The following is a 56,665-nucleotide window of genomic DNA, read 5'->3' as shown; positions in this document are numbered from 1 at the left end:
CGGTGCCACTGGTGGAGCTGCGCTGGCGGGTCGCGGCCTATGCCCCGGGCGATACTGTCAACCTCGCTGAGAACACCTACGCCGCCCCGCGCTACCGCGGCCCCGGCGAGCTGCAGCCCGGCGCCAGCTGGCAGGAGTGCCTGCCGTTGCCGCCACTGCGTTCCGGCTACCGGCCACAGAGCGTCGACTACCGCGCCGAGCACCTGCAAGGCAGCTTCGCCGACTGAGCACCTGGTATTTTTGCCAGGTTACCCAAGCGGCAAAATCCTGTTGAATGACTCCGCGTACTTCACTGCCTAGCGGAGTAAGGTCATGGTCGATACATCGCCAGCGGTTCAGGACCAGTTCAAGCAACTGTTCGAACGGATCAATCATCATCAACCGCTGGCCAGGCCCGTGGTGATCCTGGTGTATTCGGACACCTGCCCGGCATGTGCCGATGCCAAGCGCAACGTGACAACCCTGGCCGATAACGGCTATCGGGACCGGGTTGACTTCTACCAGCTGACATTCGCTGCCTTTCAAACGTTGTCCCTCGACACCCAGGTCACCCACGTGCCCACTCAACTGCTGTATGACAGGGCAAGCCAACGCCAGCTCTGGACCGGCATTTGCACCGATCGGTTGGAAAATGCATTGAAAACGCTGATTGCTGAACTATGATCCAGTACCCCCACTGCTCAAGGACAGCAGCTCATGCCCAGCGTGTTGATCACCGGATGCTCCAGCGGTATCGGTCTGGCTTTGGCCGAGACCTTCAAGAATGCCGGCTTCGAGGTCTGGGCCACGGCGCGCAAGGCCGAGGACGTAGACCGCCTGGCCGCCAGCGGCTTCAATGCCCGCCAACTGGACGTCAATGACCAGCAGGCGCTGACGCAACTGGCCGGTGAACTGGAACAGCACGGCCAGGGCCTCGATGTACTGATCAACAACGCCGGCTACGGCGCCATGGGGCCGCTGCTCGATGGCGGCGCCGAGGCGATGCGCCGGCAATTCGAAACCAATGTGTTCGCCGTGGTCGGGGTCACCCGCGCATTGTTCCCGGCGCTACGCCGCAACAAAGGCCTGGTGGTGAATATCGGCAGTGTTTCCGGGGTACTGGTCACGCCGTTCGCCGGCGCCTACTGCGCCTCCAAGGCGGCCGTGCACGCCCTGAGCGAAGCCTTGCGCCTGGAAGTGGCGCCCTTTGGCATACGGGTCATGGAAGTACAGCCTGGCGCAATTGCCTCGCAATTCGCCAGCAACGCCGGGCACGAAGCCGAACAACTGATCGGTGAACAATCGCCGTGGTGGCCGCTGCGCGAAGGCATCCGTGCCCGCTCACGCGCCTCCCAGGACAAACCGACCCCGGCGGCCGACTTCGCCCGCGATGTCCTCAAGGCCGTGCGCCAGCCAGAGCCGGCGGCGCTGGTACGCCTGGGCAATGGCAGCCGCGCCTTGCCGCTGCTGCAAAACTGGCTGCCGCGGGGCTTGCTGCAGCGCGTGCTGAAAAAACGCTTCGGCCTGGACCGCGCGCTCTAGGCGATCGAGCGCAGCACGCCGGGTGCATGACCGCGCAACGATCACCCCTGGGCGGCGGTCTGCAACGGCTCGCTGAACGGCTGCCATCCACCGCCCAGCGACTTGTACAAGCCAACCAGGGCCTGGGACACCGCCGCCGAACTTTCGACCCACTGCTCCTGGCTGGCCAGCAAGGCGCCCTGCACGCTGAGTACATTGAGAAAGTCCACGGCGCCCTCGACATACTGCTGCTGCGCGGTCTGCAGGGCGATGCGGTTCTGGCGCACGGCCTCTTCGAGCAGGTCGCGACGCAACTGGCTGGCGTTGTACAGGCGCAGCACATCGTCGATTTCGTTCCAGGCGCGCAGTACCACCTGCTGGTAGCGCAGGGCCGCTTCCTGCTGCTGGGCTTCGCGCAACTTGAGCACGCCGCGCAGGCGCCCGCCTTCGAAAATCGGCAAGTTCAGTTGCGGGCCGATGGCGAATCGACGCGCATCCCAGCTGCCGAAATCCGACAACTGCAGTGACTGCAAACCGACATTGCCCGACAAGCGGATGCTCGGATAAAAATCCGCCTTGGCCACCCCAATACTGGCGGTGGCGGCATGCAGCTGGGCCTCGGCCTGAAGAATGTCCGGGCGCCGCTCGGCCAGCTCCGACGGCACGCCGATGGCAAAGCGTTGCTGCGGCGTCGGCATCGCGCCTGGCTCCAGCAATTCGGCCTGCAGGCTGCGTGGCGGCTCGGCCAGCAACAGGCCGAGGGCGTTGATCAATTGTGCCTGGCGCTCTTCCAGGGTCGGCAGGCGGGCCTCGACCGAGGCGACCTGAGCACTGGCCTGGGCCACATCGAGGGCGGTGGCTACCCCGTCGCGCAGGCGCATTTGCGACAGGCGCAGGCTGTGCCGCGAAACCTCAAGGTTCTCCCGGGTGACGGCCAGGGTGCTCTGCACCGCTCGCAGCTGGATGTAGTTGCCGGCGGTCTCGGCCAGCAGCGACAACAGCACGCCACGGCGGTCGTTCTCGGCGACTTCGACCACCGCGTCGGCGGCTTCGACCTGGCGGCGTACGCGGCCCCAGAGGTCAAGCTCCCAACTGGCGGTAAAGTCGCCCTGCCAGAGGTTGAAGGCCGACTTGCCGCCGTTGCCGGACGGGTCGTTGAGGCCTTCGGCACTGTTGCGCGCCCGGCTGTATCCGCCGCCCAGATCAACCGACGGGGTTTGCTCGGAAGCGATGCTTATGCGCAGCGCGCGGCTTTGCAGCAAGCGCGCGCTGGCGATCTGCAGGTCGAGGTTGCGCTGGCTGGCGCGCTCGATCAGGGCACTGAGCTTGGGGTCGTGAAAGCTTTCCCACCAGCGCTGCTCCAGCGGTGTGGCCTGGGCCTGACTGGCGGCGGGGGTTTCCTGCAGCGCCGGCCATGCGGCCGGGGCATGGCTGTCAGGCGCGCTGAAATCCGGGCCCAGGCTGCAGCCGGCCAGCAGGCTCAGCAGCAGCGGGCAAAGGGCGAATGCAGGTTTCATCGGGCGCTGACCTCTTTACCGGTACTCAGGCTCGCGCCGGTATCGATCGTGGCCACCACCGACATGCCGACCCGCAGGCGATCCAGCAATGGCTGGTTGGCGTCGAAGACAATTTTCACCGGAATGCGCTGCACCACCTTGGTGAAGTTGCCGGTGGCGTTGTCCGGCTTGACCGCCGCGAAGGTGACACCGGTAGCCGGGGCGATGCTCTCGACCCGCCCGTGCAGGTATTCATCGGCGAAGGTGTCCACGCGGATCTGCACCGGCTGCCCGGGTTGCACGTGGGTCAGTTGGGTTTCCTGGAAGTTGCCGAGCACATAGGCGTGCTCCAGCGGCACCACCGACAGCAACCGCGCCCCCGGGTTGACGTAGGCGCCAACGCGCAGCGCGCGCTCGCCGACCATGCCGTCGATGGGTGCGACGATGCGCGTGTACGACAGGTCCAGTTGCGCCCGCTCAAGGCTTGCCTGGGCATGTTTGAAGCCCCCTTCGGCGCTGTCGACCTGGGCGCTGAGGATATCCACCTGCTTGCGCGCCGCCGCCAGCGCCGCCTGCGAGTTGGCCAGCCGCGCCCGCGCCTGATCAACCCGGCTGCGCGCCTGCTGGGCGTTCTGCACGGTACCGGCGCCCTGCTCGGCCAGGCGGCTGTGGCGGGTCAGTTCGTGATTGGCGAAGGCCAGCTCAGCCTGGTCGGCACTGACCGCGGCCTGGGCCTGGTCGATCAGCGAGGCCTGGCGCTCGAGGGTCGCCCGGGCGTTGTGGCTTTGCGCGCTGGACACCAGCAGTTGCGCCTGCGCCGCCGCCAGCGCCGCCTGGTAGTCGCGGTCGTCGATCTGCGCCAGCAACTGGCCGGCCTTGACCTGCTGGTTGTCCTCCACCAGCACCTGCTTGATAAAGCCGGCCACCTTCGGTGCGATCACCGTGTAGTCGGCAGACACGTAGGCGTCGTTGGTGCTCTGCGCACTGTCGTGGCCCAGCAGCATCGGGCCGAACACGCCGGCAATCCCTGCCACCACCAGGGCGGCGACGATCAAGGCGGTTTTTCGGTGAGTTGTTGTCGTGGTCATGTCTTTCTCTCAAATCCGCAAACCTAGGCCACCGCGCGCGGTGGGTAGATCCGGGTAGGCACAAAAGGAATCAGTACAATCAGCGCCGCAGCCAGCAGTGCCATGCACAGGTAAAGATCGGCCGAGGTCAGCACCAGGGCTTGTTCATGGATGCGCCTGGCCAGGCCCGGGGCGCTGCTGTCGGCCAGCGGCGAATTGCCCAGGCTGTCGACCAGCGCATTGGAGTGAAAATGCCGGCGCACGGTGGTCAGCGCCTCGATCAAGCCGGCCGCAACCACCGAAGCCAGGCCCTTGACCGTGTTGAACCAGGCCGAGGCAAACGGCCCGTCCTGTGGGGTCATGCCGCCGGTGGCCAGCATCAGCAAGGGGATCACCGACATCGGCTGGCCGAAGATGTGCAGCAGTTGCAGCAGGTAGAAGTTGTCGCGAATCCACACGCTGGTGAGCTGGGTGCCCAGCGCGCACGACAGCGACAACATGCCCAGCCCCGCCGCCAGCACCCAGCGGCAATCCACTGCGCGAATGTTGCACAGCGCCGCCACCAGCGGCAGCGCCAGCAACTGCGGCAAGGCCACCAGCAGCATCAGCGGGCCGGTCTGCGCCGGGCGGTAACCCTGGATCTGCGCCAGGTAGCTGGAGGGGATGATGATCACTGCCGTCAGCACGATCAGCACGCCGAACAGGGTCACCAAGGCGTGGGTCAGGTTGCGCACCTTGAGCATCTGCAGCTTGAAGAATGGCAGCGGCTCGGACCACTCGTTGCACAGGAACAGCACCAGCAGCACCAGGCCGCCGCCGAGCAGCCAGCAGATCAGCGGCGAGTCGAACCAGCCCATGCGATCCCCCAGGGTCAGGCCGATCACCAGCGTGCAGATGGCCGGCAGGCCGAGCAGCAGCCCGCGCCAGTCGAACTGCCTGAAGCGCTCCAGGCGCAGCGGGTCCTGGGGCAGGCCCCAGGCAACACAGGCCATTGCCAGCAATGACGGCAGAATGATCTGCCAGAACGCCCACTGCCAGCCGACAAATTCAGTCCACAACCCGGCCAGCGGCGTGCCCAGGTTGGGCCCGAAGGTCGCGGTCAAGGCATAGCCGGCCAGGCCGTAGACCTTGATCCCCGGCGGCAGGAAACGCAGGGCGACGCTCATCAGCATCGGCGGCAACGCCCCCGATGCCAGGCCCTGCAAGGTGCGCAGCAGCATCAGGCTGGACAGGTTGGGCGCATACGGCTGCACCAGCCCGAGCAGGGCAAACACGGCAATGGCGCACAGGGTAAAACGGCGCAGGGAAAAGGTCGCCGCCAGCCACGGCGAAAAGGCCATGGCCGAGACCGACGCCGCCGAATACACCGCGATCAGCCAGGCGCCCTCATCGGCGCCGATGAACATGCCACCACGGATATCGGCCAGCGAGGCTTTGGTGACCATCTCGTTGAGGCCGGCGCAGAGCACCGCCAGCAGTACCCCGAGCAGGCCGACCAGAATGCGCGTGCCAAAAGCTGCCGGCGCTGCCGTAGCGGCAACCGGTCGGGGCAGCACAGGTAAAGGAGTCGCGGTCAGCGAACTCATCACAGACATCTCCGGACAAACAAAAGAACCGGCGCAAGTCTATGAAGGGGCAATGCTTACGAAAACTGACATATTGGCAGTTTACTAGTGCAGCAAACGCAATCGACTGGTTCAGCGTTGCTCGCTGCAGCACGCCTTGAGGGTCTGGCGCAGCCAGCGGTGGGCCGGGTCGTTGTCAAAACGCGGGTGCCAGGCCTGCATCACCGTCACCCGTTCCAGTGGCAACGGGATGTGGAACGAGCGCAGCGGCAGGCCGAGCTTGGTCACGCTGCTGAGGATATTGGCCGGCATCGGCAGCAACAGGTCGGAGTCAGGCAAGGAGAACATCGCCGAATGAAAGCTCGGGGTGATCAGCGCCACCCGCCGCTGCACCTTGTAGTTGGCCAGCTCGACATCGATCGGGCCGTTGGCGCGGCCGCGGCGCGAGACGCTGATCTGCGGGTAGGCGGCAAAGCGCTGGGGGGTGATTTCGGCCTCGAAGATCGGGTGATCCTGGCGCGCCAGGCCGACGTAGATGGTGTTGAACAGGCTCTGCATCTTGATCTCGGGGCCCAGGTCGATGGTCGAGCTGACGATCAGGTCAGTGCCGCCGTCGCGCAGCACCGCATCATCGTCACCACCGCCTTCCGGGACAAAACGCAGCACGGTGTGCGGCGCCTGCTCGTGCATCATCTGCAGCAGTTGCGCGCCATACAGGGCGATGAACAGGTCGTTGGTGCGGATGTTGAAGGCCCGGTCGAGGGTTGCCAGGTCGACTTCTTCGCGGCTGCGAAACACCAGCCCGGCCTGCTCGACCAGGGCCCGCACCTGCTCGTGCAGGGCCAGCGCCCGCGGCGTCGGCACCAGGCCACGGCCGGCGCGGACCAGGATCGGGTCGCCGATGGCCTCGCGGATTCGCCCCAGGGTCCGGCTCATGGCCGCCGGGCTGAGGTTCATGCGCCGCGCTGCGCCGACCACACTGCCCTCATCAAGCAGGGCATCGAGAGCGACCAACAGGTTCATATCCGGGATCTGCATTGCCAGGCATCCATGACGGGTAAACAAGGGCCGATCTTAACAGCTCGGCAGCGGCCACCGGGTTGCGCGTCACGCAACTACACAGTGCATGCCAGGCTATTTATCCGCAGGCCGCCGATCCTCAACAATAGCCGGCTCGACTGCCGCCCAGAGAAGCCGCCCATGCTCAGCCCCGTATTGATTGCCATCGATGGATCGCCCGCCTCCCAGGGCCTGGTCGAGCTCGCGCAACAGTACTGTTTGCCCAACTGCCATCGCCTGCAGGTGGTGCTGGCCATCGACAGCGCCTTCGCCCTGAGCGACGGCCCGGGGGCGATCAGCCTGTACGAGCAGCAGGAATACCCGGCGGCCACCGATGAGCAGCGCCATGCCGTCCAGGCCGTGCGCCAGGCCCTGGAGAACCTGCGGGCGCTGGGCTTCGAGAGCGAAGGCAGGCTGGTGCCGGGCGAGCCGGTGGCGGCCATCGTGACTGCTGCCCGCGCGCTTGAGTGCGAGCTGATCATCATCGGCCACCGGCACTTGAACCGCCTCGGGCGATTGCTCGACCCGTCGATCAGCAATAAGGTGATTGATCAGGTCAGTTGCCCGGTGCTGGTGGATTCGCGTCAGGCTTGAGGCGCTTTTAGCCTTCTTTCCGAGCCGGCTTGACCACCACCGTGCAGGTGGTCCCCGCCGCCAGTAAAAAGCCTTCCGGCACTTCATCGATGTGAATCCGCACCGGCACCCTCTGGGCCAGGCGCACCCAGTTGAAGGTCGGGTTGACGTCGGCGATCAATTCTCGGCTTTCAGGGTTGTCGCGGTCATAGATACCGCGCGAGATGCTCTCGACATGGCCCTTGAGCCGCTCGCCGCTCATCATCTGCAGCTCGGCCTGGTCACCCACGCGCACGTGCGGCAGCTTGGTTTCTTCGAAAAAGCCATAAACCCAGAACGAGTCCTTGTCGACCACCGCCATCTTCGCCTCGCCGGTGCGCGCGTAATCGCCGCGATGAACGTTGAGGTTGGTGACATAGCCATCGACCGTGGCGAGGATCCGGGTTCGCTTGAGGTCCAGCTCGGCCGCCGCCAGCTGGGCCTGGGCCTGCTGGTAATCGGCCAGCGCCGAGTTGGCGATGTTGCTGGCATCGTCACGGTTCTCCCGCGAGATCACCAGGTTGTCCATGTCGGCGCGGCGATGGGCGTTGACCTTGCGCATCTCCCAGGTGGCCTTGCGCGAGGCGACCAGCGCCTGGGCCTGGCGGACCGCCACCTGGTAATGCTCGGGGTCGATCTGCAGCAGCACGTCGCCCTTCTTCACCAACTGGTTGTCGCGCACCGGCACGTCGACCACATAGCCCGGCACGTCAGCGGCGACGTTGATGATATCGGCACGCACCCGCCCGTCGCGGGTCCAGGGCGTGTTCATGTAATGCACCCAGAGCTGGCGACCGATCACCACGGCAGCGGCCAGCACGAGCAAGGTGGCGATCAGGCTGAAAAACTTTTTCATCAACAGGGGTCTCAACGGTAGAGAGTCAGGGCCATGGATCCGAACAGGCAGATAAACAGGCACAGGCGCAGCAGCGCCGGGTGCCAGAAAAAGCGGTAGCCGTCATGGCTGGCGATGAACCGGTCCAGCCCCCAGGCAAGCCCGGCGGCGAACAGGAACATCAAGGTCATGGTCGGCATGTAGACGCCATGGAAGGCGATTTCACGAGGCATGGGGCAGTCCTTTGGCCGGGGCCAGTTCGGCCAGCGGCGACTGAGGGTCGAGCAACGAAGTACGGATGAAGTGCAGGTAGCTCTGCACCCGGCGCAGGGCCGAGGTGTCGAAGTGGCGGGCGAACGGCTCGTCGGTGGCCTGTACGCGGCTGATGGCGTGATCCACCGCCACCAGGGCGCGCTCGTGGTTGCTGGCGCTCGGTTGCATGAACAGCCGCGCCAACGCCCGGCCCATGACCCGGATGGCCTGGCGCCAGGGCTGCGATTCGGCATAGCACGGGTGCACTGGCAAGATTGCCTGTTCCTTGCGCAGCTCGATGATCGCGTGGCCAACCTCAAGCACCACGAACATCCAGCGCAGCAGCTTGCTCTGCACCAACGGCTGGCCGACCGCCAGGCCATAGGCCTGGTGCAGCAGGTCGCGGGTGCGGCTTTCGAAGCTCGAACCCAGGCCGCGCAGGCGCCCGGTAATTGCATACAGCACCTGGGCGCGCAGGTCCTGCTCCAGGCGGCTCCACAACCAGCGGCTGTTGGGCGGCAGGATGATCGCCCCGGCAGCGGCGCAGACCAGCATGCCGATGACCATGGCGATGTAGTCGTTGATGAAGTTGTAGGGGTTGTAGATGGTCAGGTTGTCGGGCACGGAACCGGTGGCAAAAAAGATCAGCAGGCCCAGGCCATAACCGGCATAGGCCGGGCGCGAGGCGAGGAACGCACCGAACACGAACACCGGCGCCAGCACCAGGCACAGCAACGGGAAACCGTCGATCCAGGGGAACACGAAGAAGGTTTCGAAGAAGCCGACAAAGGCGCCGAACAAAGTGCCGCAGGCCATCTGGAACGACATGCGCTTGGGGTTCGGCGTCGCCGCCGAGAGGCCGACGGTGGCGGCGGCGATCAATGTCATCATCGCCCCGCTCGGCCAGGCGGTAAGAATCCAGAAACTGCCCAGCACCAGCAAAATGAACGAAGCGCGCACACCGGCGGCCAGCGAAGCCATCCAGTTGGTCTGCGCGACATAGGGCTCATCCCACTGCTCGCGGGCATGGTTGTGTTCGGTCAGCGAGGCGTGGGTCTGGGCGTAGCTGTGCATGTCGTCGACGAAGCGGTACAGCAGCTCATAGGCGGTGTGAAAATCCAGCAGGTCGGCGTCGCTCGGGCCGCTTTCGACATAGGCCGCGCGCAGCGTGCGCACGCGCTCCGGCAAGCCTTCCTTGTAGGCCGCCAGTTGCTCGGCCAGGCGCGCCGCATCGCGCTCGGTGAGGCCGCGCCCGGCATAACCGTCGAGCAGCTCGGCCAGGGCGGTGAGCCCGGGTTCGATGGCGGTGACGATCTGCAGCGGCCCACGCAAACGCAAGCGCTCAAGCAACTGGTGCAAGGCGTTGAAGCGCGTGGTGATGGCCATGAATTCGCTGTTCATCCGCCCCAGGCGACCGTTACGCCGGCGCATGTGCGGGTCTTCGAAGGCGGTAACGCTGCGCAGGCTCTCCAGGCCCACGGCCTCGGCGATAAAACGCACGTTGCTGCTTTCGAAGCGGTCGCGCTGGCTGTCGCCGCGCAGGCCCTCGGCAACGAAACCGGCGAACACGCCGAAGCGCTGGTACAGGGCGTTGCGCATCGAAGCACTGGCCGACTGCGGCAGAATCGCGGCGCTGACCAGGGTCGAGACCAGAATCCCCAGGGAGATCTCCAGCACCCGCCACACGGCGGCCATGAACGCGCCGTCGGGGTGCTGCAGGGCCGGCAAGCCGACCATCGCCGCGGTATAACCGGCGAGCACGAAACCATAGGCGCGGAAGGTGCGGTAGCGCATGGCACCGGCCGAACACAGGCCGACCCAGATCGCCAGGCTCGGCAGGAACAGCTCGGTGTTTTGCGGAAACAAGGCGATCAGCGCGACCATCATCGAAGAGCCGGCCAGGGTGCCGAGCAGCCGGTAGAAGCTCTTGGCGAACACATGGCCGCTCTGCGGCTGCATGACGATGAACACGGTGATCATCGCCGTGCGCGGTTGCGGCAACTCCAGGCGCATGGCCAGCCACAGGGTCAGGAAGGCGGCGCTGAGGACCTTGAAGATGTACACCCAGGTCACCCCGTCGGTGCGCAGCCATTCAAAGAACCCGCGACGCCACTCCAGGGTGGCCAGCCAGCGAAACGGCAGGGTCAGCGCGCTCATTGGGCGTGAACCGGCTTATCGAAAATCGCCAGGGTCGCCGGGGTCTTCGGCGCCTGCTGACGGTCTTCGCCGGGCACATCGCTACCCGCGCCCAGGCCGCCGCCCAGGGCCGTAACCAGCTCGGCATGGGCACTCAGGCGCGCAGCCTGGACCTGCTGCTGGATCTGCTGCTGGCGGAACAACTGGGTTTGCGCGTTGAGCACATTGAGGTAATCGGTCAGGCCGCGCTGAAAAGCGATCATGGCGATGTCGTAGGTTTTTTGCGCCGAAGCCACCGACTCGGCGGCAAAGTGCTGCTGCTCGTTCATCGACTCACGACGAATCAGCTGGTCGGAAATGCCCTTGAGCGCCTCGACCACGGTCTGGTTGTAGCGCGCCACGGCGATGTCGTAACCGGCCGAGGCAACCCCCAGTTGCGAGCGCAGGCGGCCGCCGTCGAACACCGGCAGGCTGATCGCCGGGCCGACGTTGTAGTTGAATTTGCGCCCGGTCAGAAACTCCAGCGCGCCGCCACCGGTGGCCATGAAGCCGAGACCACCGACCAGATCGACATTGGGGAAGAAGCCTGCATGGGCGACATCGATACCACGGGCCTGGGCCGCCACCTGCCAGCGGCTGGCGACCACGTCCGGGCGCTGGCCAACCAGTTCGGCGGGCAACGCCGAGGGCAGCTTCAACGCGGTACCCAGGGCCAGTTGCGGGCGCTGTAACTGCGCGCCCTGTCCCGGCCCTTTGCCGGCCAACGCCGCCAGTTGATTACGCGCCAGGGCGATCTCTTCATTCAGGGCATCGAGCTGGCGGTGGGTTTCTGGCAGCGGCGTCTGCGCCTGGCTGACTTCGAAATGGGTGCCGATACCGCCGGCCAGGCGCCGTTCGGCCAGGGCCAGGATCTGCTCCTGCTGCTCAAGCTCGGCCTTGACGATATCGCGCTGGGCAAAGTGCAGCGACAGCTGGATATAGACCTTGACGATGTTGTTCTGCAGCTCGAGCTGGGCCTGACGGGCCTGGGCCACGCTCATGTGGGCCATGTCCACGGCCTGCTCGCTGGCATTGCGTTCGCGGCCCCAGAGGTCGAGGGCGTAACTGAAGCCCAATGCCGCATTGTTGTCCCAGGTGTTGGAACCCGACAGTGCGCCGGGGCCATAGAACTGGTCTTCCGGCCAGTTGTGGCGCTTGAGCGTCGACTGGCCGTTGACCTGCAGTTTCTGCGCCGACTCGACCACCCCGGCCATGGCCCTGGCTTCGCGCACACGGGCGGCGGCCATGGCCATGCTGGGGCTGTCGTGTACGGCCAGGGCGATCCAGCGATCGAGTTGCGGGTCGCCGTAGGCCCGCCACCATTGCTGCTCGGGCCAGTGGGCGTCGAGGGCGGCTTCACGGATGGCCGCGTCGGTGGTCAGGGTATTGGCTTGCAGCGTCTTGCTTTGCGGGGCAATGCCCCAGGTTCCGATACAGCCGCTCAAGGTCAAGCTAAAGGCACAGGCACTGAGCGCATTGAGCGCTCTGATAATGCGACGCGGCACAGCTGCGAATTCCCGACGTAGAAGGTGGATGACGCTTGGAGAGGCAATTCTAGGGGGCCGCCGCACTGGCGATAAGCGTGCATTACTGCGAATCTTTGTTACGAAAACAGCGATAATCCGGCTTTAGTCTGAAGACCGCCCCGGTTACTTCATGTCACAATTTGTCGTCTACTTTGAGAGCGACCCATGGACACCCTGCAAAACATGCGTGCTTTTAGTTGCGTCGCGCAAGTCGGCAGCTTCACTGCCGCGGCCGTGCAACTGGATACGACCACCGCCAACGTATCGCGGGCGGTCTCCAATCTTGAAGCCCATCTGCAAACCCGCCTGCTCAACCGCACCACCCGGCGCATTGCCCTGACCGAAGCCGGCAAGCGCTACCTGATGCGCTGCGAACAGATTCTTACCTACGTCGAAGAAGCCGAAGCCGAAGCCAGCGACGCCCATGCGCGCCCGGCCGGGCAGCTCAAGGTGCATTCAATGACCGGGGTCGGCCAGCATTTCGTCATCGATGCCATCGCCCGCTACCGCGAAACCCACCCGGACGTAACCTTCGACCTGACCATGGCCAACCGCGTGCCGGACCTGCTCGACGAGGGCTACGACGTGTCGATCGTGCTGGCCAGCGAGCTGCCGGACTCGGGCTTCGTCTCCCAGCGCCTGGGCATTACCTACAGCATCGTCTGCGCATCGCCCGAATACGTGAAGCGCCACGGCATCGCCCACAAGCCCAGTGACCTGCTCAACCACGCCTGCCTGCGCATGGTCAGCCCGGTGATCCCGCTGGAAAAATGGCTGTTCGACGGCCCCGAAGGCCAGGAAGTGGTGAACATTACCCAGGCGCCGTTCCAGGTGAACTCCGCCGATGCGATGAAAACCGCGATCCGCAGCGGCATGGGCGTTGGCGTGCTGCCGATCTACTCGGCCATAGAGGGCCTGCGCGATGGCTCGCTGGTGCGGGTAATGCCCGAGTACCGCCTGCAGGAGCTGAACCTGTACGCGATCTACCCGTCGCGCCAGTACCTGGATGCCAAGATCAAGACCTGGGTCGAGTACCTGCGCAACTCGCTGCCGGAAATTCTCGCCGCCCATGAAGCGGACCTGAAAACCCACGAACTGCGCATCGCCACCTGAAATCTTGCTGCACAGCGGTGGTGGAGAATGATAGCGTGCTACCCATTCTCCACCGCCCGCAGAGATTTCGCCGATGAAAAAGACCGTCCTTGCCTTCAGCCGCATCACCCCGGCGATGGTCGAACGCCTGCAGCAAGACTTCAACGTGATCGTGCCGAACCCCAAGCTCGGCGACATCAGCGCCCAGTTCAACCAAGCCCTGCCCCAAGCGCATGGCCTGATCGGCGTCGGCCGCAAACTCGGCCAGGCGCAGCTGGAAAACGCCAGCAAGCTGGAAGTGGTCGCCAGCGTCTCGGTGGGCTATGACAACTATGACCTGGCCTACTTCAACCAGCGCGGCATCGCCCTGACCAACACCCCCGACGTGCTTACCGAAAGTACTGCCGACCTCGGTTTTGCCCTGCTCATGGGTGCGGCGCGGCGGGTCGCCGAGCTGGATGCCTGGACCAAGGCCGGGCAATGGCAAGCCACCGTCGGCCCGGCGCAGTTTGGCAGCGACGTGCACGGCAAGACCCTGGGCATCGTCGGCCTGGGCAATATCGGCGCGGCCATCGCCCGGCGCGGGCGCTTCGGTTTCAACATGCCGGTGATCTACAGCGGCAACAGCCGCAAGCCAGCGCTGGAGCAGGAACTCGGCGCGCAGTACCGCAGCCTTGATGAACTGCTGGCTGAAGCTGATTTCGTCTGCCTGGTGGTGCCACTGGGCGCGCAGACCAAACACCTGATCAGCAGTCGCGAGCTGCAGTTAATGAAACCCAGCGCGTTTCTGATCAACGTCTCCCGTGGGCCGGTGGTCGATGAAGCGGCGCTGGTCGAAGCCTTGCAGGCCGGCACTATTCGCGGCGCCGGGCTGGATGTCTACGAGAAGGAGCCGCTGGCCGAATCACCGCTGTTCCAGCTGAAAAACGCCCTGACCTTGCCGCATGTAGGTTCGGCTACCGCTGAAACCCGCGAGGCCATGGCCAATCGGGCGATTGATAACCTGCGCAGCGCCTTGCTCGGTGAACGGCCACGGGATCTGGTCAATCCGCAGGTGTGGAAGTCGGCCTAATCAACCACCCTTACCGTTACCAGTGGTGAAATCTGCGACGGCAGGCTGAGCACCGAGAGATCGAAAAACAGCACACCAGTACCGCCCAGCGCGCTTTGCAAATAGCGCCTGGGCAGTACGAAGTCGTGCCCTCGGTAATCTTCCCAACGCTCGATCGCAAGCGAGTCACCGTAGGTTTCCGGCGCCCCTCCCGGTGGAAAGCCAATCCAGCCAAGCAGCAAGGTTGCCCCTTGAGAGCCCTGCAAGCCTGGCAAGGCGTAACCACTGAGCGTCAGCCCCGCCTCGTCCACCTGGGAAAGGCTGACCGTCCAGCTCGCATCTTTGAGCGTGGGCGGCGCGACCAACGGTTTATTGGACTTACCCATCATCACTTCCATGACCGTTGCCTCGAACGCGGCGGATATGTTGTGCAAGCTACGCCTTTGGCACGCCCTTGAAACCTGGCATTTTTGCCAGGTACCGCTAATCAGCTGCAACGGCTACATCGCTGTAACGAACCTGAAATTTCAGACTCCATAAGCGTGTTTAGCCTAAGGTCACCAACAGCATGGAAACCTTCTCGACTCACGGATTGATCCGCCTCGGCAAAATACTGCTCACAGCGTTCATCGGGATCTTCGGTGCGCTAGTGGTATTCGGCAACCTCACCGACTACGCCAGCAACTTTGTCTTCGTCCAACACACCTTGAGCATGGACACGACCTTCCCGGGCAATGCCCTGCTCTACCGCTCAATCACCTCGCCGCCTCTGCACCACCTGTTCTACTGGTTGATCATTGCCGCCCAGGTCCTCTGTACCTTGTGCTTCGTAGTCGGTGCCTGGCAGATGTTCAAACACCGATGTGCCGACGCCCGACACTTTCACAAGGCCAAGCGCTTCGCCGTTGCCGGTTGCCTGCTGGGGCTGCTGATCTGGTACCTGTTCTTCCAGGTGGTAGGCGGTGAATGGTTTGCCATGTGGCAATCCACGCAGTGGAACGCCCTGGCCACTGCGGGGCGGATCGTCGACTTTCTGTTCGCCACGCTGATTTTCATCAGCCTCAAAATAGATGATTGAGGCCGGTTGCCAACAATGCTCCTGCTTGAGCCGGCTCCTGTGGGCTGGCTGTACCGGCCTCATCGCGGGGCAAGCCCGCTCCCACAGGTTCGGTGCGATAGCTACCGCAAGGCCACCACCGGCTCGACCACCTTGGGCCGGGGTTTGCGAAACACCAGCACATTGCCCAGCATCACCAGCACCAGGCCTGCCAGCGCCGGTGCCGTCCATTGATAACCCTCATAGAACGCCGAGACGTTCAGCGCCACCAGCGGGAACAACACCGTGCAGTAAGCGGCCCGCTCCGGGCCCATGCGCCCGACCAGAGTCAGGTAGGCGGTAAAGCCGATCACCGAGCCCGGAATCACCAGGTACATCAGCGAACCGATGTAGCGCGTGTTCCATTCCATGGCGAACGCAATACCGCTGACCAGGCAATACAGGCCAAGCATGCTGGCGCCATAGAGCATGCCCCAGGCATTGGTGGTCAGCGGGCGCAAACCGGCCTTCTGTTGCAGGCTGGAGAGCATGTTGCCGGCCGAAAAGCACAGGGTTCCCAGCAGCGCCAGGCCCAGGCCGATGATGGTTTCACGGCTGGCGGCATGCCCGGACAGCTCGGGCCAGAACAACAGGCCCAGCCCGGCCAGGCCGAGGGCGCCACCGGCCAGCACATTGGCGGCCACCTTCTGGCCGAAGAACACCCGCGCATTCAGCGCGTTCCACAAGGTCGCGGTAGAGAACACCACGGCGATCAGGCCGCTGGGAATCCACTGGCTGGCGGTCAGAAAGCACATGAAGTTGACGCAGAACAGGCACAAGCCCTGAGCCAGGCAGATCATGTGACCGCGACGGTTCATCGGTTGCAGGCGGCGGCTGAGCAGCAGAATGACAAACAGCACCAGCGCCGCCAGGGCAAAGCGGTAGACGATCGACACCGGGATGGCGACCACCCCCAGTTGCAGCTTCAGGGCAATCCAGGTGGTGCCCCAGATCAGCACAGTGAGCAGGTATAACGACAGGTTCATGGCGGCACTCCTCAATTCCAGGCCACCAGTGTGCAGCCGCCCCCGCCAGTGGCACTTGCACATTCTTGCGCTTTTGCGCAGGCAGCAGCTGTCAGCCCGGACGTGGCGGAGTAGGATGGCCAACAGAGGTAGCGACCATGACGCCGTTGGACCAGCTGCAAGTTTTCAAAGCCATGCACGACTCACCCCATGCCCGCCTGGAACACAGCGCGCACCTGGGGGACGGCCTGGCGGCAGCCCTGTGGAACAACCGCCACGACGCCCGCGACTACGAAGCGCCCAGCCATCACACCCTGTCGTGCTACATCGCCGACGGCACCGGCACCTTTCGCCGCGACCGCCCCGGCCACACCGGCTCGCCCGACAAACTGTGCATCATGCCCGCCGGTTCCGCCTCGCACTGGGTGGTCAACGGCTCGATCCGCCTGGCGCACCTGTACATCAGCCAGGAGCAGTTCGCCCTCGGCTGCGTCAGCCTGCTGGACCGCGAACCGCGCGAGCTGCAATTGCAGGAAGCGACCTTTCTCGACGATCCCGAGCAGGCCCGGCGCTTTCGTCAGTTGATTGCCCTGGACTGGGACGAGCCCGCCGAACGCCTGCTGACCAGCAGCCTGGCTCACGAGATTCTCGACCACGCCCTGCTCAGCCAGGTCGGCCTGCGCCAGGGCCTGCGCCTGAAGGGCGGGCTGGCCGCGCACCAGCGCCGGCAACTGAGTGAATATGTCGAAGGCCACCTGGATCAGCCGCTGAGCCTTGGTGAGCTGGCGACGCTGTGCAACCTTTCCGAGTACCACTTCGCGCGAATGTTTCGTCAAAGCTTCGGCCTGCCGCCGCACCAGTACCTGCTGGCCCGACGCCTGGCCAAAGCGCGGCAATTGCTCCGCCATGGCCAACTGCCGCTGGGCGAAGTGGCGCTGCTGTGCGGCTTTGCCAGCGCCAGCCATTTCAGCAACCGCTTCCGCCAGGCCCTGGGAGCAACGCCCGGCGCCTACCGGACGGCCTTCAACAGTTAAAATTCGAGGGTGCTGGACAGGCTGACCTGGCGCGCATCGCCCACCGAGACAAAGTTGCGGTTCACCGCCGAGCTGTAATAGGTGCGGTCGAACACGTTCTTGACGTTCAATTGCAAGCGCACCTTGTGTTCGTCCAGGCGGGTTTCGTAACTGGCGAAGGCATCGGCGACGGTGTAGTCCGGCAGCTCGAAATCGTTCTCGGCGTTGCCGGCCCGCTCGCCGACATAGCGCGCCCCGGCGCCCAGGCGCAGGCGGTCGCCACCGAACAGGCTGCCGGCGTCATACACCGCCGACAGCGAGCCGCTGTGGCGCGCCACGTTCTGCAGGCGATTGCCTTCAAGCGTCGGGTCCTGGGTGACCTCGGCGTCGGTGAAGGCATAGTTGCCGATCAGGCTCCAGCGCTCGTTCAACTGCCCGGTCAGGTCCAGCTCAATGCCGCGCGAGCGCACCTCGCCGGCGTTGCTGTAGAGCGTGTCGCCGGTAGCGGAATCGAAGTTGGCCACCAGCACGTTGCGCTTGCGGATGTCGAACAGCGCCAGGGTGCCGGTCAGCGCCCCCGGCATGTCGAGCTTGGCGCCCAGTTCCCAGGATTTACCCTCCTCCGGTTCGATCCCCGAATCCAGCACCAGGCCGCCGGTCAGCGGGGCGATGCTGGAGTTGGGCTTGAACGATTCGCTGTAGCTGCCATACAACGACAGCTGCTCGTCAACCTTGTACACCAGCCCCACCCGCGGCACCCAGGCCTGACCGTTGGTGTTGGTATTGGCCTTGAACGGCCGCCCGCGCCCGGCGAGCTGGTCGTACATCTGGTAGCGCGCACCGGCGACCAGAATCCAGTGTTCATCGAGGTGGATAGAATCCTGGAAGAACAACGAGTCGCTGCGCAGCTTGTCGGTCTGTGCGCTGTCGCTATCGCGCACGCTGGTGCCCTCGACTTCGCGGCCATACACCGGGTCGAGGTAACTGAAAGTGCTGAGGCTGCCCTGGCGGATCAGGTCGGCGCGGTAGACTTTGCGGTACTCATTGTCGAGGCCGAACAGCAGGTCATGCTGCATACCCGCCAGTTGCACCTTGCCCTCCAGGCTTGCGGTGGCGAAACGGTCGCTGCTGAGCGCGCCGCGGGTGCCGTCCATGCTTCGGCTCAGGGTGCCGCGGGCGGCGTTGACGGCGGTCACCCGCACCTGGCTGGCGTCGTAGGTTTCGCGGTTGTAGCTGAAACCGAAGTGGGCTTTCCAGTCGTCCGAGAGCTGATGATCGACCTCCAGGCGGTAAAGGTCCGAGCGCCCTTGCATGTCGTTGAACGGCTCGTCCAGGCGCCGGGTGCTGGGGATGTCCAGCGGGTGGTTGGTGCGCGGGTCGATGGCCGTGCCGCGGTCGAACGGGTAGAGAAACTCGCGGTGCTCGTAGGCCAGCAGCACCTGGGTGTCTTCGCCGAACCAGGCCAGCGACGGCGCCACCAGCGATTCACGGTGGGTACCAAAGTTGCGCCAGTAGTCTTCGTCTTCATGGTCGAGCACCAGGCGGTAGGCGAAGTTGCTCTGGCCCAGGGCACCCGTGCTGTCCAGGCCGCCACCGCTGCCGTTCTTGCCGCTGCCATAGGTCGAGCCGCGCAGGTTCAGGGCGTTGTATTGCTGCAGTCGCGGGCGCTTGCTGACCACGTTGATCACCCCGCCCGGGTCCTGGATGCCATACAGCAACGAAGCCGGGCCCTTGAGCACTTCGACCCGCTCAGTGCTGGCATTGAGGCTGCGGCCCTGCACGATCGGCATGCCGTCACGCATGATCGAGCCGTCACGGTTGTCGCCAAAGCCACGCTTCATCACCGTGTCCTGGGTGCCGCCGAAGTTGTTGCCCTGGGTCACGCCGCTGACGTTGGCCAGGGCATCGTCGAGGTTGCGCGGGGCCTGGTCCTTGAGCACCTGGGCCGGCACCACGTTGATCGCCTGGGGCGTCTGCATGATCAAAGCCTGGCTGCGCATCACCGAGCTGCTGGCTGGCGGCTGGTAGCTGTAGTCGGCATCGGCTTGCGAGTTCACCGTGGTCACGTCGAGCTTGAGCGCAGCGCCGGCATCGAGTGGTTCGAGGGTCAGGGTGCGGGCATCGACCCGGCGTGCGGCAAAACCCGAGTTGCCCAGCAGTTGCTGCAGGGCCTGCTCGGCGCTGAGGCTGCCGTGCAGGGCCGGGGCGTTGAGCGCCGGCAGGTCGGTGGTATAGATCACGCTTTGCCCGGTCAGCCGGCTGAAGTCATTGAGTGCCTGCACCAGCGGCTTGCTCGGCTGGGCAAACACATAGACCTGCTGCGCGGCCACCGCGCCCAGGGGGAATGCGCCCGCTGTGGCCAGGGCCGAGACACTGAGCCAGATTGAAAAGCTGCGCGCTGCCGAGGGGGTGAACTTCATGACCGGTAACCTGTGAAGGAGTGACGTTTATGCGAATGAATCGCACTTTCACTCACTACACGGTTGCCGCGCGAACTTACCTCATCAGTTTTCTGAAAATATTTTCAGCGGATCAGCGTCACCCGCTCCAGCAGGGTATTGCGCTTGAAGCCCAGCACCGCGCCGAGCGAATCCAGCGCCGCCAGCGGCTGGCTGGCCGGGAAGCTGCCGCTGACCTTGCGTTTGCCCAGTTCGCTGTCGAGCACGATGATGCGCCCTGGATAGTAGCGGGCCAGGTCGTCGATCACCGTGCTCAGCGGTACCTGGTAGTAATTGAGCCAGCCTTGGCGCCAGGCCAGGCGCGATTCGCTGTCCACCGCTTCGACGGCGCTGGCGGTGCCGTGGCGGTAGGCCACCTGCTGGCCGCCGCTCAGCTGTTGCTGCAAGCGCCCGGGCTCGGCGGTCACCGCCACCCGGCCATCGAGCACGGTGACCCGCGCGCCGCCATTGTGCTTGCGCACCTCGAAGCGGGTGCCGAGTACCCGCGTCTCGCCCTTTGCCGCCTCGACCACGAACGGCGCGCCGGTGTGGGTGACATGAAAGAACGCCGCGCCACGGCGGATCGTCACCTGGCGCTGACCCTCGCTGAAATCTACCGACACGGCGCTGCCAGCATCCAGGGTCATGTGCGAGTTGTCGGCCAGCACCACTTCCTCGACTTGCCCCGGCGCCGTGACGTAATCCGCCTGCAGGTCATCCAGCCAGTAGGCCGGATGCCAGCCGGCAGCGGTGCCCAGCGCCAGTACCAGGCAGGCAGCGGCAGCCAAGGTGGCGACACGGCGCCAGGTGCGCCCCGCTGGCGGTTGCTGCATGGCGCGCAAATAGCCTTGCAAGGCCGGGTCGTCCTCGGCTGCCAACAGGCTCGCCGGCGCTTCGCTCAGGCGCCACAACGCCTGGGCCTGGGCATAGGCGCGGCCATGGGCCGGATGGGCGAGCAACCAGCGCTTGAACTCGGCGCGCTCGGCCAGTTGCGGTTGCTCGTTGATCCGGCTCAGCCATCCCAGTGCGGCCTGGTGCTGCGCGGCGGTGATGTCAGTCATGGTGCTTTCCCTGGCTTGCGGGTGCTGGCCGGCGGCAGCTCGATACTCGCCTTGCACGCCTCCAGGGCGCGCATCATATGTTTTTCCACCGCACTCTGGGACAGGCCCATGGCCTTGGCGATCTCGGCGTACTTGCGCCCGTGAATGCGGTTGAGCAAGAAGATCTGCCGGGTACGCTCGGGCAGTTGGCGCAACGCCGCCTCGATGCGCTGCAGGTCGCTGTTTACCTCCAGCGCCACTTGCGGTGCGCTGACATGCTCGTCGGCCACCTCCAGTTGCAGGCTGTCGTTGACCCGCTCGCGGGCACCTTCGCTGCGCAGGTGATCGATGGCGATATTGCCGGCGCAGCGCAGCAGGTAGGTATCGAGCGCCTCGACCTTGACCTGCGGCCGGCGCCAGAAGCGCAGGAACAACTCCTGGATCAGGTCCGAGGCGGTGGCCCGGCAGCCGATGCGGCGGCTGACCAGGGCTTCCATCTGCGCCCGTTGGGCGAGAAACACCTGCACAAATCGCGCGCGCCCGCTGGCCCCGTCGGTGTCGTTGCCACCTTCGGCGGGTAGATCGAGCGGCTCGTTGACCAAGCTACAGCGACGCCAGGGCAGTCAATGGCGCCAGCACCACGCTGGCCGCCGCCAGGCCCAGCAGCAGGCGCGGCTGGTAAGGCAGGAGGAACACCCAGAGGGTGACGCCGGCCATCAGCACCGCGAACAGCTCGACCAGGCCCATGGCCCAGCCGCTGTGGCGCACCGCCAACAACAGCGCCAGGGCCAGCAGCGCCCAGCCCGCCACCCGCAGCGCCGCACGCCGCGCATTGCTCGGTGGCTGTCCGAGCAGGTCCTTGTAGTGCTTGTCCATGGCCAGGCACAGGGCGGCGAAGCCGGCAAAACCAAACAGGGCAATAGCCAGCATCAGTTCACCTCGCTTTCAATCAACGTGCCAGGCGCGGCCTTGGGCTTGCGCTTGGGCGCGACTAGCGGCGCCCGCCACATCTTGCTGGCAGCCCAGGCCAGGAACAGGCCGCTGGCCAAGGCGGTCAGGTCGAAACCAGCCATGGCCCAGTCGCCGACGGCGAGCGAGTGGTTCAGGCCCTGGCCGGTGGTCAGGCCGTTGAGCAGCGGCAAGCCCGCCCACATCAGCGCGCCGAGGCCCAGTTGCTCGGCCCAGGCTCGGCGGCCGCGGCGCAGCATGGCGTGCACCAGTGACAAGGCCCAGAGCAGGAAGAAGCAGTTGGTCTCCCAGTCGGCACGGCCTTCAAGGCCGATCGGCAACAAGCGGTTGGCCCAGAAGAACGCCGCCACACCCAGCAGCAAGCCGCTCATGCTGGCGATGTTGAGCACCTCGACCAGGCGCAGCTCGAACGGCTGGGTGCCGCTCTTGGCATGCTTGAGCTGGCGCTTGCCCAGCCACATGACCAGGCCGGTGCCGATCACTGCGGTGCCGGCCAGGCCAAAGAAGAAGTACAGCCAGCGCAGCCACGGCCCGGCGAAAATGCCCATGTGCAGGCCGTACATGCCGCCGGAAATCAGCACCGGCGTGGCCTCGATCTGGCTGCCGCCCTCAAGCGTGCCGTTAACCCCGTCAAACAGCCAGCCACCGCCGCGCTGGTGAGCAATGCGGTCACCAGCATGGCGGGCGAACCGGACCCGGGCGTTCTGGTCACCGGGGTTCTGTACCTCGACCCAGGCAAGATTGGCCCCGGGCGCCTGCTCCTGGACCTTGGCGTACAGCTGCGGCAAGGGCAGCAACGGCGCCGCGGTGCCGGCGGCCTGGACCTGGCTCTGGCCGCCGAACAGGTCGTTGAAAAAGCCACGGGTATTGTCGCCATAGCTGGCGATGATGCTGGCCGGCATGACCATGGCCATGAAGATCACCAGGCTGCTGTAGCTGATCATCAGGTGAAACGGCAGCACCAATACGCCGATGGCGTTATGCCCGTCGAGCCAGGAACGCTGGCCCTTGCCCGGGCGGAAGGTGAAGAACTCCTTGAAGATCTTCTTGTGGGTAATGATCCCGGTCACCAGGCCCAGGAGCATGATGAACGCGGCAAAGGTCGACAGCCAGCGGCCCCAGGGGTGAGGCATTTCCAGCTGGAAATGGAAACGGTAGAAAAAATTGCCGCCACGGGTCTCGCGCGCCTGCAATTCGGCGCCGGTGGCAGGGTCGAGGGTTTTGGAAGTGAAGTCGCGGCGCCCGCCTCCAGCCTTGGGCCAGCTCACGCTCAGCGCCGGTTCGCGAGCGTTGGGCAACTCGATGAACCAGCTGCCCGCAGTCGGTGCATGCTCTTGCAGGTAGCGTTGGGCCAGGTCCAGGCTGGCCGCCGGATCCAGCGCCCGGCTGGGTACTTCCGGCTGGGTCCAGTGGCTGATTTCTTCCTTGAAGTAGGACATGGTCCCGGTCAGGAAAATCGCAAACAGCAACCAGCCGAAGATCAGCCCGGTCCAGGTATGCAGCCAGGCCATGGCCTGGCGAAAGCCCTCTTTCATGGGTTTTTCATCCAGTAGGCCAGGCCGCTGATCATCGCCAGCACCAGGCTCGGCACCAGTACTCCCAGCCAGGCCTGCCAGGCACTACGACAGGCGAAGCACCAGAGAAAAGCCACCAGGTAGAACAGGAACGACAGCATCATGCCGCTGATCACCGCCTCGGCACGCGGAACCGGCAACAGCAGGGTGATACAGACGCTGGCCATGGCCGCCAGCAGGTAGCCACCGAACACGGCAGCCAGGCTGCGGGAAGTCACGGCCAGGCGATAGCTGATGGGCAGCCCGGCGGCTTTGCTTTTCATGGCATCGGTCCATTACGAGAAGCGCACAATAATAATGATTTATATTCTCATAAGCAAAACCGCAGGCCGGTCGATCAGAACGACAGGTCGACGCCCATGGTGTAGCGGCGGCCGTCCAGCACGGTCTGGTAGTTGTCGTAGTCCACTTCCTTGTTGAAGACGTTGTACATACCGGCCAGCAGCTTGACGTTCTTGGTCACCCGGTAGGTGCCGCCGAAGTCGACGAAGGTGTACGACGGCGTGCCGTCGGACATGGTGGTGCGGCCCAGGTAGTCCGAGGTCTTGCCGCGGTAGTTCAGGCGCGCCCAGGTGCCCAGCTGGTCGGTGGCCTGCCAGTCGAGGGTGGCGTTGAACATGTGCCGCGGCATCTGGTTCAGGGCCTTGCCTTTCTGCGGGCCGCTCTTCTGCTCGGAGGCGGTGAAGGTGTAGTTGGTGGCCAGCGACACGGTCTGGGTGATGTCCCAGTCCAGGGTCGCTTCGATGCCGCGCATCTGCGCCTCGTCAACGTTGACCCGGTCACTGATGAACTTGTACGAGGTACCGCCGATCTGGCACTGGCCCGAGGCATTGCCGGTGCTGTCGGTGCAGCGGCGGGTCTCGGTGATCTTGTCCTTGAAGTCGGTGTTGAACAGGGTCAGGCCGGTGGAGAATCCTTCGAGGTTGTCCCAGATAAAGCCGATTTCCTGGCTCAGGCTCTTCTCCGGCTTGAGGCTGGAGTTGCCGACGATGATCGCCGGGTCGCCACCGCCACCGGTGATCTGGCCCCAGTCATCGACGGCGGCGCGGATGTCCGGCGAGCGGTAGCCGCTGGATACACCCCCCTTGATGGTCCACTGCTCGGTCGGGTGGTAGACCCCGTACAGGCGTGGCGACCAGTGCGTGCCGTAGTTTTCGTCGCGGTCCATGCGCAGGCCACCGGTCAGGGCGAAGGCTTCGGTCAGGCGCCATTCGTCTTCGGCAAACAGGGCCCACGACCAGCGGGTCAGCTGGTTGACGCTGGCCGCCGAGGCCAGTTGGTTGCCTTCGTCGCTGAGGTCTTCGTACTTGTACTGGCCACCGAAGGTGGTGATGTGCGAATCGCTGAAGAACGACACCTGCGAATTAAGCACAGTGTTTTCCAGCTCCATGCGCCGGCCCGGGTTCTCGATCTTTTCGCGCTGCAGGTAGCTTTCGCTGGTAAGGCTGTCCCAGCGCCCGGAATGGGTGATGGAAAAGTTGGTACGGTCGTAGTCGTTACGGCTGGCGGAACGACTGGCCGAACGGCCGACGTGGGAGTTGCGCTCCTGCTCGGACTTGCCCGCTTCGAGGGTGATGTCGTTGTGTTCATCCGGGGTGAACGACAGCTTGGCCGTAGCGCTGTCGGTGCTCTGCTCGTTGAAGCCGTTGACGATATGGTCTTCGTCGCGGCGCGAGCGCTGGCCGTACAGCTGCAGGCCGACCAGGTTGTCGACCAGGGGCCCGGAGATGAAGGCGTTGGTGCTGTTGTAGTTGCCCGAGTCGGAGCGGTCCTGGAAGGTTGCTTCGGTGCGCACGCCGCCGTACCACTGCGGGGTGACCTTGCGGGTGATGATGTTGATCACCCCACCCATGGCGTCGGAGCCATACAGCGAAGACATCGGCCCGCGCACCACTTCGATGCGCTCGATGGCTTCCAGCGGCGGCATCCAGCCCTGTTCGATACCGGCGCCGTCACTGTTCGGGCGGGTGGCACGCGAGTCCTGGCGTTTGCCGTCGACCAACATCAGGGTGTACTTGGAGGCCATGCCGCGAATGCTGATGTCGCTGGAGCTGGCGCCACCGGTGACCACCACGCCCGGCACATCGCGCAGGGCATCGGTGACGTCACGGTAGGACTTGTTCTCGATCTGCTCGCGGGTAATCACCGAAATCGATGCCGGCGCATCCTTGATCTGCTGGGAGAAACCCGACGCAGTCACCACCATGTTGTCCAGCTCCAGCGGCTGGTTCTGAGCTGTGGCTTGCGCGGTGTAGAGCGAGCAGAGGGTAAGCGCGAGGCAGGATTTACTGAAAGTCGGGGACACGAGGACCTCTCCCTGAGAAATGTAAAGGTTGCGTAAATTCATCTAGGGAGCGAATGCTATTCATTCTCAAATGTGAGTAAAGCGTATTTACGTTTTTTACATTTCCCCGATCCTCTGCTACGCCCGTCAGTCAGGCACCGATTGCCGAGTAGTGGCACCTTTCACTACAATGCGAACAATTCTTATTCTGTTGCGCATCCCGGCGCCGGAGTGTTCACGGTGCCCAGCGCTCCCCCTTCCTCGCTCGAAGGCCTCTACCTCGACCATCACAACTGGCTCACTGGCTGGTTGCGCCGGCGTCTGGGCTGCCCCGACAGCGCCGCCGACCTGGCCCAGGACACCTTCATGCGCCTGCTCCAGGGCCGCGAAACGCCGCTGCTCAACGAGCCGCGGGCGTTCCTCACCACCGTCGCCAAACGCGTGCTGTGCAACCATTACCGCCGCCAGGACCTGGAGCGCGCCTACCTCCAGGCGCTGGCGCAGTTGCCCGAGGCACTGGCACCGTCGGAAGAACACCGGGCAATCATTTTCGAAACCCTGCTGGAGCTCGACCGCCTGCTCGACGGCCTGCCACTGGTGGTCAAGCGCGCGTTCCTGATGGCCCAGGTCGACGACCTGAGTTACGCCGAGATCGGCGCGCAACTGGGCATCTCCCTGGCCACGGTCAAGCGCTACCTGAACAAGGCGGCCATGCGCTGTTACTTCGCCCTGTGAACGGCCATCAGGAGTTTTCCCCGCAGGTGGCCGAACAGGCCGTGCACTGGCTGATCGAGCTGCAGGGCGGCGCCCTCGATGCGCGTCAGCAACAGGCCCTGCAGCAATGGTTGCAGGCCGACGACAACCACCAGCGCGCCTGGGAGCACATCCAGCGGGTCAACCAGCGTTTGCGCGGCTTATCCTCGCCCCTGGCCCACGCCGCGTTGCAGGCGCCACGTTCGGCCAGCCGCCGCCGGGCGCTGAAAACCCTGCTGATCCTCGGGGTCGGCAGCGCCAGCGGCCTGGCCTTGCAGCAGCACAACCCGTTGCCGACATTGCTCGCCGATTACCGCAGCCCGGTCGGCGAACGCCGGCGCCTGGCTCTGGACGACGGCAGCCTGCTGCAGCTCAACACCCGCAGCGCCGCCGACGTGCGTTTCGATGCCAGCCAGCGCCTGGTGCACCTGCTCGAAGGTGAACTGCAACTGACCGTGGCCGGCGATAGCCGACCGCTGCAACTGCGCAGCGAACACGGCCTGCTGAACCTGGGCAACGGCCGCTACAACCTGCGCCAGTTCGCCGGCTACAGCCAGTTGGCGGTGTTCGAAGGCAGCGTCAGCCTGGCCGGCAATCGCCTGGGGGCGGGCCAGCAAGCGCGCTTCAACGGCCCGCATTGGCAGGCCAGCCAGGCCCTGGACAGCAACCTCGGGGCCTGGGTCGACGGCATGCTGGTGGCTGCGCACATGCCCCTTGGCGCGTTTCTCGACGAGCTCGGCCGCTACCGCCGCGGCCAGCTCAACTGTGCACCCGAGGTGGCCAGTTTGCTGATCTCCGGCAGTTATCCGCTGGCCGACAGCGAACGCATTCTCGACCTGCTCGAGGTGGCACTGCCGGTGCGCGTGCGGCGCTTTACCCGCTACTGGGTGACGGTCGAAGCGCGGGCCTGAACGTTTTTTTTCCACTGACCTGAGCCGTTTTCACATCTCGCGTGACAGGGAAGGCAGAACCCTTTGCTTCGACCTTCTCAAGGACCTTCTGCATGCCCCTTCGACCGAGTCCACTTGCCCAGGCCCTGCGCACCCTGCTGCTGGGTGCCAGCCTGAGTTTCAGCGCCGTTGCCGTCCAGGCAGCCGAGGCCCCGGCGCGCACTTACCAGATCGCCCCGAGCACGCTGGAAAACGCCCTGAACCAGTTCGGCCGTGAAAGCGGCGTGCTGATCTCGTTTGGCTCGCAGCTCACTCGCGGTGTGCATAGCCCCGGCCTGCAGGGCCAGTACAGCCCGCAGCAGGGTCTCGATACATTGCTGCAAGGCACCGGCCTGCACGCCCGCGCCGAAGGTGACAACGCCTTCAGCCTGCAACCGCTCGCGGCCCCCAGCGCGCCGGTCGAGCTCGGCGCCTCCACCGTGGTCGGCGACTGGCTGGGCGCGGCGCAGCAAGACAACGTCTTCGAACATGCCGGTGCCCGCGATGTAATCCGCCGCGAAGAATTCGAGCGCAGCGGCGCTACCACCGCGCGCGAAGTGCTCAACCGCATCCCCGGGGTCAACGCCCCGGAAAACAACGGCACCGGCAGCCACGACATGGCGCTGAACTTCGGCATTCGCGGGCTCAACCCGCGCCTGGCCTCGCGCTCGACGGTGCTGATGGACGGCATTCCGGTGCCGTTCGCACCCTATGGCCAGCCACAGCTGTCGTTCGCTCCGATCAGCATGGGCAACATGGACGCGGTGGACGTCGTGCGCGGCGGCGGCGCGGTGCGCTACGGCCCGCAGAACGTCGGCGGCATCGTCAACTTCGTGACCCGGGCGATCCCCGACGAGCCGACGGTGAAAGCCGGTTTCCAGACCCAGACCAGCCCGTCGTCCAGCCACGACGGCTTCAAGACCAGCGCCAACCTGCTCGCCGGCGGCACCAACGCCAACGGCCTGGGCGGCGCCCTGCTGTACTCCGGCAGCCGTGGCGGTGACTGGCGCGAGCACAGCGACACGCAGATCGACGACCTGATCCTCAAGGGCAAATACCAGCTCGACGAAGCCAACAGCCTGCACGCCATGGCCCAGTACTACGAAGGCGAAGCGCAGATGCCCGGCGGCCTGAGCGTTGCCGACTACGATGCCGACCCGTACCAGTCGACCCGCCTGCAGGACAAGTTCTGGGGCCGGCGAACGATGTTCAACTTCGGCTATGACTACAAGGAAGACGCCCGCCAGTTCAGCGTCAACAGCTTCTTCACCAAGACCCTGCGCAGCGGCTATCTGGACCAGGGCAGCTTCGTCTCGCTGTCGCCGCGCGAGTACTGGGTACGCGGCATCGAAACACGCTTCTCCCAGGGCTTTGCCCTCGGCGAGAGCTGGCATGAAGTTGGCGTCGGTTACCGTTACGTCAACGAAGCCGGCCACGAGCTGCGCTACCGCGAGCCGGTCGCCGCTAACCAGTTGCCGACCAGCGCCAGCCGCAATGACCGCGACACCCGTGGCAGCACCGAAGCCCACGCGCTGTTCCTCGATGACCGCATCGACATCGGCCAGTGGACCATCACCCCGGGCATCCGCTACGAAATGATCGATTCCGAGCAGTCGAACAAACTCAACGGCCAGCGCTACCAGGGCGACTACAACACCGCGCTGCCGGCGCTCAATGTCATGTACCACCTGACTGACAGCTGGAACCTGTACGCCAACACTGAAGGCTCGTTCGGCAGCGTGCAATACAGCCAGATGCCCAACCGGGTCAGCAGTGGCGAAGTGAAACCGGAAAAAGCCCGCACCTGGGAACTGGGAACCCGCTACGACAACGGCAACCTGCAGGCCGAGATCGGCGCCTTCCTGATCAACTTCGACAACCAGTACGAAAGCAACCAGACCAACGATTCGGTGATCGCCCGCGGCGAAACCCGACACCAGGGCATCGAGACCAGCGTCAAGTACGCCCTCGAAGGCCTCAACCCGGCGCTGGCAGGTTTCGACGTGTATGCCACCTACGCCTTCGTCGACGCTAAAATCCGCGAAGACGGGCCGAACAAGGGCAATCGTGTGCCCTTCTCCTCGCGCCACAAAGGCACCTTGGGCATCGGTTATACCGAAGGCCAGTGGCGGCTCAACCTCGACAGCAGCTACCAGAGCGACCAGTTCGCCGACAACGCCAATACCGCGGCCGAAAGCGCTGACGGCAGCACCGGGCGCATCCCCGGCTACATGCTGTTCAGTAGCCGCGCGGCCTACGATTTCGGCCCGCAACTGTCGAACCTCAACGTCGCCGTGGGGGTGAAAAACATCTTCAATCACCAGTACTACACCCGCTCGTTCGACGACAACAACAAGGGCAAGTACGTGGGTGAACCCCGTACGGTATACCTGCAGACCTCCGTCGCGTTCTGATCCAGCGCATGCAAAAGCCCGGCCTGTGCCGGGCTATTTGCTACAAGATATTTTTATTTCAAAAGGGCTTGAATTGTTTGGCCAAGTGCCTGACCTTGTAGTCAAGAGGCGATGGTTGTCACAGGCCGCCAAGGCCCCATCGATTCTCTTGCGAGCTAGCTGAATAAGGGATTGAACTATGCAAATCCAGGTCAATAGCGACAACCATGTTCAAGGCAACATCCGGCTGGAAGAGTGGGTCCGCAGCACGGTAGAAAGCACGCTCGAACGATATGACGAAGACCTCACCCGCATCGAGGTCCACCTGCGCGACGAGAACGGCGACAAGCCAGGTCCGCACGACAAACGCTGCCAGATGGAGGCACGCCCAAAAGGCCATCAACCGATTTCCGTAAGCCACAAGTCCGCATCCCTCGACCAGGCTGTCGAAGGCGCCGCAATCAAACTGAACCACGCCCTGGAGCACTTCTACGGCAAACTGCGCAGCAAACGCGCGGTGGCCCAGCAAAGCATCGACGGCGCCCAGAATGACGGGCTGTTGCAGGAAGAGTTCCTGGAGAACGAGCAAGCTCGCATCAACTGAACAAGCAGCAACGCAGACGGTAAAAAGGCGAGCCCCTGGGGCTCGCTTTTTTTTATGCTCAGGTTTTTGAAAGCTTGATCAGACCGAAGCCGATAAACAATCAGGCTGAGCTGACCCGACATACTGCGTGGCACCACGTAGAAGCCCGGCTCCCGCGTGCCGGACGCACTGGACATGGCTGAACCGGGATTAGTCGTGGCGCTGGCGGCTGGCCTGGGCGGCGCCGCTCTCGCGCCGCCGCACGGTGTTTTGTGGGGTGTCGATGATTTCATCACCGTTGCTCAAGGCACTGCCGACCAGGGCAATGGCCTGATCCTGCAGTTGCCCCTGGGCTCCGGCGCCACTGATGAGGATTTAGCTGTCAGATATCGCAAAAGATCGTGAGAAAAATCACCTGAACCAACCCTCCCCCACTCGGTCAATCACTGCATGTCTTTGCCAGGTGAAGCACCATGATCAACCCTTTCGCACAGATCAACGCCGCTTTTGCCCCCGAGTACCGGGTCAACCTGAGTATCGAGCGGCTCGACGGCAGCATCATGCTGACCCTCTCCAACGACACCGGCATCGTCGCCAAGCGGCTGATCAGCCCGGCCCAGCGCAACGACCCGCAGCGCCTGCAGCGATTGATCGAGAGCGTCCAGTTCGGTATCGCCATCGAACAGGGCCACAGCGCCGTGGAAATCCTCGCCGCCATGACCCGCAACGGTGCAAAAGCCGGCCAGGTTACTTCGCTTCCTCGATCTCCTTGCCACTAGCATCGATGGCTTTGGTCGACGGGTAGCGGTACGAGGCGTAGCGCACCACCAGGATCGAGAACGCCAGCAGCAGGATGCCGCCGCACACGTACAGCAAACCGGCGTCCGGCGCCTTGTGGTGCGACACGTCGCCAATCAGCAGGCGGGTCAGCGCGGTGATCGCTACATACAGCAGGAAGCGGATCGGCATGTGGTTGGTCTTGAAGTAGATCCCGACCATGGCGCCGAGCTCGAGGTAGATGAACAGCAGCAGGATGTCGTCGACGCTGACGCCCTTGCCGAGCATCTCGATGAAGGTGACCACGGCCGCGTAGGCGGTGATGCCACCGATGCCGAACAGGGCCAGGTAGTGGAACGCCTCGACGCACAGGTTGCCCAGCGAGTCGGCCGAGCCATGCAGGCTCTTGCGCAGTTTGTCAGCCCAATTGATGCTCACGATACGGTTTCCTTGATACGGCTGGAAGGATGATGCGCCAGGCGCATGACGCTTTGTCTGCATGCAGTAAAAAGGCCAGGCCCCCTGCTTGAGAAGGCGACCGATTGCCGCAAGGCACAGCCATCGCTGGCCGTGCCCCTATCCTTTCAGTTCGCGGTTACCGAAACGTGTTTACTCAAGCGCCGAGGCCGGGCCGAAAAATTCGTAGCGGCTCTGCTGCTCGGGCACGCCCAGGCCCTTGAGGTGGCGCTTGACGCTGGCCATGAAGGCTTTCGGGCCGAGGAAGTAGGCGTCCACATCACGCTCTTGCGGCAACCACTGGCCAAGCTGATCGGCGCTGAGCAAACCCACGGCGTCCGCCGGCTGGCTGACGCCATCGTCCTCGGCATAGCAGTAGAAGCGCTTGACCTGCGGGTGGCGCGCCGCCAGTTCGTCGACCCAGTCGCGAAAGGCGTGCACCGCGCCGTTGCGCGCGCAGTGAATGAAGTGCACCAAACGGCCGCTGTCCAGCGCCGCTTCGAGCATCGGCAAGGTCGGGGTGATGCCGACGCCGCCGCTGATCAGCACCAGCGGCTTGTCGCTGGCACTCAAGGTGAACTCGCCCGATGGCGGGAACAGGTTGATGCTGTCGCCTACCGCCAGTTGCTGGTGCAGGTAGTTGGAGACTTTGCCGCCGGCTTCGCGCTTGACGCTGATGCGGTACTGGCCGGCATTGCTCAGGGCCGACAGCGAATAGTTGCGGCGCTGTTCGACGCCGTCGATCAGCAGTTGCAACCCGATGTACTGGCCAGGCTCGGCCTGCAGGATCGCGCCGCCATCAACCGGGGCGAAGTAGAACGAGACGATTTCGCTGCTCTCCTCGACCCGCTCGACCAGCTTGAATGCGCGCGCGCCACGCCAGCCACCAGGGGCCGCAGCTTTTTGTGCATAGACCTCGCCTTCGGCGCCGATGAGGATATCGGCCAGTTGCTGATAGGCCGCGCCCCAGGCGGCGATCACTTCAGGGGTGGCGATGTCTTTGCCGAGGACTTCTTCGATGGCGCGCAGCAGGCAGCTACCGACAATCGGGTAATGTTCCGGCAGGATCTGCAAAGCCACATGCTTGTTGATGATCTGCCCGACCAGGCCACCCAGTTGTTCGAGCTGATCGATGTGCCGGGCGTACATCAGCACGCCATTGGCCAAGGCCCGTGGCTGGTCGCCGCTGGCCTGGTGGGCCTGGTTGAACAGCGGGCGCACTTCGGGGTACGCGCTGAGCATCAGCTTGTAAAAATGGGTGGTCAGCGCTTCACCGCCGCTTTCCAGCAGGGGTACGGTGGCTTTGACGATTGCACGATCCTGGGCATTGAGCATGGATGACTCCTGAGCCTGTGGCTTCTTGATGAATGCCTGAGTTATTACAGCTTTCGTGCCAACTATTTAATCTATATAAATCAACAACTTATAAATTAAAGAGTCATAACGACAACATCTGCGATATAGTCATTTTGACCCACAGGAGTCTTTATGACCGCAAAATCCCTGCTCACCGCCTTGCTGCCGCTGGTCAGCGACCTGTCCCGCGAATTGCCCGAACGCGAGCGCTACCGGCGCCTGCTCCAAGCCATGCGCAGCCTGCTGCCGTGCGATGCCGCGGCGCTGTTGCGCCTGGACGGCGAATGGCTGGTGCCCCTGGCGGTGGACGGCTTGAGCACCGATACTCTCGGGCGGCGCTTCAAGGTCGATGAACATCCACGCTTTGCCGCCATCCTCAGCCGCGAAGAGCCCACCCGCTTCGCCAGCGACAGCGACTTGCCCGACCCTTATGACGGCCTGGTCGAAGGCCTGCATCACCAGCTTGAGGTCCACGACTGCATGGGCTGCCCGCTGTTTGTCGACGAACAGCCCTGGGGCCTGATCACCCTCGATGCGCTCGACCCGGAGCAGTTCCAGCAGGTCGAGCTCGATGCCCTGCAGGCCTTTGCAAGCCTGGCCGCGGCTACGGTCAATGTTGCCGAGCGCATCGAACAACTGGCCTTGCGCGCCGAAGACGAACACCAGCGCGCCGAGGTGTATCGCCAGGCCAGCGGCCAACAGCACAAAGAACTGATCGGCCAGAGCAAGGCGCACAAACGCCTGCTGGAAGAAATCCGCCTGGTCGGCAGCAGCGACCTGACGGTGTTGATCACCGGCGAAACCGGGGTCGGCAAGGAGTTGGTGGCCCAGGCCATCCACCAGGCCTCGAGCCGCGCCGAGCGGCCGATGATCAGCCTCAACTGTGCGGCGCTGCCCGACACCCTGGTCGAGAGCGAGCTGTTCGGCCATGTGCGTGGCGCCTTTACCGGCGCGGTCGGCGAGCGCCGTGGCAAGTTCGAGCTGGCCAATGGCGGCACGTTGTTTCTCGATGAAGTCGGCGAGTTGTCGCTGAGCGTGCAGGCCAAGCTGTTGCGCGTGCTGCAAAGCGGCCAGTTGCAACGCCTGGGCTCGGACCAGGAGCACCGCGTCGATGTGCGCCTGATCGCCGCCACCAACCGCGACCTGGCCGAAGAAGTGCGCGCCGGGCGTTACCGCGCCGACTTCTACCACCGCCTGAGCGTGTATCCGCTGCTGGTACCGTCGCTGCGTGAGCGCGGGCGCGATGTGCTGCTGCTCAGCGGCTACTTTCTGGAACAGAACCGCTCGCGCATGGGCCTCGGTAGCCTGCGCCTGAGCGCCGAAGCCCAGGCCGCGTTGCTTGCCTACAGCTGGCCGGGCAACGTGCGCGAGCTGGAACACCTGATCGGCCGCTCGGCGCTCAAGGCCCTGGGTCAACATGCACAGCGGCCGAAAATCCTCACCCTGGAGGCCGCCGACCTGGACCTGCGCCCGCTCGAGGCGCTGCCGACACAAGCCGAAACACAGCCGCTGGTCGAAGCGCCGCTGCCCGTTGGCGACCTGCGCCAGGCCCTGGATGACTACCAGCGCCAGCTGATCCAGGCCTGCCTGGAGCGCCACCAGCACAACTGGGCCAGCACCGCCCGCGAGCTGGGCCTGGACCGGGCCAATCTCAGTCGCCTGGCGCGGCGCTTGGGTCTACGCTGATTTCACCGAGTGATTAAAGCCACGGGCTGCCGGGTCGATAACCTGGCATCTCCCCCTATTACTCTGCCCTGAAGGTGCCTATGGCGTCGCAAAATGCCCGCGCGGACTCGCTGTCGCTGCTGCTGTTTACCCTGCGCAGCGGCAAGCTGATGGCGATCAACCTGCTCAAGGTCAGTGAAATCATCCCCTGCCCGCCGCTGACCAAGCTGCCGGAGTCGCACCCCCACGTCAAAGGCGTGGCCACCCTGCGCGGCAACTCGCTGTCGGTCATCGACCTGTCCCGGGCCATCGGCGAACGGCCGCTGGCAGACCCGGACGGCGGCTGCCTGATCGTCACCGACATCAGCCGCTCCAAACAGGGCCTGCACGTGCAGGCGGTGAGCAAGATCGTCCATTGCCTGAGCACCGACATCAAGCCGCCGCCCTACGGCTCGGGGAGCAAGTCGTTCATCACCGGCGTGACCCGGGTCGACAACACCCTGGTGCAGGTACTGGATATCGAGAAGGTCATCCACGGCATCGCCCCGCCGCCCCATGAGGTGGCCAGCTCCGAGCTCAATGCCGAAGATGCTGCGGTACTGGCCGCCACCAACATTCTGGTGGTCGATGACAGCCAGGTGGCCCTGCAGCAGTCGGTGCACACCCTGCGCAACCTCGGCATCGAATGCCACACCGCGCGCAGCGCCAAGGATGCAATCAACACCCTGCTGGAACTGCAAGGCACCGAGCGCGAGATCAACGTAGTGGTATCGGACATCGAGATGTCGGAGATGGACGGCTACGCCTTCACCCGCACCCTGCGCGAAACCCCTGACTTCCAGCACCTCTATGTGTTGCTGCACACCTCGCTGGACAGCGCCATGAACAGCGATAAAGCCAAGGATGCCGGGGCCAACGCGGTGCTGACCAAGTTCTCCTCGCCGGAGCTGACCGACTGCCTGATCGTCGCCGCGCGCACCGTGGCCTTCGAAGAACGCTGACACATACCCGCGAAGCGCTGCGCTTGAATGTGCCTGAGGCTCAGGCACAATTGTGCGCACACCTTTGCGAGTACCCGCCATGAAAGCCCTCCTCTTCACCCTGCTCGGCTGCGCTGTGTTCAGTGCCGGCGCCCAGGCTTCCAGCAGCCAGGCCTGGAGCGAGCATGAACAGCAGGTCCTGAAAAGCTGCTTCGCCGCCAGCCAGCTCAAACAGGTCAAGGCCCTGGGCAAGGCCGCCGAGTTCGACGACCGCGTCGGTTACAGCGCCTTGCTGCTCGAAGGCCGCTACCCGCAAAAACACATGAACAACCGCAAAGGCACCGAGCTGTGCCTGTTCGATAAAAAACGCAAGGCGGCTTACGTCACCGAGTGGGCACCCGGCCAACCGTGAACAGCGCACCTGCCTCCGATATCCGTTTCGACTGCACCGGCTGTGGCAAATGCTGCACCGGGCATCATGTGCCCCTGACCTTGAGCGAAGCCCGCCACTGGGCTGGCTCTGGCGGCCAGGTCATCGTCCTGGTCGAAGCCTTCCTCGCCAACGGCCTGGGCCTGCCGGCCGAGCAGCGCGAGCACGCCATGCGCCGCTCCTGGCCGGTGCCCTGCGGCAGCAGCGAAGCCTGGGTGACCATCACCTTCGCCGCCTTCAATCCCGGCCGCTGCCGCAACCTGGATGACGACAACCGCTGCGGCATCTACGAGATCCGCCCGCTGGTGTGCCGCATCTACCCGATGGAAATCAACCCGCACATCCCGCTGCGCCCCGAAGCCAAGGACTGCCCGGGCGAAGCCTGGCAAAGCGGCCCGGCGCTGATCCACGGCAATCAATTGGTCGATAAGCGCCTGGCGGAGCTGATCGAGCGTTCACGCCAGGCCGATCGCGATGATATCCGTGCCAAGGTTGCCATCTGCCAGGCGCTGGGCATCGATGTCAGCGCGCTCAAGGGCAATGGCTTTACCGCATACCTGCCCGACACTGCCGCGCTTGCCCAGGCCCTGCAACAACCGGCGCTGGAGCAGCCGCTGGCGCCGTGGACGCTGCATGTGGTCGATCCGCAACTGAGCGCCGAGCTTGAAGCCTGCGGCGCGCAGGTGTGCAGCGAACCGGGCTTGTACTACAGCTTCATCGGTTTTTGAATCACCCTACTGGCAGCGCCGCCAGAACTCATCGGCCAGCCGGCGCAGGTCTTGCGCCAGCCCGGCCACGTCGGTGGCGCTCAGGTGGCTCTGCTGGCCGACCTGCACCGTGGCTTCGCTGGCCTGGCGAATGCTGATGATGTTGCGGTTGATGCTCTCGCTGACCTGGCTTTGCTGCTCGACTGCCGCGGCAATCTGCAGGCTCATTTCACTGATCTGGTTGACCCGCAGGCTGATGCCGTCCAGGGCGCTGGCGGCGCGCTGGGCCTGTTCGACACTGTGCCCGGCATGTTCGCTGCTCTGCTGCATGACCTGCACCGCTTCGCGCGCACCATTTTGCAGGGCGCTGATCATCCGCTGGATCTCGTGGGTCGACTGCGCGGTGCGCTGGGCCAGGCCGCGTACTTCGTCGGCAACCACGGCAAAACCACGGCCCTGGTCACCGGCTCGCGCTGCTTCGATGGCAGCGTTGAGGGCCAGCAGGTTGGTCTGCTCGGCGATGCCGCGAATCACCTCGAGCACCCCGGTGATCTCGCTGCTGTGGCTTTCCAGGTTGTGGATAACTTCGGTGGCCGAATTCAGCGAGTTCGCCAGGTTCTGGATGGCGCTGCGGTTGAGATCGACCAGTTGATGCCCGGCCTGGGTTTCCCCTTCGGCCTGGTCGGCGGCCTGTGAAGCCTGCTGGGCGCTGCTGGCAACCTGGGCAACGCTGGCGGCCATCTGGTTGATCGCGGTGGCCACCTGGTCGGCTTCGCTTTGTTGCTCCAGGCTGTTGCTGTGGCTGCTTTGCAGCGACTGGGCAAGGCTGCCGGTATGCCCGGCCAGGCGCCGCGAGGTATCGCCGATACGCCCGACCACCGCGCCCAACTGGCCCTTGAGCATGCGCAGGGCGAAGTCGATCTGGCCGATGCCGTCGCGCCGGCCGGTGTACAGCTGCTGGCTCAAGGGGTTGTCGGCAATCGCCTGGGCCTGCACGCGCAGGCGCTCCAGCGGGCGCAGGGCAATGAAGATCATCAACGCCGCCAGGCCGCTGGCCACAATCAGCTCCAGCGCACCTTGCCATGGCAGCACCGGCAGCAGCAGGCGACTGATGGCAAACACCGCCGCCAGCGCCAGGGTCACCCCGCCCCACAACTGCCAGCCCAACCCCAGCACCGGCAGACGCTGCCACCAGCGGTTGCGGCCACTGCGCAGGTGGGCGTAACAACGCTCAGCGGCCTCGACCTGCTCGGCACTGGGCTTGGTCCGCACCGACTGGTACTCCATGGCCTGACCGTTGCTGGAGATGGGCGTAACAAAGGCGCTGACCCAGTAATGGTCGCCGTTCTTGCAACGGTTTTTCACCAGGCCCATCCATGAGCGGCCGCTCTTCAGCGTTTGCCACATCTGCGCGAAAGCCTGGGGCGGCATGTCCGGGTGGCGGACGATATGGTGGGGGTTGCCGATCAACTCTTCGCGGGTAAAGCCACTGATCTTGATGAAATCGTCATTGGCGTAGGTGATCTGGCTGGTCAGGTCAGTGGTGGAAAGGATATTGGCGTCACCGGGATAATCCACATTGCGACCGGTCACAGGCAAATTGCTCTTCATCGGAGGCACTCGTTTTTGTCGGGGAGAATCGGCAGGGCGTACGACTCTAGTGGCAAATTTTTGCGCAATCTTGATCCAGCTCAGGATATTGGCACTTGGCCATTACCGAGCTGAAATACACAGAATCTGCTGTGTTGGCAGGTCGGGCCTCATCGCGGGTCAAGCCCGCTCCCACAAAGGAGCGGTGTACGCCAAACCTGTCAGCGCTGTCAGTTAGCGGTCACGCTGCTGACCTGATTGAGCGGCTATAACGCTACATACCGATCCCTGCGCCCGCGGTGCCCTGCAAGCATGTCAATCAAGCCTCGTTCCGTCGTTATCTGCGCCCTGCTCATCGCCCTGGCAGGCATCGCCCTGTGGCTGGTCAACCGCCCCGGCAAGGAACAATCCACCACCAGTAGCGCCATCCCCGTGCGCGTGGTCAGCGTCAAGCAGCAGGACGTGCCGCGCTTTGTCAGCGGCATCGGTTCGGTGCTGTCGCTGCATAGCGTGGTGATTCGCCCGCAGGTCGAAGGGCTGCTGACGCAGTTGCTGGTCAAGGAAGGCCAGGCGGTCAAGCAAGGCGACCTGCTGGCCACCATCGACGACCGTTCGATCCGCGCCAGCCTCGAGCAGGCCAAGGCCCAACTGGGCCAGAGCCAGGCGCAGTTGCAGGTGGCCGAAGTCGACCTCAAGCGCTATAGGCTGCTGAGCACCGACAACAGCGTCTCAAAACAGACCCTCGACCAGCAGCAGGCACTGTTCAACCAGCTCAAGGCCACGGTACTCGGCAACCAGGCCGCGATTGCCGCCGCTCAAGTGCAACTTTCGTACACGCAGATTCGCTCGCCGGTGACCGGCCGGGTCGGTATTCGCAATGTCGACGAGGGCAACTTCCTGCGCGTGGCCGACACCCAGGGGCTGTTCAGCGTGACCCAGATCGACCCGATCGGTGTCGAGTTCTCGCTGCCGCAGCAATTGCTGCCAACCCTGCAGGGCCTGCTCACCGCGCCAACCCCGGCGGTGGTGCAAGCCTACCTGGAAGGCGACGGCGACAGCGGCGGCACGCTGCTGGGCGAGGGCAGGCTTAGCCTGATCGACAACCAGGTGGCGGCCAACACCGGCACCATCCGGATCAAGGCCGAGTTCGCCAACCCGGATGCGCGGCTGTGGCCCGGGCAACTGGTGACCCTCAAGCTGCAGACCGCGCTGGATCAAAAAGCCCTGGTGGTGCCACCGCAAGTGGTGCAGCGCGGCATCGACGGCCATTACGTGTACCGCCTCAATGGCGACAAGGTCGACAGCGTGCCGGTCAAGGTGCTGTACCAGGACAGTGTGCTGAACATCATTGCCGGGGTCGCAGCTGGCGACCGGTTGGTGTCCGACGGCCAGTCGCGGCTCAAGCCCGGCGCCCATGTCGAAATCGCCCCTGAGGCGCCGCCGCCAGAAGACGTGACCAGCGCCAAGGTGCAGCCATGAACCCGCGCGGCTCGATCAGCGCCTGGTGCATCGACCGCCCGATCGCCACCCTGCTGCTGACCTTCGCCCTGGTGCTGCTCGGGGTCATCGCCTTTCCGCGCCTGCCGGTGGCGCCATTGCCCGAAGCCGATTTCCCGACCATCCAGGTTACCGCGCAACTGCCCGGCGCCAGCCCGGAAACCATGGCCTCGTCGGTGGCCACGCCGCTGGAGGTGCAGTTCAGCGCCATCCCCGGCATGACCCAGATGACCTCCAGCAGCGCCCTGGGCTCGACCAACCTGATCTTGCAGTTCACCCTCGACAAGAGCATCGACACCGCCGCCCAGGAAGTCCAGGCGGCAATCAACACCGCCACCGCGCGCCTGCCCCAGGACATGCCCAGCCCGCCGACCTGGCGCAAGGTCAACCCGGCCGACAGCCCGGTGCTGATTCTTACCGTAAGCTCGGCGCAGATGCCAGCCAACGAGCTCAGTGATTACGCCGAAACCCTGCTGGCCCGCCAGTTGAGCCAGATCGACGGGGTCGGCCTGATCAACATCACCGGGCAGTTGCGCCCGGCCATCCGCGTGCAGGCCCAGCCAGAAAAACTTGCCGCCCTGGGCCTGACCCTGGCCGACCTGCGCCAGGCCATCCAGCAGACCAGCCTGAACCTGGCCAAGGGCGCGCTGTACGGGCAGAACAGCGTGTCGACCATCGCCACCAACGACCAGTTGTTCCACCCCGAGGAATACGCCCAGCTGATCGTCTCGTACCGCGACGGCGCACCGGTGCACCTGCAGGATGTTGCCAAGGTGATCAATGGCGCCGAAAACGCTTACGTCAAAGCCTGGTCCGGCGAGCAGCAGGGCCTGAACCTGGTGGTGTTCCGCCAGCCCGGGGCGAACATCGTCGATACCGTCGACGGCATCATGGCGGCCTTGCCGGGGCTTGAGCAGATGCTGCCGGCATCCGTGCAGGTGTCGGTGCTCAACGACCGCACCCAGACCATCCGCGCCTCGCTGCACGAGGTGGAGATCACCCTGATGATCGCCGTGCTGCTGGTGATCGGGGTGATGGCGCTGTTCCTGCGCCAATGGTCGGCGACTCTGATCGTGTCGAGCGTGCTCGGTGTGTCGCTGGTGGCCAGCTTCGCCCTGATGTACCTGTTCGGTTTCAGCCTGAACAACCTGACCCTGGTGGCCATCGTCATCTCCGTGGGCTTTGTGGTCGATGACGCGATCGTGGTAGTGGAGAACATCCACCGTCACCTGGAAGCCGGTGACGGCATGCGCGAGGCGGCGATCAAGGGCTCGGGCGAAATCGGCTTTACCGTGGTGTCGATCAGTTTTTCGCTGATTGCCGCGTTCATTCCGCTGCTGTTCATGGGCGGCGTGGTCGGGCGGCTGTTCAAGGAATTCGCCCTCACCGCCACCTCGACCATCCTGATTTCCGTGGTAGTGTCGCTGACCCTGGCGCCGACCCTTTGCGCCCTGTTCATGCGCCGCCCGCAGCACAACGCGCAGGACACCCCGAGCCGCCTGCTCGGCTGGTACGAGCGCGGGCTGGTCAAGGCCCTGGCCCACCAGCGACTCATGCTGGGTTTATTCGGCCTGACCTTCGCCCTGGCAGTGGTCGGCTACATTGCCATCCCCAAAGGCTTCTTCCCGGTGCAGGACACCGGCTTCGTGCTCGGCACCAGCGAGGCGGCGGCCGATGTCTCCTACCCGGACATGCTCGAAAAACATAAGGCGCTGGCCAGGATCGTCGAGGCCGACCCGGCCGTGCGAGCCTTCTCCCATGCTGTCGGAGTGACCGGCAGCAACCAGACCATCGCCAACGGCCGCTTCTGGATCGCCCTCAAGGACCGCGGCGATCGCGACGTTTCGGCCAGCGAATTCATCGACCGCCTGCGGCCGAAACTGGCCAAGGTGCCGGGCGTGGTCCTGTACCTGCGCGCCGGCCAGGACATCAACCTCAGCTCCGGACCGAGCCGCAGCCAGTACCAGTACGTGCTCAAGAGCAACGACGGCCCGGCCCTGAACCTCTGGACCCAGCGCCTGACCGAGCGGCTGAAGGCCAACCCGGCCTTTCGCGACCTGTCCAACGACCTGCAACTGGGCGCCAGCGTTACCCGCATCGACATCGACCGCAAGGCCGCGGCGCGTTTCGGCCTGACCACCACCGACGTCGACCAGGCGCTCTACGATGCCTTCGGCCAGCGGCAGATCAGCGAGTTCCAGACCGAGACCAACCAGTACAAGGTGATCCTCGAACTCGACGCCCGCCAGCGCGGCAAGGCCGAGAGCCTCAACTACTTCTACCTGCGCTCGCCCTTGAGCGGCGAGATGGTGCCGTTGTCGGTGCTGGCCAAGGTCGCGGCGCCGAGCACCGGGCCGTTGTCGATTGCCCATGACGGCCTGTTCCCGGCTGCCAACCTGTCGTTCAACCTGGCCCCCGGCGTCGCCTTGGGCGACGCGGTGCAGATTCTTGAACGCACCCAGCGCGAACTGGGCATGCCCGATTCGATCATCGGCACCTTCCAGGGTGCGGCCCAGGCCTTCCAGAGTTCGCTGTCGAGCCAGCCGTGGCTGATCCTCGCGGCGCTGGTGGCGGTGTACATCATCCTCGGCGTGCTCTACGAGAGCTTCGTCCATCCGCTGACCATCATCTCCACCCTGCCCTCGGCCGGGCTCGGCGCCCTGGCGCTGTTGTGGCTGTCGGGCGAGGATTTTTCGATCATGGGCTTGATCGGCATCGTGCTGCTGATTGGCATCGTCAAGAAGAACGGCATCCTGCTCATCGATTTTGCCCTCGACGCCCAGCGCCACCAGGGCCTGAGCGCCGAAGAGGCGATCCACAAGGCCTGCCTGACACGTTTTCGGCCGATCATGATGACCACCCTCGCCGCCCTGCTTGGCGCCGTGCCGCTGATGTTCGGCATGGGCGCCGGCGCCGAGCTGCGCCAGCCACTGGGCATTGCTGTGGTCGGCGGGCTGCTGGTCAGCCAGGCGCTGACACTGTTCACCACACCGGTCATATACTTGGCCCTGGAACGCCTGTTCCACCGGCGCCAGACGGCCGTGACCATGGCGCAAACCGATGCCAGTTGAGAGCCGACCATGCGTGTGCTGATTATCGAAGACGAACAAAAGACCGCCGACTACCTGCACCGCGGCCTCAGCGAGCAAGGCTTTACCGTGGACCTGGCGCGCGACGGTATCGATGGCCTGCACATGGCCCTGGAAGGCGACTATGCGGTGATCGTCCTCGATGTGATGCTCCCGGGCCTGGACGGCTACGGTGTGCTGCGCGCCCTGCGTGCGCGCAAGCAGACGCCGGTGATCATGCTCACCGCCCGCGAGCGGGTCGAAGACCGCATCCACGGCCTGCGCGAAGGCGCCGACGACTACCTTGGCAAGCCGTTCTCGTTCCTCGAACTGGTCGCCCGCCTGCAAGCCCTGACCCGCCGTGGCGGCGGCCATGAGCCGGTGCAGATCCAGGTCGCCGACCTCTGGGTCGACCTGATCAGCCGCAAGGCCAGCCGCGCCGGGCAGCGCCTGGAGCTGACCGCCAAGGAGTTCTCGCTGCTCAGCGTGCTGGCCCGCCGGCATGGCGAGATTTTGTCGAAGACGGCGATTGCCGAGCTGGTCTGGGATATCAATTTCGACAGCGACGCCAATGTTGTCGAAGTGGCGATCAAGCGCCTGCGCGCCAAGCTCGACGGGCCTTTCGAAACCAAACTGCTGCACACCATCCGAGGCATGGGCTATGTTCTGGAAAACCGTGCCGACTAACTCCATCGCCCTGCGCCTGAGCGCGCTGTTCACCCTGGTGGCACTGGGTGTGTTCCTGGTGATCGGTACCGCGCTGTACAAGCAGGTCGACCGCAGCCTCGACCTGCTGCCCACCGCCGAGCTTGAAGCGCGCTTCAGCGTGCTGGAGTCGTCGCTGACCCGCTACGACACCCGCGAGCACTGGCAGAAGATCACCAACAAACTCAATTTGCTCAGCGAAGAAGACCGGCGCATCCGCTTCTGGGTGGTCAGCGACGGTAGCCCGTTCGAATACGGTCAGCCAGACGCCAGCATCCGCACCTTTGCCCAGGGCCGGCTGGGCATGCGCGACCTGCACCTGGCCGCCAGCCCCTACCCTTACAAGGTACTGGTCAGCGAACTGCCGGCCATGGGCAAGCGCCCGGCCCTGCGCTTTTTGATCGGCATCGACACCGAGACTTTCTGGCAAACCCAGCACACCTTGCTGGTGGCGATCATCAGCCTGTCGGTACTGGGCGTGGTGCTGGCCTCGTTGCTCGGTTACTGGGTGGCGCGCTATGGTTTGCGGCCGTTGCTGGCACTCTCGGCCGAAGCTCAAAAGCTGGCGCCACCGCGCCTGAGCGGGCGCCTGCAACTGGCCGACCTCGCCCCGGAGCTGGCGCAGTTCGCCAGCGCCTTCAACTCGACCCTGGAGCGCGTCGACCAGGCCTACAGCCGCCTGGAAGCCTTCAACGCCGACGTCGCCCATGAACTGCGCTCGCCGCTGACCAACCTGATCGGCCAGACTCAGGTCGCCCTGACCCGTGGGCGCAGCGCCGAGCACTACTTCGAGGTGCTGCAATCGAACCTTGAAGAACTCGAGCGCCTGCGCAGCATCATCAACGACATGCTCTTCCTCGCCAGCGCCGACCAGGGCAGCAAGGCCACGGCGCTGACCAGCACCTCGCTGGCCGAAGAAGTGGCGACCACCCTCGACTACCTGGACTACATCCTCGAGGACGCGCGCATCAGCGTGCAGGTCAGCGGCGATGCCCAGGCGCGCATCGAAAAGGCCCAGTTGCGCCGGGCGCTGATCAACCTGCTGAACAACGCGGTGCAGCACACCTTGCCCGAGCAGGTGATCCAGGTGCGAATCGAGGAGCAGCACGGCCAGGTAAGCATCGCCGTGAGCAACCCGGGGCCGGCGATTGGCGAGGAACACCTGGCGATGCTGTTCGAACGCTTCTACCGGGTGGATGCGGCGCGCAGCAACAGCGGCGCCGGCAACCACGGGCTGGGGCTCGCGATCGTCAAGGCGATTGCGCTGATGCATGGCGGCAGCGTGTTCGTGCGCAGCCAGGCGGGGGCCAATACCTTCGGGATCCTGTTGCCGGCCTGAGGGCCTCATCGCGGGTCCGGTGTACACAGATCCATTGTGGGAGCGGGCTTGACCCGCGATGACTATTACCTTTGACGCAACAGTGCTTATCCTAAAAGTAACTGTTTCTATCACCCATTTCCGACTAATTTAGTCAAACCTAATCCACACTTGCCAAGCAAGAAGGTTGTTGCAAATGTCCAACAGTATGGGTGTTGCCAGCGTATTCGTCCTGTCGTCCCTGTTGCTGTCGCCACTGGCCATGGCTGAAGAATCCCCGGCCTTTGTTGCCCGTAATGCCGAGCGCGCCGCCGTCGTTCAGGAGGCCATCGCCGCACACAAGGCCGAGCAGGCCAAAGGCCTGGAACAGACCGCTTCCAAGGCTCAAGCGAGTGACGCTTCCGATAGCTGATAGCGCCACGCTCCACTCCTTCGACTCCCTCGATGGCCGTACAGGTGACTTGAGCGCCTGTGCGGTTGTCTTTCAAAGCCGCTGCCGATCAGCGGCTTTTTTTCGTGTGTCGAAAAATGCCAGCGCGCTGGCTCGTTTGTTCATAACAAGACCGTCTTTCACACAATAAAAACTGCCGTACATTCACCCCAAGGAGTCCACACCGGTGAACACTGCTTTACGCTTCACCCCACTGTTCGTTGCATTGGCTGCAACGATGCCCTGCAGCGCCCAGGCCGACGAGGAAAAAGCCGAAGGCTTCATCGAAGGGTCGAGCCTCAATGTGCACGCTCGCAACTACTACCTGAACCGCAACCAGCTGTTGCCAGGCGTGCGTGACAACCGCGAATGGGGCCAGGGTTTTCTCGGCAAATTCGAATCGGGCTACACCCCGGGCACGGTCGGTTTCGGCCTCGATGCCCACGCCATGCTCGGGCTGAAACTCGACGGCGGTGGCGGTACCTCCGGCTCGAGTATTTTGCCGATCAACACCAAGGGCGATGGCGAACCGGGCAAGGCCCACGATTCGTTCTCCACTGCCGGCGCTGCGCTGAAGATGAAAGCCTTCGACACCGAGCTCAAGGCCGGCGACCTGTTCCTCACCAACCCGGTGATCGCCGGCGGCGAGTCGCGCATGCTGCCGCAGACCTTCCGTGGCGTCAGCGTCACCAACAACAGCTTTGACGGGGTGATGCTCGAAGCCGGCCAGGCCAGCTTCACCAAGCCCTACAACCAGAGCGGCCACCGGCGCATCGACACCTTCTACGGCAAGTTGCAGGACGAGCGCGACAGCCGCCACCTGAACTGGGCCGGGGTGGCCTGGAGCGGCGTACCGAACCTGACCTCGAGCCTGTATGCCGCCGAGCTCAAGGACATCTGGAACCAGTACTACTTCGATCTGGACTACACCTGGCAGCTCAACGAGCTGGTCAGCCTCAACCCCGGCCTGCACTTCTACCACACCCAGGACACCGGCCAGGCGCTGCTCGGGCACATCGACAACAACACCTACAGCCTGCATTTCACCGTCAACGTCGGCTACAACAGCCTCACCGCGGTGTACCAGCGGGTCAACGGCAACACCCCGTTCGACTACATCAACCAGGGCGACAGCGTCTTTCTCGACAACTCGCAGATTTACTCGGACTTCAACGGCCCCAACGAGCGCTCGTGGAAGCTCAAGTACGCCTACGACTTCGCCGGTGCCGGCATCCCCGGCCTGACCTCGATTGTGTCCTACTCGCGCGGTGAGCTGGACATGAGCAAGGTCGACCCCAACAGCGTCGGCTACGGCCACTGGTACAACGCCGACGGCGAGAATGCCCAGCACTGGGAACGTGACGTCGACCTGCAGTACGTGTTCCAGCAAGGCCAGCTCAAGGACCTCTCGGTACTGCTGCGCTGGGCCTCGCACCGTGGCACCCAGGGCTACTCGCACATCGACAACGATGTCGACGAGTACCGAGTGATCGTTGACTACCCGCTGAACATTTTCTGATCGAACCTGTAGGCGCGAGCTTGACTCGCGATGCGATGGGTCTGACCCGTTGCAATCGCGGGGCAAGTCGGGTCGCCGCACCGCCGCTCCCGCATTCGTCAGAATGTCACCATTAAATCCTTGTCCGACAATCCGCGCGCCCCTAGAATACGGCCGCCGCGCAGTAATACCGCACTTTCCAGACGGTCTTCGGCATCAGTGACCATGACGTTGCCCACCCGATCCCAGCGATCCGCCCTGTACAAGTCTCATCCGGAGCTGATCCTCAACCTGGGCAGTTGCCTCGCGGTGCTCGCCATCGTCGCCATCGTCACCTTCCTGTTGATGCGCGAACGCAGCAGCGTCGAACAGGCTGCCGCACGCTCGGCCAGCAACATAGTGCAGCTGATCGAAAGCGACATCGTGCGCAATGTCGAACTCTATGACCTTTCCCTGCAAGGCCTGATCTGGGCCGTGCAGCGCCCGGAACTGCTCGCCGTGCCGGTCGAGCTGCGCCAGCAGATTCTCTTCAACCAGGCCGTTACCGCACCGGTACGTGGCGATATCCTCTGGCTCGATGCCAAGGGCGACGTGGTTGCAGACTCCACCAGCAGCATCCCGCGCCAGGCCAATTTCGCCGACAGCAAGGACTTCCAGCAGCATCGCGACAACCCCGACCTGGGCCTGGTCATCGGCCAGCCGTTCAAGGCACGGCTGGGCGACCTGGACTGGTGCATCAGCTTCAGCCGGCGCATCTCCGGGCCCCACGGTGAGTTTCTCGGGGTGGCTGCCGGGGCCTTGCGCCTGTCGTACTTCAGCACGCTGTTCCAGCGCCTGGACATCGGCACCGACAGCAGCATCAACCTGATGAACACCGACGGCGCCCTGCTGGTACGCCAGCCGGGCAGCCCGGATGAACCAAAAATCGGCCAGAACTACAGCGACCGGCCGAACTTCCAGCGCATGCGCGCCGATGTCAGCGGCACCTTTGCCGGGGTTTCCACCCGCACCGGCAAAGAACGGCTGTTTACCTTCGCCCGGGTTGGCGACTTGCCGCTGATCGTCATCGTCGCCCACTCCGCCGACGAAGTCTTCGAGTCGTGGCGGCGCACCGCCGTGCTGGTCAGCGTCGCCACCGGCGTGCTGTGCATCGGCATTCTCTGGCTGACCCTGCTATTGGGTCGCGAATTGCGCCGCCGGCAGAGCGCCGAACAAGGCCTGGCGGCGCTGGCCGCCACCGACAGCCTGACCGGCCTTGCCAACCGCCGGCGCCTCGACCAGGTGCTGCGCCAGGAATGGGCGCGCAGCCTGCGCAATGCCCGGCCGCTGGCGGTGCTGATGGTCGATGTCGATCACTTCAAGGCCTTCAACGATCGCCATGGCCACCCGGGTGGCGATGCCGCCTTGCGCCAGGTGGCCGCAGCGATTGCCAGCAGCATTCGCCGCCCGGCCGACCTGGCCGCACGCTATGGGGGTGAGGAATTTCTGGTGGTGTTGCCGGAGACTGAACTGCCGGGGGCACTGCTGCTGGCCGAACGCATTCGCGCAGCCGTCGAGGCGTTGCCGCCGTTTGGCGCTGACACAGCGCCGGTGACCGTCAGTATCGGCATCGGTTGCCACACGCCAGGCGCCCAGCAAGATCTCGCGACCTTGCTGGGCGATGCCGACGAGGCGCTTTACCGTGCCAAGGGCAACGGCCGCAACCGGGTCGAGGCTGCGCGTTAAGAGCTGGCGCGAGCCTGGTTGCGCAGGGCCTTGACCTGGTCATGGTTGCGCTGCACACCGTGGTACTGGCGTTCAACCAGGGCGTACACCTCGCTGCTTGGCAGGGTGTTGAGGCGAGCCAGTTTTTCCAGGGCGTCCTTGTAGGCTTTCAGGGCGTGGTCCTCGCCGCGCTCGACTTCGTTGAGCACCGCTTCTTCATCCTTGCCGGTGAGCATCGACTTCAGGTTGACCCAACCACGGTGCAGGTCACCGCTGACGCTGGTGGAGGTTTCCGGGTCGCCGCCCAGGCTGCGCACTTGCTGTTGCAGTTCGGCGGCGGCGCTACCGCACTCACCGGCACGCTGGATGAAGTAGCTTTTGAGCTGCGGATTTTTCACATCCTCGGCAGAGGTTTTGAAACCCTTTTCGCCATCCTTGCTGAACTCGATCAGTTCGTTGAGAACCGAGACCACTTCTTTGTTGGGGGTAGTCATGACGTTGCTCCTTTGCATGAGGGAAGTGCAATAGATCGGAGCAGGGTTCGTGCCAGCCGGCGAACATAAAAAATATCGTTAACTTTCAATAACTTGAAATTAAATGAACTTATCACTTGCACGCGTTCTGCATGAACTGTCCTTTGGCCTTCATGCAGATTGCATGTATGTTGGCCCACCTCTTCAAAGAACAGCCTTGCCATGAACCCGGAAGCCCTCGTCCTGCTGGTCACCCGCGAAATGCCCTACGGCAAATACCAGGGCCGGCTGATCGCCGACCTGCCTGGTCACTACCTCAACTGGTTCGCCCGCCAGGGCTTTCCCAAGGGCGAGCTGGGTAGCCTGCTGGCACTGATGCACGAGGTCGATCACAACGGCCTGAGCGACCTGCTGGTCCCCCTGCGCAAGAAGTACCCGCGCCCGCGCAACTGATCAGGCCTTGGCCGGCTGCACTGTCAGCTCCACCCCTTCACCACGCTTGAGCACGGCATACACCACTGCCGTCAGCAGGCTGCCGGCGACGATCGCCAGCAAGTACAACACGGCATGGTTGATCGCATTGGGGATCAGCATGACGAACAGGCCGCCATGGGGCGCCATCAGCTTGCAGCCGAAGTACATCGACAAGGCGCCGGTCAGCGCACCGCCGACGACGCTGGCCGGGATCACCCGCAGCGGGTCTTTGGCGGCAAACGGAATCGCCCCCTCGGAAATAAAACACAGGCCCAGCACCAGCGCCGCCTTGCCAGCTTCGCGCTCGCTCTGGGCGAACTTGCGCCGGGCAATGAAGCTGGCGATGCCCAGGCCAATCGGCGGCACCATGCCGGCGGCCATGGTCGCGGCCATCGGTGCATAACTCTGCGACGCCAGCAGCCCGACCGAGAATGCATAGGCCGCCTTGTTGATCGGCCCACCGAGGTCGACGCACATCATCCCGCCGAGCAACACGCCGAGCAGAATCGCGTTGGTGGTGCCCATGCTGTCGAGAAAATGGGTCAGGCCTTCGAGCATGCCGGCCACCGGCTTGCCGACCACGTAAATCATCACCAGGCCGGTGAACAGGCTGGCCAGCAGCGGGATGATCAGGATCGGCTTGAGCGCCTCAAGGCTGCTGGGCAGGCGCGCCCAGCGGCTGATGGCCTTGGCGCTGTAACCGGCGAGAAAGCCTGCGACGATCCCGCCGATAAACCCCGCGCCCAAGGTACTGGCGAGCAAGCCGCCAATCATCCCCGGCGCCAGCCCCGGACGGTCGGCTATCGAATAAGCGATGTAACCGGCCAGCAGCGGCACCATCAGTTTGAACGCCGCGTCACCGCCAATTTGCATCAATGCCGCAGGCAGGGTGCCGGGCTCTTTGTAAGCCTCGATACCGAACACAAACGACAGCGCGATCAGCAAACCGCCGGCCACCACCATCGGCAGCATGAACGACACGCCGGTGAGCAGGTGCTTGTACACCCCGGTTTTTTCGCTGCGCGCAGGCGCTGCGTTTGCACCTTGCGCGGCAGCTTCTTCGCGGGCTTCGGCCAGGGCTTTTTTCAGTGTGGCCTGGGCCTGCTTGAGGGCAACGCCGGTGCCGCAGCGGTAGATGCGCTTGCCGGCAAAGCGCGCGGTGGGCACCTCGATATCAGCGGCCAGCAGCACCACGTCGGCGTCGGCAATGGCCGCTGCCGACAAGGGGTTACGCGCCCCCACCGAGCCCTGGGTCTCGACGCTGAGCTGGTAGCCCAGTTGCTGCGCCGCCTGCTGCAAGGCCTCGGCGGCCATGAAGGTATGGGCGACGCCAGTCGGGCAGGCAGTGACCGCGACAATCTTCGCGCTGCGCTCTACCGGCGCTGCAACCGGCTCGGCTTCGGGCTGATAAACCACAGCCTTTTCGGCCGCTTCACGGAGAAAGTTTTCGACATCCGCCAGGGCTTGCGCCGGGGTGCTCTGGTACAGGCGCTTGCCGGCGAAACGGCGCAGCTCCAGCGGGCCGGTGTTGACCACCAGCACCCAGTCGGCGGCAGCGATCGCCGCCGCCGATAACTGCCGCTCGGGTTGCTGCGGGTCGTGCACTTCAACGCTGGTGCTCCAGCCCTGGCGCAGCGCGGCCGCTTCCAGCAGGCGCGCACTGAGCACACTAGAGACCTGGCCATTGGGGCAGGCGGTGACGATGGCAATGTTCATCTGCAAGCCTCTTGTTGTTCTTCTGTCAGCTGCACCTGGCTTTCCAGTTGCGCCAGTTGCGCCCGGTCGTTGATGCCGAAACCGATCTGGGTCACCGCCTGGGCGGCAATCGCCGTGGCCCGGCGCAGGGTTTGCGCCGGCGTGTCGGCGCTCAGCAGGCCATGGACCATGCCTGCCAGCAGCGAATCGCCGGCGCCGACGGTACTGGCTACCGTGACCTTGGGCGGCACGGCGCTGAGGACGCTGCCCTGGCGGAACCAGTTGACGCCCTGCTCGCCCTGGGACACCACCACATGTTCGACACCCTGGCCGATCAACCGGGTTGCAGCTTGTTGCTGCTGGGCAACATCATGCACCGCAGTGCCAAGCACTTCGCTCAGCTCATCGGTGTTCGGCTTGACCAGCCACGGCCCGCAGGCAAGCCCGGCCCGCAAGGCTTCACCGCTAGTGTCCAGAGCCACTTTCAGGCCCATGGCCTTGAGCCGGGCCAGGAGCATCTGCAACCACTGCGGGCTGATGCCCTGCGGCAGGCTGCCGGCCACCACCACCGCAGCGTGACCGGGGGCGATCTGCTCCAGGCGGGTCAGCAGTTCCAGACGCGCCTGCTCATCGACCTGCGGGCCGGGGCCGTTGATATCGGTGACCTGGCCGCAGGCTTCGACCAGCTTGATGTTGCAGCGGGTCTCGCCGGCTACCCGCACGAAGCAATCGGCAAAGCCGCGGCGGCCGATCAGGGCCTCGAACGGCGCCAGGTTGTCGCGACCGAGAAAGCCGCCCACCGTCACGCTATGGCCAAGATCAGCCAGTACCTGGGCAACGTTCAGGCCCTTGCCGGCGGCATGGCTGTGCTGCGCCTGGCTGCGGTTGACCTGGCCGGCCAGCAGGCTGTCGAGGCGGACGGTAAGGTCCAGCGCCGGGTTCAGGGTCAGGGTCAGTATCTTGGCCATCAACGGGTCTCCAGCAGTGCCCGCACTGCGCCGGCACTGCCCTGCAGCAAGGCTTGGCGCGCAAGCTTTTGGGCATGTTCAAAGTTCAGTTCACGTACTTCGGCTTTCACCTCGGCGATGCTGCGCGCAGCAACGCTCAGCTCATCGACGCCAAGGCCGAGCAGCAGCGCCACCGCCTGCGGATCGGCCGCCAGCTCGCCGCACACGCCGACCCACTTGCCATGGGCATGGGCGGCGCGCACGGTGATATCGATCAGTTGCAGCACCGCCGGGTGCAGGCCGTCGGCTTGCGCCGAAAGGCTCGGGTGGCCGCGGTCGATGGCCAGGGTGTACTGGGTCAGGTCGTTGGTGCCGATGCTGAAAAAGTCCACCTCCCGGGCCAGCACCGGCGCCAGCAAGGCGGCCGATGGCACCTCGATCATGATCCCCAGTTGCAGGTCGCTGACGCTGATTTCCTCGCGCAGGCGCTCGACCATGGCCCGCGCCTGGCGCCACTCTTCGAGCTGGCCGACCATCGGGAACATGATCCGCAGCGGCCGGTCGCCAGCAGCGCGCAGCAAGGCGCGCAGCTGGCTTTCCATCACCTGTGGGCGTTGCAGGGTCAGGCGAATGCCGCGCACGCCGAGGAAGGGGTTTTCTTCCTTGGCGATCGGCCAGTAAGGCAAGGGTTTGTCGCCGCCGACATCGAGGGTGCGCACCACCAGCGGCCGGCCAGCAAGGCCATCGAGCACGCGGCGGTACTCGGCCTCTTGCACGGCTTCGTCGGGGGCTTGCGGGTGAGCCATGAAGATCAGTTCGGTGCGCAGCAGGCCAACGCCTTCGGCGCCCTGATCAACCACCGCTTCGATCCCGGCGCTTTCGCCGATATTGGCGAACACCTCGATGGCATGGCCGTCGCGGGTGATTGCAGGCTCCAGGCGCCGGGCCTTGGCGGCCTGCAGGCGTTGCTCGCGGCGGTCGCGTTCGGCCAGGGCCCGTTCGAGTTGGTCAGCGGCGGGGGCGACGGTCAGGCGCCCGCGCTGGCCGTCGAGCAGCAGCGGCGTACCCGGGGCAATCAGCAGCACGGCGTCGCCCGCACCCACCACAGCGGGTATGCCCAAGGCACGAGCGACGATGGCGCTGTGGGCGGTGGCGCCGCCCCGAGCGGTCAGAATCCCGGCTACCCGTTGTGGGTCGAGGCGCGCCACATCGGAGGGGCCGACCTCTTCCATCACCAACACATAGGGTTGCTGCGGCGCCGGCACTTCGGCTTCGCCACACAGTTGGGCCAATACCCGCCGGCCGATATCGCGCAGGTCGGCGGCACGTTCGGCGAGCAACGCATCGTGCAAGGACTCCTGCTGGCGCGCGGCGGCATCGATCACCGCCATCCACGCAGCGGCGGCGCTTTCGCCCTGGCGCAGGCGCTGGTCGACTTCGTCGCTGAGGTCCGGGTCGGCGAGCATTTCCTGGTGGGTGACGAAAATCTCGCGGATGGCCTTGGCCGGGCTGCGCTGGGTCAGCGCTTCGATCTCCTGGTTCACATTGCTAAGCGCTTGCTGCAAGCGCTGGCGTTCAATCGGCAGCGATTCACCGCGCAGCGGGTAGTCGAACTCGCGCAGCACCTGGATATGCGCCGGGCCGCTGGCAATGCCCGGCGCGGCGGCAACGCCGTGGATCAGCGCGCCCGCTGCCGGTGGCACAAGCTCTGGCTCGGCGATCACCTCGATGACCGCCTCGACGACGGGCGCCAGCGCCTCCACCTCTTCGCCCAGGCCCGCTTCAATCGCGGCCAGCAACGCCGGCAAGGCATCGCCGGCAATGGCGGGTTCGGCGATGATTTCCAGCATCTGCCCACGCCGGGCGCCGAGACTCAGCAACTTGCTCAGGCTCTTGGCCGACACCGCCGGCTGGCCGCTGTCGACCAGGCGCAGGCGAATCTCGCCATCGAAGTTTTTCGCCAGTTGCGCCAGTTCCTTGGCCGGCCGCGCATGCAGGCCGTGAGCATTGGCCAGGCCGATACGCGTGCTGGGCCAGTCGGCAGGCAGCTCGCCGCCCAGCACTTCCAGCACGGTGCGGCTGTTGGTGGCGCGGCACAGCTCCTGGCCGCGGCCTTCGATCAACAGCGTGCACAGGCGCTCGAGCAAGGCTTGATGGGCGGCGCCAAGGCTGGCCAGGCAGAACAGGCCCTGCACCGGCTGGCCATTGTGGCGCAGCGGTTGCTGCGGGGTGACGAAGGCCAGGCCCGGCTGGCGCACCGCCTGCTCGCTGTGCAGCCACCACAGCCCCTCGCCCAGCGGCAGCGGGTCGAGCTGCTGCAACACCCCGGCAAAGCCGCCGCCGACACACTGCGCGCGGGTCAGCAGGCGTGCGGCGCGCCATACCAGCTCGTCAAAATCTTCGGCGGGCACGCCCAGGCCGATCATCTGCGCATCCAGCGCCAGCTCCTGCGGCGCGCCTTGCAGCAACTTCAGCAATGCCTCAGCAGAGCTGGCACGGCGCAGGGCTTCGGCCAGATCGGTCTCGCCCAGGGCGCGGGTCAGCAGTTGCAGCAGGCGCAGGTGCTCATCGGAGCGGGCGGCGATGCCAATGGCCAGGTAGACGATCTGGCCATCGCCCCAGTCCACGCCTTCGGGAAACTGCAGCAGGCGCACGCCGGTGGCATGCACCAGCTCGCGGGTTGCGGGGGTGCCGTGGGGGATGGCAATACCTTGGCCGAGGAAGGTCGAGCCTTGCGCTTCACGGGCTTGCAGGCCGGCCAGATAGCCTTCGGCAACCAGGCCGTCGCTGACCAGGCGCTCGGCCAACAGGTGCAGCGCCGCCGACTTATCCACAGCCGACTGGCCCATGGATATCTGCTCCACGGTGAGCTCGAGCATGACCTTCTCCTTTGCAGCACCAGGGCGGTGCCGAGGTATTGTTGTGAATTGTTCAGCTAAGGGCCAGTTGCAATGGCCCTGTCCAGGCAAAGGGATCGGCAGTAAATCGCCTGCTGAAACGTTTAATCTAGATTCACGAGCACGTTACTCGATAATGTGGGATGAATGAAGCCCTGCTTGTCGTATTGCTGTAGGAGCGGGCTTGCCCCGCGATCGAGCGCGAAGCGGTCGTACCTCAGTGCCGGACACGTCGCCGGGGCAAGCCCGCTCCAACTGTGAACAACATTGCCCATGTTGTAGGACAATTGCGACAATGGTCGTCTGCGCCATCCTTCCAGGATCGGCGACAATACCCGGTCAGGCTTTGCAGCCAGTCTCGGTAATAACAAGGAAAATGCGGTGAAACTCAGCGATATCGCGCGTCTGGCCGGTGTGTCCGTCACCACCGCCAGCTACGTCATCAATGGCAAGGCCGAACAGCAACGCATCAGCAAAAGCACTGTCGAGCGGGTGCAGGCGGTGGTCGAAGCCCATGGCTTTACCCCCAACCCCCAGGCTGCAGGTTTGCGCAGCCGGCACACGCGTACCCTCGGCTTCATCCTCCCCGACCTGGAAAACCCCAGCTACGCGCGCATCGCCAAGCAACTGGAACAACGCGCCCGGGCCCAGGGTTACCAACTGCTGATCGCCAGCAGCGACGACCAGCCCGACAGCGAGCGCCAGCTGCAGCAACTGTTTCGCGCCCGCCGTTGCGACGCCCTGTTCGTCGCCAGCTGCCTGCCGCCAGAAGACGACAGCTACCGCGAACTGCAAGCCAAGGGCATGCCGATCATCGCCATCGACCGCAGCCTCGACCCCGCGCACTTTTGCTCGATCGTCAGCGACGACCGCAACGCCAGCCAGCAACTGACCCGCAGCCTGCTGGCCACCCAGCCTGCACACATCGCCCTGATCGGCGCGCGCCCGGAACTGAGCGTCAGCCAGGCCCGCGCCGGCGGCTTCGACCAGGCCCTGGAAGGCTTCGGCGGCAACGTCAGCCGTCTGCAAGGCGAAGCCTTCAGCCGCGAGTGCGGCCAGCGCCTGATGAACCAGCTGCTCGAAGACCTCGGCCGCTTGCCCGATGCCTTGGTGACCACTTCCTACGTACTGCTGCAGGGCGTGTTCGACGTACTGCAAGCGCGCCCGGCCGACTCGCGCAGCCTGCAACTGGGCACCTTCGGAGACAACCAATTGCTCGACTTCCTGCCGCTGCCGGTCAACGCCATGGCCCAGCAACACGGCCTGATCGCTGAAACCGCGCTCAAGCTGGCCCTCGCCGCCGTTGAACAGAAGCAATACCAACCTGGCGTGCACGCCATCGGTCGAACCTTCAAACAGCGAATCTTCCCGGCCTGAACATGCGCCTGATCGACACCCACACCCACCTGGACTTTCCAGACTTCGACCCCGACCGCCCGGCCTTAATGGCCAACGCCCGGGCCAGTGGGGTCGAGCGCATGGTGGTGCTGGGGGTGTATCAAAGCAACTGGCAGCGGATCTGGGACCTGGTGCGCAGCGACGCGCAGCTTTATGCCGCGTTCGGCCTGCACCCGGTCTACCTCGACCAGCACCGCCCCGAGCACCTTGTCGAATTGGGCGACTGGCTGACCCGCCTGCAGGGCGAGCGCCAGCTGTGTGCCGTCGGTGAATTCGGCCTGGATTACTACCTGCCCGAACTCGACCGCAAACGCCAGCAAGCGCTGTTCGAAG

Annotated in this window: 51 protein-coding genes and 1 pseudogene (2 of these 52 running past the window's edge); 27 read left to right on the top strand and 25 right to left on the bottom strand. The window is 64.6% G+C overall.

Going from position 1 to position 56,665, the window contains the following annotated elements; all coding sequences use genetic code 11:
• From JYG36_RS05270 to JYG36_RS05260, 3 genes are all read left to right on the top strand, one after another.
• A protein-coding gene (locus JYG36_RS05270; RefSeq protein ID WP_045197219.1) for a hypothetical protein crosses the window boundary here: on the top strand, positions 1-227 show its final stretch. It extends 238 nt beyond the left edge of the window; the window shows 227 of its 465 coding nt (coding positions 239-465); its start codon lies beyond the left edge, outside the window; its stop codon occupies positions 225-227.
• 85 nt (positions 228-312) lie between these two features.
• Positions 313-663 (top strand): thioredoxin domain-containing protein, encoded by a 351-nt coding sequence (locus JYG36_RS05265; RefSeq protein WP_093379691.1) that lies wholly within the window; start codon positions 313-315, stop codon positions 661-663.
• A 33-nt stretch (positions 664-696) separates the two neighbouring features.
• On the top strand, positions 697-1,521 hold the full coding sequence (locus JYG36_RS05260; RefSeq protein WP_093379686.1) for an SDR family oxidoreductase: 825 nt from the start codon (positions 697-699) through the stop codon (positions 1,519-1,521).
• Positions 1,522-1,562: 41 nt separating this feature from the next.
• On the opposite strand, the gene JYG36_RS05255 is transcribed toward JYG36_RS05260, so the two are convergent.
• The 4 genes from JYG36_RS05255 to JYG36_RS05240 form a co-directional block, all read right to left on the bottom strand.
• Positions 1,563-3,017, bottom strand: coding sequence for an efflux transporter outer membrane subunit (locus JYG36_RS05255; RefSeq protein WP_213603306.1), 1,455 nt, complete (start codon positions 3,015-3,017; stop codon positions 1,563-1,565).
• The gene (locus JYG36_RS05250) at positions 3,014-4,084 is read right to left on the bottom strand and encodes an HlyD family secretion protein (RefSeq protein WP_213603305.1); all 1,071 of its coding nucleotides are present in this window, start codon (positions 4,082-4,084) and stop codon (positions 3,014-3,016) included. Before JYG36_RS05250 ends, JYG36_RS05255 begins: the two co-directional genes overlap by 4 nt.
• Positions 4,085-4,107: 23 nt before the next feature.
• Complete coding sequence (locus JYG36_RS05245; RefSeq protein ID WP_213603303.1) at positions 4,108-5,649, bottom strand: MFS transporter; 1,542 nt, start codon at positions 5,647-5,649, stop codon at positions 4,108-4,110.
• Between the two features lie 111 nt (positions 5,650-5,760).
• Positions 5,761-6,666, bottom strand: a complete 906-nt coding sequence (locus tag JYG36_RS05240) for a LysR family transcriptional regulator (RefSeq protein ID WP_045197211.1) — start codon at positions 6,664-6,666, stop codon at positions 5,761-5,763.
• A gap of 162 nt (positions 6,667-6,828) precedes the next feature.
• Between JYG36_RS05240 and JYG36_RS05235 the strand changes: the two genes are divergently transcribed.
• Complete coding sequence (locus JYG36_RS05235; RefSeq protein WP_213603301.1) at positions 6,829-7,281, top strand: universal stress protein; 453 nt, start codon at positions 6,829-6,831, stop codon at positions 7,279-7,281.
• A gap of 7 nt (positions 7,282-7,288) precedes the next feature.
• Here JYG36_RS05235 and JYG36_RS05230 read toward each other — a convergent pair whose 3' ends face one another.
• From JYG36_RS05230 to JYG36_RS05215, 4 genes are read right to left on the bottom strand one after another with little or no spacing between them, the layout of a single operon-like run.
• On the bottom strand, positions 7,289-8,155 hold the full coding sequence (locus JYG36_RS05230) for an efflux RND transporter periplasmic adaptor subunit (protein ID WP_093379665.1): 867 nt from the start codon (positions 8,153-8,155) through the stop codon (positions 7,289-7,291).
• A gap of 11 nt (positions 8,156-8,166) precedes the next feature.
• A complete protein-coding gene (locus JYG36_RS05225) occupies positions 8,167-8,367 on the bottom strand; it encodes a DUF1656 domain-containing protein (protein ID WP_028943216.1) in 201 nt (66 codons plus the stop codon).
• The gene (locus JYG36_RS05220) at positions 8,357-10,543 is read right to left on the bottom strand and encodes an FUSC family protein (RefSeq protein ID WP_045197206.1); all 2,187 of its coding nucleotides are present in this window, start codon (positions 10,541-10,543) and stop codon (positions 8,357-8,359) included. Before JYG36_RS05220 ends, JYG36_RS05225 begins: the two co-directional genes overlap by 11 nt.
• A complete protein-coding gene (locus tag JYG36_RS05215) occupies positions 10,540-12,066 on the bottom strand; it encodes an efflux transporter outer membrane subunit (RefSeq protein ID WP_213603299.1) in 1,527 nt (508 codons plus the stop codon). Before JYG36_RS05215 ends, JYG36_RS05220 begins: the two co-directional genes overlap by 4 nt.
• Before the next feature lie 186 nt (positions 12,067-12,252).
• On the opposite strand from JYG36_RS05215, the gene JYG36_RS05210 reads away from it, so the two are divergent.
• Positions 12,253-13,200, top strand: a complete 948-nt coding sequence (locus JYG36_RS05210; RefSeq protein ID WP_045197201.1) for a LysR family transcriptional regulator — start codon at positions 12,253-12,255, stop codon at positions 13,198-13,200.
• Between the two features lie 73 nt (positions 13,201-13,273).
• Positions 13,274-14,251: a 2-hydroxyacid dehydrogenase gene (locus tag JYG36_RS05205; protein WP_045197199.1), complete on the top strand. Its 978-nt coding sequence runs from the start codon at positions 13,274-13,276 to the stop codon at positions 14,249-14,251.
• On the opposite strand, the gene JYG36_RS05200 is transcribed toward JYG36_RS05205, so the two are convergent.
• Positions 14,248-14,628, bottom strand: a complete 381-nt coding sequence (locus JYG36_RS05200) for a hypothetical protein (protein WP_143013262.1) — start codon at positions 14,626-14,628, stop codon at positions 14,248-14,250. The two genes, JYG36_RS05205 and JYG36_RS05200, sit on opposite strands and share 4 nt — an antisense overlap.
• Positions 14,629-14,798: 170 nt before the next feature.
• Between JYG36_RS05200 and JYG36_RS05195 the strand changes: the two genes are divergently transcribed.
• Positions 14,799-15,308: a DUF2165 family protein gene (locus JYG36_RS05195; protein WP_093379651.1), complete on the top strand. Its 510-nt coding sequence runs from the start codon at positions 14,799-14,801 to the stop codon at positions 15,306-15,308.
• A gap of 101 nt (positions 15,309-15,409) precedes the next feature.
• Here JYG36_RS05195 and JYG36_RS05190 read toward each other — a convergent pair whose 3' ends face one another.
• Positions 15,410-16,312, bottom strand: coding sequence for a DMT family transporter (locus JYG36_RS05190; RefSeq protein ID WP_045197195.1), 903 nt, complete (start codon positions 16,310-16,312; stop codon positions 15,410-15,412).
• Positions 16,313-16,449: 137 nt separating this feature from the next.
• Here JYG36_RS05190 and JYG36_RS05185 point away from each other — a divergent pair, with 137 nt between their 5' ends.
• Positions 16,450-17,325, top strand: a complete 876-nt coding sequence (locus tag JYG36_RS05185; protein WP_093379642.1) for an AraC family transcriptional regulator — start codon at positions 16,450-16,452, stop codon at positions 17,323-17,325.
• Here the strand turns inward: JYG36_RS05185 and JYG36_RS05180 are convergent.
• From JYG36_RS05180 to JYG36_RS05150, 7 genes are all read right to left on the bottom strand, one after another.
• Positions 17,322-19,724 carry a TonB-dependent siderophore receptor gene (locus tag JYG36_RS05180; RefSeq protein WP_213603297.1) on the bottom strand — a complete coding sequence of 801 codons (2,403 nt, stop codon included), beginning with the start codon at positions 19,722-19,724 and terminating at the stop codon, positions 17,322-17,324. The genes JYG36_RS05185 and JYG36_RS05180 overlap by 4 nt on opposite strands.
• A gap of 104 nt (positions 19,725-19,828) precedes the next feature.
• Entirely contained in the window at positions 19,829-20,803 is a 975-nt protein-coding gene (locus tag JYG36_RS05175) for a FecR family protein (protein WP_045197189.1), read from the bottom strand.
• Positions 20,800-21,384: an RNA polymerase sigma factor gene (locus tag JYG36_RS05170; protein WP_213603295.1), complete on the bottom strand. Its 585-nt coding sequence runs from the start codon at positions 21,382-21,384 to the stop codon at positions 20,800-20,802. The genes JYG36_RS05175 and JYG36_RS05170 overlap by 4 nt, the downstream gene beginning before the upstream one ends.
• Before the next feature lies 1 nt (position 21,385).
• Positions 21,386-21,712, bottom strand: coding sequence for a DUF3325 domain-containing protein (locus tag JYG36_RS05165; protein ID WP_093379632.1), 327 nt, complete (start codon positions 21,710-21,712; stop codon positions 21,386-21,388).
• On the bottom strand, positions 21,712-23,286 hold the full coding sequence (locus tag JYG36_RS05160; RefSeq protein WP_195884994.1) for a PepSY-associated TM helix domain-containing protein: 1,575 nt from the start codon (positions 23,284-23,286) through the stop codon (positions 21,712-21,714). Before JYG36_RS05160 ends, JYG36_RS05165 begins: the two co-directional genes overlap by 1 nt.
• Positions 23,283-23,588: a DUF3649 domain-containing protein gene (locus JYG36_RS05155; protein ID WP_045197184.1), complete on the bottom strand. Its 306-nt coding sequence runs from the start codon at positions 23,586-23,588 to the stop codon at positions 23,283-23,285. The genes JYG36_RS05160 and JYG36_RS05155 overlap by 4 nt, the downstream gene beginning before the upstream one ends.
• Before the next feature lie 74 nt (positions 23,589-23,662).
• A complete protein-coding gene (locus JYG36_RS05150; protein ID WP_093379623.1) occupies positions 23,663-25,630 on the bottom strand; it encodes a ligand-gated channel protein in 1,968 nt (655 codons plus the stop codon).
• A gap of 219 nt (positions 25,631-25,849) precedes the next feature.
• On the opposite strand from JYG36_RS05150, the gene JYG36_RS05145 reads away from it, so the two are divergent.
• The 5 genes from JYG36_RS05145 (at position 25,850) to JYG36_RS05125 (ending at position 31,046) form a co-directional block, all read left to right on the top strand.
• Positions 25,850-26,344: a sigma-70 family RNA polymerase sigma factor gene (locus JYG36_RS05145; protein WP_213603293.1), complete on the top strand. Its 495-nt coding sequence runs from the start codon at positions 25,850-25,852 to the stop codon at positions 26,342-26,344.
• Complete coding sequence (locus JYG36_RS05140) at positions 26,341-27,273, top strand: FecR domain-containing protein (protein WP_213603291.1); 933 nt, start codon at positions 26,341-26,343, stop codon at positions 27,271-27,273. The genes JYG36_RS05145 and JYG36_RS05140 overlap by 4 nt, the downstream gene beginning before the upstream one ends.
• A 92-nt stretch (positions 27,274-27,365) precedes the next feature.
• Positions 27,366-29,705 carry a TonB-dependent Fe(3+) dicitrate receptor FecA gene (fecA, locus tag JYG36_RS05135; protein WP_213603289.1) on the top strand — a complete coding sequence of 780 codons (2,340 nt, stop codon included), beginning with the start codon at positions 27,366-27,368 and terminating at the stop codon, positions 29,703-29,705.
• Between the two features lie 178 nt (positions 29,706-29,883).
• Positions 29,884-30,288, top strand: a complete 405-nt coding sequence (locus tag JYG36_RS05130) for an HPF/RaiA family ribosome-associated protein (protein ID WP_213603287.1) — start codon at positions 29,884-29,886, stop codon at positions 30,286-30,288.
• 452 nt (positions 30,289-30,740) lie between these two features.
• The gene (locus JYG36_RS05125; protein WP_213603285.1) at positions 30,741-31,046 is read left to right on the top strand and encodes a DUF3509 domain-containing protein; all 306 of its coding nucleotides are present in this window, start codon (positions 30,741-30,743) and stop codon (positions 31,044-31,046) included.
• Here JYG36_RS05125 and JYG36_RS05120 read toward each other — a convergent pair.
• Together JYG36_RS05120 and hmpA are read right to left on the bottom strand one after the other, a co-directional pair.
• Complete coding sequence (locus JYG36_RS05120; protein WP_093379589.1) at positions 31,015-31,482, bottom strand: phosphate-starvation-inducible protein PsiE; 468 nt, start codon at positions 31,480-31,482, stop codon at positions 31,015-31,017. The genes JYG36_RS05125 and JYG36_RS05120 overlap by 32 nt on opposite strands.
• Before the next feature lie 171 nt (positions 31,483-31,653).
• The gene (gene hmpA / locus JYG36_RS05115) at positions 31,654-32,835 is read right to left on the bottom strand and encodes an NO-inducible flavohemoprotein (RefSeq protein WP_213603283.1); all 1,182 of its coding nucleotides are present in this window, start codon (positions 32,833-32,835) and stop codon (positions 31,654-31,656) included.
• A gap of 153 nt (positions 32,836-32,988) precedes the next feature.
• Between hmpA and norR the strand changes: the two genes are divergently transcribed.
• The 4 genes from norR (at position 32,989) to JYG36_RS05095 (ending at position 36,659) form a co-directional block, all read left to right on the top strand.
• A complete protein-coding gene (gene norR, locus JYG36_RS05110; RefSeq protein ID WP_213603281.1) occupies positions 32,989-34,542 on the top strand; it encodes a nitric oxide reductase transcriptional regulator NorR in 1,554 nt (517 codons plus the stop codon).
• A gap of 80 nt (positions 34,543-34,622) precedes the next feature.
• Complete coding sequence (locus JYG36_RS05105; protein ID WP_045197161.1) at positions 34,623-35,522, top strand: chemotaxis protein; 900 nt, start codon at positions 34,623-34,625, stop codon at positions 35,520-35,522.
• Positions 35,523-35,601: 79 nt separating this feature from the next.
• Positions 35,602-35,913, top strand: a complete 312-nt coding sequence (locus tag JYG36_RS05100; protein WP_213603279.1) for a hypothetical protein — start codon at positions 35,602-35,604, stop codon at positions 35,911-35,913.
• Entirely contained in the window at positions 35,910-36,659 is a 750-nt protein-coding gene (locus JYG36_RS05095; protein ID WP_249744400.1) for a YkgJ family cysteine cluster protein, read from the top strand. Before JYG36_RS05100 ends, JYG36_RS05095 begins: the two co-directional genes overlap by 4 nt.
• Positions 36,660-36,665: 6 nt before the next feature.
• Here the strand turns inward: JYG36_RS05095 and JYG36_RS05090 are convergent, their stop codons facing one another.
• Both JYG36_RS05090 and JYG36_RS26735 read right to left on the bottom strand, forming a co-directional pair.
• Positions 36,666-37,751, bottom strand: a complete 1,086-nt coding sequence (locus JYG36_RS05090; RefSeq protein ID WP_371128667.1) for a methyl-accepting chemotaxis protein — start codon at positions 37,749-37,751, stop codon at positions 36,666-36,668.
• A 216-nt stretch (positions 37,752-37,967) separates the two neighbouring features.
• Positions 37,968-38,249: pseudogene (locus tag JYG36_RS26735) on the bottom strand (PAS domain-containing protein); the annotation flags it as partial.
• A 291-nt stretch (positions 38,250-38,540) separates the two neighbouring features.
• Between JYG36_RS26735 and JYG36_RS05085 the strand changes: the two are divergent.
• From JYG36_RS05085 to JYG36_RS05055, 7 genes are all read left to right on the top strand, one after another.
• Positions 38,541-39,707: an efflux RND transporter periplasmic adaptor subunit gene (locus tag JYG36_RS05085; RefSeq protein ID WP_213603275.1), complete on the top strand. Its 1,167-nt coding sequence runs from the start codon at positions 38,541-38,543 to the stop codon at positions 39,705-39,707.
• Positions 39,704-42,796, top strand: a complete 3,093-nt coding sequence (locus JYG36_RS05080; RefSeq protein ID WP_213603273.1) for a multidrug efflux RND transporter permease subunit — start codon at positions 39,704-39,706, stop codon at positions 42,794-42,796. The genes JYG36_RS05085 and JYG36_RS05080 overlap by 4 nt, the downstream gene beginning before the upstream one ends.
• Positions 42,797-42,805: 9 nt before the next feature.
• The gene (locus JYG36_RS05075) at positions 42,806-43,480 is read left to right on the top strand and encodes a heavy metal response regulator transcription factor (protein WP_045197149.1); all 675 of its coding nucleotides are present in this window, start codon (positions 42,806-42,808) and stop codon (positions 43,478-43,480) included.
• Entirely contained in the window at positions 43,455-44,837 is a 1,383-nt protein-coding gene (locus tag JYG36_RS05070) for a heavy metal sensor histidine kinase (protein WP_213603271.1), read from the top strand. The genes JYG36_RS05075 and JYG36_RS05070 overlap by 26 nt, the downstream gene beginning before the upstream one ends.
• Before the next feature lie 175 nt (positions 44,838-45,012).
• Positions 45,013-45,228, top strand: a complete 216-nt coding sequence (locus JYG36_RS05065; RefSeq protein ID WP_093379544.1) for a hypothetical protein — start codon at positions 45,013-45,015, stop codon at positions 45,226-45,228.
• Positions 45,229-45,433: 205 nt separating this feature from the next.
• Entirely contained in the window at positions 45,434-46,765 is a 1,332-nt protein-coding gene (locus JYG36_RS05060) for an OprD family porin (protein WP_156160193.1), read from the top strand.
• 210 nt (positions 46,766-46,975) lie between these two features.
• Positions 46,976-48,469 carry a sensor domain-containing diguanylate cyclase gene (locus JYG36_RS05055; protein WP_045197872.1) on the top strand — a complete coding sequence of 498 codons (1,494 nt, stop codon included), beginning with the start codon at positions 46,976-46,978 and terminating at the stop codon, positions 48,467-48,469.
• Here JYG36_RS05055 and JYG36_RS05050 read toward each other — a convergent pair.
• Positions 48,466-48,942, bottom strand: coding sequence for a PA2169 family four-helix-bundle protein (locus tag JYG36_RS05050; protein ID WP_045197145.1), 477 nt, complete (start codon positions 48,940-48,942; stop codon positions 48,466-48,468). The two genes, JYG36_RS05055 and JYG36_RS05050, sit on opposite strands and share 4 nt — an antisense overlap.
• A gap of 201 nt (positions 48,943-49,143) precedes the next feature.
• On the opposite strand from JYG36_RS05050, the gene JYG36_RS05045 reads away from it, so the two are divergent.
• A complete protein-coding gene (locus tag JYG36_RS05045) occupies positions 49,144-49,374 on the top strand; it encodes a DUF3820 family protein (protein ID WP_093379533.1) in 231 nt (76 codons plus the stop codon).
• Here JYG36_RS05045 and JYG36_RS05040 read toward each other — a convergent pair whose 3' ends face one another.
• The 3 genes from JYG36_RS05040 to ptsP are packed head-to-tail and all read right to left on the bottom strand — an operon-like array spanning position 49,375 to position 54,916.
• Positions 49,375-51,111 (bottom strand): PTS fructose-like transporter subunit IIB, encoded by a 1,737-nt coding sequence (locus tag JYG36_RS05040; protein ID WP_213603270.1) that lies wholly within the window; start codon positions 51,109-51,111, stop codon positions 49,375-49,377.
• A complete protein-coding gene (gene pfkB / locus JYG36_RS05035; protein ID WP_213603269.1) occupies positions 51,108-52,058 on the bottom strand; it encodes a 1-phosphofructokinase in 951 nt (316 codons plus the stop codon). The genes JYG36_RS05040 and pfkB overlap by 4 nt, the downstream gene beginning before the upstream one ends.
• Entirely contained in the window at positions 52,058-54,916 is a 2,859-nt protein-coding gene (gene ptsP, locus JYG36_RS05030) for a phosphoenolpyruvate--protein phosphotransferase (RefSeq protein ID WP_213603268.1), read from the bottom strand. The genes pfkB and ptsP overlap by 1 nt, the downstream gene beginning before the upstream one ends.
• Before the next feature lie 399 nt (positions 54,917-55,315).
• On the opposite strand from ptsP, the gene cra reads away from it, so the two are divergent.
• The gene (gene cra, locus JYG36_RS05025) at positions 55,316-56,311 is read left to right on the top strand and encodes a catabolite repressor/activator (protein WP_045197136.1); all 996 of its coding nucleotides are present in this window, start codon (positions 55,316-55,318) and stop codon (positions 56,309-56,311) included.
• Between the two features lie 2 nt (positions 56,312-56,313).
• On the top strand, positions 56,314-56,665 hold the 5' portion of the coding sequence (locus tag JYG36_RS05020) for a TatD family hydrolase (RefSeq protein WP_213603267.1). Its footprint extends 428 nt past the window's final position; only the first 352 of its 780 coding nucleotides appear in the window; its start codon is at positions 56,314-56,316; the stop codon falls past the right edge of the window.

It is taken from the genome of Pseudomonas sp. SORT22, from assembly GCF_018417635.1.
Classification (GTDB): domain Bacteria; phylum Pseudomonadota; class Gammaproteobacteria; order Pseudomonadales; family Pseudomonadaceae; genus Aquipseudomonas.
This window is presented reverse-complemented; position numbering and strand designations above follow the sequence as displayed.

What these genes read in the sequence shown, in the direction of transcription:
- fecA (WP_213603289.1), top strand. Translation starts at nt 27,366, where the DNA reads ATGCCCCTTCGACCGAGTCCACTTGCCCAGGCCCTGCGCACCCTGCTG.
- JYG36_RS05050 (WP_045197145.1), bottom strand. Translation starts at nt 48,942, where the DNA reads ATGACTACCCCCAACAAAGAAGTGGTCTCGGTTCTCAACGAACTGATC.
- JYG36_RS05240 (WP_045197211.1), bottom strand. Translation starts at nt 6,666, where the DNA reads ATGCAGATCCCGGATATGAACCTGTTGGTCGCTCTCGATGCCCTGCTT.
- JYG36_RS05155 (WP_045197184.1), bottom strand. Translation starts at nt 23,588, where the DNA reads ATGAAAAGCAAAGCCGCCGGGCTGCCCATCAGCTATCGCCTGGCCGTG.
- JYG36_RS05185 (WP_093379642.1), top strand. Translation starts at nt 16,450, where the DNA reads ATGACGCCGTTGGACCAGCTGCAAGTTTTCAAAGCCATGCACGACTCA.
- JYG36_RS05065 (WP_093379544.1), top strand. Translation starts at nt 45,013, where the DNA reads ATGTCCAACAGTATGGGTGTTGCCAGCGTATTCGTCCTGTCGTCCCTG.
- JYG36_RS05255 (WP_213603306.1), bottom strand. Translation starts at nt 3,017, where the DNA reads ATGAAACCTGCATTCGCCCTTTGCCCGCTGCTGCTGAGCCTGCTGGCC.
- JYG36_RS05235 (WP_213603301.1), top strand. Translation starts at nt 6,829, where the DNA reads ATGCTCAGCCCCGTATTGATTGCCATCGATGGATCGCCCGCCTCCCAG.
- JYG36_RS05165 (WP_093379632.1), bottom strand. Translation starts at nt 21,712, where the DNA reads ATGCTGGCTATTGCCCTGTTTGGTTTTGCCGGCTTCGCCGCCCTGTGC.
- JYG36_RS05205 (WP_045197199.1), top strand. Translation starts at nt 13,274, where the DNA reads ATGAAAAAGACCGTCCTTGCCTTCAGCCGCATCACCCCGGCGATGGTC.
- pfkB (WP_213603269.1), bottom strand. Translation starts at nt 52,058, where the DNA reads ATGGCCAAGATACTGACCCTGACCCTGAACCCGGCGCTGGACCTTACC.
- hmpA (WP_213603283.1), bottom strand. Translation starts at nt 32,835, where the DNA reads ATGCTCAATGCCCAGGATCGTGCAATCGTCAAAGCCACCGTACCCCTG.
- JYG36_RS05080 (WP_213603273.1), top strand. Translation starts at nt 39,704, where the DNA reads ATGAACCCGCGCGGCTCGATCAGCGCCTGGTGCATCGACCGCCCGATC.
- JYG36_RS05190 (WP_045197195.1), bottom strand. Translation starts at nt 16,312, where the DNA reads ATGAACCTGTCGTTATACCTGCTCACTGTGCTGATCTGGGGCACCACC.
- JYG36_RS05125 (WP_213603285.1), top strand. Translation starts at nt 30,741, where the DNA reads ATGATCAACCCTTTCGCACAGATCAACGCCGCTTTTGCCCCCGAGTAC.
- JYG36_RS05245 (WP_213603303.1), bottom strand. Translation starts at nt 5,649, where the DNA reads ATGAGTTCGCTGACCGCGACTCCTTTACCTGTGCTGCCCCGACCGGTT.
- JYG36_RS05225 (WP_028943216.1), bottom strand. Translation starts at nt 8,367, where the DNA reads ATGCCTCGTGAAATCGCCTTCCATGGCGTCTACATGCCGACCATGACC.
- JYG36_RS05160 (WP_195884994.1), bottom strand. Translation starts at nt 23,286, where the DNA reads ATGAAAGAGGGCTTTCGCCAGGCCATGGCCTGGCTGCATACCTGGACC.
- JYG36_RS05175 (WP_045197189.1), bottom strand. Translation starts at nt 20,803, where the DNA reads ATGACTGACATCACCGCCGCGCAGCACCAGGCCGCACTGGGATGGCTG.
- JYG36_RS05085 (WP_213603275.1), top strand. Translation starts at nt 38,541, where the DNA reads ATGTCAATCAAGCCTCGTTCCGTCGTTATCTGCGCCCTGCTCATCGCC.
- JYG36_RS05180 (WP_213603297.1), bottom strand. Translation starts at nt 19,724, where the DNA reads ATGAAGTTCACCCCCTCGGCAGCGCGCAGCTTTTCAATCTGGCTCAGT.
- norR (WP_213603281.1), top strand. Translation starts at nt 32,989, where the DNA reads ATGACCGCAAAATCCCTGCTCACCGCCTTGCTGCCGCTGGTCAGCGAC.
- JYG36_RS05195 (WP_093379651.1), top strand. Translation starts at nt 14,799, where the DNA reads ATGGAAACCTTCTCGACTCACGGATTGATCCGCCTCGGCAAAATACTG.
- JYG36_RS05265 (WP_093379691.1), top strand. Translation starts at nt 313, where the DNA reads ATGGTCGATACATCGCCAGCGGTTCAGGACCAGTTCAAGCAACTGTTC.
- JYG36_RS05070 (WP_213603271.1), top strand. Translation starts at nt 43,455, where the DNA reads ATGTTCTGGAAAACCGTGCCGACTAACTCCATCGCCCTGCGCCTGAGC.
- JYG36_RS05040 (WP_213603270.1), bottom strand. Translation starts at nt 51,111, where the DNA reads ATGAACATTGCCATCGTCACCGCCTGCCCCAATGGCCAGGTCTCTAGT.
- JYG36_RS05045 (WP_093379533.1), top strand. Translation starts at nt 49,144, where the DNA reads ATGAACCCGGAAGCCCTCGTCCTGCTGGTCACCCGCGAAATGCCCTAC.
- JYG36_RS05210 (WP_045197201.1), top strand. Translation starts at nt 12,253, where the DNA reads ATGGACACCCTGCAAAACATGCGTGCTTTTAGTTGCGTCGCGCAAGTC.
- JYG36_RS05130 (WP_213603287.1), top strand. Translation starts at nt 29,884, where the DNA reads ATGCAAATCCAGGTCAATAGCGACAACCATGTTCAAGGCAACATCCGG.
- JYG36_RS05075 (WP_045197149.1), top strand. Translation starts at nt 42,806, where the DNA reads ATGCGTGTGCTGATTATCGAAGACGAACAAAAGACCGCCGACTACCTG.
- JYG36_RS05260 (WP_093379686.1), top strand. Translation starts at nt 697, where the DNA reads ATGCCCAGCGTGTTGATCACCGGATGCTCCAGCGGTATCGGTCTGGCT.
- JYG36_RS05220 (WP_045197206.1), bottom strand. Translation starts at nt 10,543, where the DNA reads ATGAGCGCGCTGACCCTGCCGTTTCGCTGGCTGGCCACCCTGGAGTGG.
- ptsP (WP_213603268.1), bottom strand. Translation starts at nt 54,916, where the DNA reads ATGCTCGAGCTCACCGTGGAGCAGATATCCATGGGCCAGTCGGCTGTG.
- JYG36_RS05230 (WP_093379665.1), bottom strand. Translation starts at nt 8,155, where the DNA reads ATGAAAAAGTTTTTCAGCCTGATCGCCACCTTGCTCGTGCTGGCCGCT.
- JYG36_RS05250 (WP_213603305.1), bottom strand. Translation starts at nt 4,084, where the DNA reads ATGACCACGACAACAACTCACCGAAAAACCGCCTTGATCGTCGCCGCC.
- JYG36_RS05100 (WP_213603279.1), top strand. Translation starts at nt 35,602, where the DNA reads ATGAAAGCCCTCCTCTTCACCCTGCTCGGCTGCGCTGTGTTCAGTGCC.
- JYG36_RS05200 (WP_143013262.1), bottom strand. Translation starts at nt 14,628, where the DNA reads ATGGAAGTGATGATGGGTAAGTCCAATAAACCGTTGGTCGCGCCGCCC.
- JYG36_RS05105 (WP_045197161.1), top strand. Translation starts at nt 34,623, where the DNA reads ATGGCGTCGCAAAATGCCCGCGCGGACTCGCTGTCGCTGCTGCTGTTT.